Origin of the sequence: Sphingobacterium paucimobilis HER1398 (assembly GCF_000416985.1) — a bacterium.
GTDB lineage: Bacteria > Bacteroidota > Bacteroidia > Sphingobacteriales > Sphingobacteriaceae > Sphingobacterium > Sphingobacterium paucimobilis.
Window position 1 is genome coordinate 115,343 of sequence record NZ_ATDL01000021.1, and the last position, 57,671, is coordinate 173,013.

The 57,671-nt window shown below is 41.6% G+C and carries 51 protein-coding genes (2 of these 51 running past the window's edge); 32 read left to right on the forward strand and 19 right to left on the reverse strand.

Translation table 11 applies throughout. From position 1 onward, the window contains the following. On the reverse strand, nucleotides 1–422 hold the 5' portion of the coding sequence (locus M472_RS41115) for a protein-disulfide reductase DsbD domain-containing protein (protein ID WP_021069369.1). 28 nt of this gene lie to the left of the window's left edge; only the first 422 of its 450 coding nucleotides appear in the window; the start codon lies at nucleotides 420–422; its stop codon lies off the left edge, out of view. Between the two features lie 109 nt (nucleotides 423–531). Beyond that, nucleotides 532–1,305 (reverse strand): biotin--[acetyl-CoA-carboxylase] ligase, encoded by a 774-nt coding sequence (locus M472_RS0123130; protein ID WP_021069370.1) that lies wholly within the window; start codon nucleotides 1,303–1,305, stop codon nucleotides 532–534. A gap of 47 nt (nucleotides 1,306–1,352) precedes the next feature. On the opposite strand from M472_RS0123130, the gene rsfS reads away from it, so the two are divergent. From rsfS to M472_RS41135, 4 genes are all read left to right on the forward strand, one after another. After that, nucleotides 1,353–1,727, forward strand: coding sequence for a ribosome silencing factor (gene rsfS / locus M472_RS41120; protein WP_021069371.1), 375 nt, complete (start codon nucleotides 1,353–1,355; stop codon nucleotides 1,725–1,727). Nucleotides 1,728–1,758: 31 nt separating this feature from the next. Beyond that, complete coding sequence (gene ftsH / locus M472_RS41125; protein ID WP_021069372.1) at nucleotides 1,759–3,837, forward strand: ATP-dependent zinc metalloprotease FtsH; 2,079 nt, start codon at nucleotides 1,759–1,761, stop codon at nucleotides 3,835–3,837. A 102-nt stretch (nucleotides 3,838–3,939) separates the two neighbouring features. Next, on the forward strand, nucleotides 3,940–4,587 hold the full coding sequence (locus tag M472_RS41130) for a LutC/YkgG family protein (protein WP_021069373.1): 648 nt from the start codon (nucleotides 3,940–3,942) through the stop codon (nucleotides 4,585–4,587). A 6-nt stretch (nucleotides 4,588–4,593) separates the two neighbouring features. Further along, nucleotides 4,594–5,223 (forward strand): rhomboid family intramembrane serine protease, encoded by a 630-nt coding sequence (locus M472_RS41135; RefSeq protein WP_021069374.1) that lies wholly within the window; start codon nucleotides 4,594–4,596, stop codon nucleotides 5,221–5,223. A 1-nt stretch (nucleotide 5,224) separates the two neighbouring features. On the opposite strand, the gene M472_RS41140 is transcribed toward M472_RS41135, so the two are convergent. After that, nucleotides 5,225–6,763 (reverse strand): YifB family Mg chelatase-like AAA ATPase, encoded by a 1,539-nt coding sequence (locus M472_RS41140; protein ID WP_021069375.1) that lies wholly within the window; start codon nucleotides 6,761–6,763, stop codon nucleotides 5,225–5,227. Between the two features lie 308 nt (nucleotides 6,764–7,071). Here M472_RS41140 and M472_RS41145 point away from each other — a divergent pair, with 308 nt between their 5' ends. The 3 genes from M472_RS41145 to M472_RS41155 all read left to right on the forward strand — a co-directional run bounded on the left by M472_RS41145 (nucleotide 7,072) and on the right by M472_RS41155 (nucleotide 8,416). Continuing rightward, nucleotides 7,072–7,341, forward strand: coding sequence for a YtxH domain-containing protein (locus M472_RS41145; RefSeq protein ID WP_021069376.1), 270 nt, complete (start codon nucleotides 7,072–7,074; stop codon nucleotides 7,339–7,341). A 99-nt stretch (nucleotides 7,342–7,440) separates the two neighbouring features. Next, on the forward strand, nucleotides 7,441–7,908 hold the full coding sequence (locus M472_RS41150; RefSeq protein ID WP_021069377.1) for a phage holin family protein: 468 nt from the start codon (nucleotides 7,441–7,443) through the stop codon (nucleotides 7,906–7,908). Further along, nucleotides 7,892–8,416: a hypothetical protein gene (locus M472_RS41155; RefSeq protein ID WP_021069378.1), complete on the forward strand. Its 525-nt coding sequence runs from the start codon at nucleotides 7,892–7,894 to the stop codon at nucleotides 8,414–8,416. Before M472_RS41150 ends, M472_RS41155 begins: the two co-directional genes overlap by 17 nt. Here the strand turns inward: M472_RS41155 and fcl are convergent. Continuing rightward, entirely contained in the window at nucleotides 8,413–9,342 is a 930-nt protein-coding gene (gene fcl / locus M472_RS41160) for a GDP-L-fucose synthase (RefSeq protein WP_021069379.1), read from the reverse strand. The two genes, M472_RS41155 and fcl, sit on opposite strands and share 4 nt — an antisense overlap. A gap of 250 nt (nucleotides 9,343–9,592) precedes the next feature. Here fcl and trmB point away from each other — a divergent pair, with 250 nt between their 5' ends. After that, nucleotides 9,593–10,240: a tRNA (guanosine(46)-N7)-methyltransferase TrmB gene (trmB, locus tag M472_RS41165; protein WP_021069380.1), complete on the forward strand. Its 648-nt coding sequence runs from the start codon at nucleotides 9,593–9,595 to the stop codon at nucleotides 10,238–10,240. A gap of 50 nt (nucleotides 10,241–10,290) precedes the next feature. On the opposite strand, the gene trhO is transcribed toward trmB, so the two are convergent. From trhO to M472_RS41185, 4 genes are all read right to left on the reverse strand, one after another. After that, nucleotides 10,291–11,274 carry an oxygen-dependent tRNA uridine(34) hydroxylase TrhO gene (gene trhO, locus M472_RS41170; RefSeq protein WP_021069381.1) on the reverse strand — a complete coding sequence of 328 codons (984 nt, stop codon included), beginning with the start codon at nucleotides 11,272–11,274 and terminating at the stop codon, nucleotides 10,291–10,293. A gap of 90 nt (nucleotides 11,275–11,364) precedes the next feature. Beyond that, the gene (locus M472_RS41175; RefSeq protein WP_021069382.1) at nucleotides 11,365–11,601 is read right to left on the reverse strand and encodes a DUF3820 family protein; all 237 of its coding nucleotides are present in this window, start codon (nucleotides 11,599–11,601) and stop codon (nucleotides 11,365–11,367) included. After that, a complete protein-coding gene (locus M472_RS41180; RefSeq protein ID WP_021069383.1) occupies nucleotides 11,582–12,334 on the reverse strand; it encodes a glycosyltransferase family 2 protein in 753 nt (250 codons plus the stop codon). Before M472_RS41180 ends, M472_RS41175 begins: the two co-directional genes overlap by 20 nt. 7 nt (nucleotides 12,335–12,341) lie before the next feature. Then, nucleotides 12,342–13,256 (reverse strand): glycosyltransferase family protein, encoded by a 915-nt coding sequence (locus M472_RS41185; protein ID WP_021069384.1) that lies wholly within the window; start codon nucleotides 13,254–13,256, stop codon nucleotides 12,342–12,344. Between the two features lie 282 nt (nucleotides 13,257–13,538). On the opposite strand from M472_RS41185, the gene M472_RS41190 reads away from it, so the two are divergent. Genes M472_RS41190 through M472_RS41200 form a run of 3 tightly spaced genes read left to right on the forward strand, consistent with a single transcriptional unit; the run spans nucleotide 13,539 to nucleotide 17,444 of the window. Next, nucleotides 13,539–14,990 (forward strand): lipopolysaccharide biosynthesis protein, encoded by a 1,452-nt coding sequence (locus tag M472_RS41190; protein WP_021069385.1) that lies wholly within the window; start codon nucleotides 13,539–13,541, stop codon nucleotides 14,988–14,990. Nucleotides 14,991–14,995: 5 nt separating this feature from the next. Then, a complete protein-coding gene (locus M472_RS41195; RefSeq protein WP_021069386.1) occupies nucleotides 14,996–16,360 on the forward strand; it encodes an asparagine synthetase B family protein in 1,365 nt (454 codons plus the stop codon). Then, nucleotides 16,350–17,444 carry a CapA family protein gene (locus tag M472_RS41200; RefSeq protein ID WP_021069387.1) on the forward strand — a complete coding sequence of 365 codons (1,095 nt, stop codon included), beginning with the start codon at nucleotides 16,350–16,352 and terminating at the stop codon, nucleotides 17,442–17,444. The genes M472_RS41195 and M472_RS41200 overlap by 11 nt, the downstream gene beginning before the upstream one ends. A gap of 56 nt (nucleotides 17,445–17,500) precedes the next feature. On the opposite strand, the gene M472_RS41205 is transcribed toward M472_RS41200, so the two are convergent. From M472_RS41205 to M472_RS44735, 5 genes are all read right to left on the reverse strand, one after another. Beyond that, nucleotides 17,501–18,244: a DeoR/GlpR family DNA-binding transcription regulator gene (locus M472_RS41205; protein ID WP_021069388.1), complete on the reverse strand. Its 744-nt coding sequence runs from the start codon at nucleotides 18,242–18,244 to the stop codon at nucleotides 17,501–17,503. Between the two features lie 36 nt (nucleotides 18,245–18,280). Beyond that, a complete protein-coding gene (locus tag M472_RS41210; RefSeq protein WP_021069389.1) occupies nucleotides 18,281–19,735 on the reverse strand; it encodes a hypothetical protein in 1,455 nt (484 codons plus the stop codon). A gap of 40 nt (nucleotides 19,736–19,775) precedes the next feature. Then, entirely contained in the window at nucleotides 19,776–20,501 is a 726-nt protein-coding gene (locus M472_RS41215) for a YebC/PmpR family DNA-binding transcriptional regulator (protein ID WP_021069390.1), read from the reverse strand. Nucleotides 20,502–20,503: 2 nt separating this feature from the next. Continuing rightward, nucleotides 20,504–21,454 (reverse strand): NAD-dependent epimerase/dehydratase family protein, encoded by a 951-nt coding sequence (locus M472_RS41220; protein WP_021069391.1) that lies wholly within the window; start codon nucleotides 21,452–21,454, stop codon nucleotides 20,504–20,506. A 158-nt stretch (nucleotides 21,455–21,612) separates the two neighbouring features. After that, nucleotides 21,613–23,268: a lamin tail domain-containing protein gene (locus M472_RS44735; protein WP_081643106.1), complete on the reverse strand. Its 1,656-nt coding sequence runs from the start codon at nucleotides 23,266–23,268 to the stop codon at nucleotides 21,613–21,615. A gap of 296 nt (nucleotides 23,269–23,564) precedes the next feature. Between M472_RS44735 and M472_RS41225 the strand changes: the two genes are divergently transcribed. Beyond that, nucleotides 23,565–24,554, forward strand: a complete 990-nt coding sequence (locus M472_RS41225) for an aspartate-semialdehyde dehydrogenase (protein ID WP_021069393.1) — start codon at nucleotides 23,565–23,567, stop codon at nucleotides 24,552–24,554. A 304-nt stretch (nucleotides 24,555–24,858) separates the two neighbouring features. Here the strand turns inward: M472_RS41225 and M472_RS41230 are convergent, their stop codons facing one another. Beyond that, complete coding sequence (locus M472_RS41230) at nucleotides 24,859–25,848, reverse strand: Kelch repeat-containing protein (protein WP_021069394.1); 990 nt, start codon at nucleotides 25,846–25,848, stop codon at nucleotides 24,859–24,861. Between the two features lie 4 nt (nucleotides 25,849–25,852). Further along, nucleotides 25,853–27,133, reverse strand: coding sequence for a DUF4270 family protein (locus M472_RS41235; RefSeq protein WP_021069395.1), 1,281 nt, complete (start codon nucleotides 27,131–27,133; stop codon nucleotides 25,853–25,855). Nucleotides 27,134–27,335: 202 nt separating this feature from the next. Between M472_RS41235 and M472_RS41240 the strand changes: the two genes are divergently transcribed. From M472_RS41240 to pncA, 3 genes are all read left to right on the forward strand, one after another. After that, entirely contained in the window at nucleotides 27,336–28,760 is a 1,425-nt protein-coding gene (locus tag M472_RS41240; RefSeq protein ID WP_021069396.1) for a sensor histidine kinase, read from the forward strand. After that, on the forward strand, nucleotides 28,757–29,434 hold the full coding sequence (locus M472_RS41245) for a response regulator transcription factor (RefSeq protein ID WP_021069397.1): 678 nt from the start codon (nucleotides 28,757–28,759) through the stop codon (nucleotides 29,432–29,434). Before M472_RS41240 ends, M472_RS41245 begins: the two co-directional genes overlap by 4 nt. A 129-nt stretch (nucleotides 29,435–29,563) precedes the next feature. Next, nucleotides 29,564–30,154, forward strand: a complete 591-nt coding sequence (gene pncA, locus M472_RS41250; RefSeq protein ID WP_021069398.1) for a bifunctional nicotinamidase/pyrazinamidase — start codon at nucleotides 29,564–29,566, stop codon at nucleotides 30,152–30,154. On the opposite strand, the gene M472_RS41255 is transcribed toward pncA, so the two are convergent. Continuing rightward, the gene (locus M472_RS41255) at nucleotides 30,126–32,948 is read right to left on the reverse strand and encodes an outer membrane beta-barrel protein (protein WP_022829284.1); all 2,823 of its coding nucleotides are present in this window, start codon (nucleotides 32,946–32,948) and stop codon (nucleotides 30,126–30,128) included. The two genes, pncA and M472_RS41255, sit on opposite strands and share 29 nt — an antisense overlap. A gap of 247 nt (nucleotides 32,949–33,195) precedes the next feature. Here M472_RS41255 and M472_RS41260 point away from each other — a divergent pair, with 247 nt between their 5' ends. The 11 genes from M472_RS41260 (at nucleotide 33,196) to M472_RS41310 (ending at nucleotide 49,045) form a co-directional block, all read left to right on the forward strand. Further along, nucleotides 33,196–33,738, forward strand: a complete 543-nt coding sequence (locus tag M472_RS41260) for a TetR/AcrR family transcriptional regulator (protein WP_021069400.1) — start codon at nucleotides 33,196–33,198, stop codon at nucleotides 33,736–33,738. A 97-nt stretch (nucleotides 33,739–33,835) separates the two neighbouring features. Next, nucleotides 33,836–35,539 carry a glycoside hydrolase family 3 protein gene (locus tag M472_RS41265; RefSeq protein WP_031301464.1) on the forward strand — a complete coding sequence of 568 codons (1,704 nt, stop codon included), beginning with the start codon at nucleotides 33,836–33,838 and terminating at the stop codon, nucleotides 35,537–35,539. Between the two features lie 314 nt (nucleotides 35,540–35,853). Further along, nucleotides 35,854–37,281 (forward strand): L-serine ammonia-lyase, encoded by a 1,428-nt coding sequence (locus tag M472_RS41270; RefSeq protein WP_021069402.1) that lies wholly within the window; start codon nucleotides 35,854–35,856, stop codon nucleotides 37,279–37,281. 253 nt (nucleotides 37,282–37,534) lie between these two features. Next, nucleotides 37,535–38,356 (forward strand): MBL fold metallo-hydrolase, encoded by an 822-nt coding sequence (locus M472_RS41275; protein ID WP_021069403.1) that lies wholly within the window; start codon nucleotides 37,535–37,537, stop codon nucleotides 38,354–38,356. A 48-nt stretch (nucleotides 38,357–38,404) separates the two neighbouring features. After that, on the forward strand, nucleotides 38,405–39,721 hold the full coding sequence (locus M472_RS41280) for a chloride channel protein (protein ID WP_021069404.1): 1,317 nt from the start codon (nucleotides 38,405–38,407) through the stop codon (nucleotides 39,719–39,721). After that, complete coding sequence (locus M472_RS41285) at nucleotides 39,718–40,269, forward strand: RNA polymerase sigma-70 factor (RefSeq protein WP_021069405.1); 552 nt, start codon at nucleotides 39,718–39,720, stop codon at nucleotides 40,267–40,269. The genes M472_RS41280 and M472_RS41285 overlap by 4 nt, the downstream gene beginning before the upstream one ends. A 52-nt stretch (nucleotides 40,270–40,321) precedes the next feature. Beyond that, nucleotides 40,322–41,428: a FecR family protein gene (locus M472_RS41290; RefSeq protein WP_021069406.1), complete on the forward strand. Its 1,107-nt coding sequence runs from the start codon at nucleotides 40,322–40,324 to the stop codon at nucleotides 41,426–41,428. A 150-nt stretch (nucleotides 41,429–41,578) separates the two neighbouring features. Further along, nucleotides 41,579–45,118 (forward strand): SusC/RagA family TonB-linked outer membrane protein, encoded by a 3,540-nt coding sequence (locus M472_RS41295; protein WP_021069407.1) that lies wholly within the window; start codon nucleotides 41,579–41,581, stop codon nucleotides 45,116–45,118. A gap of 11 nt (nucleotides 45,119–45,129) precedes the next feature. Then, nucleotides 45,130–46,449, forward strand: coding sequence for a RagB/SusD family nutrient uptake outer membrane protein (locus M472_RS41300; RefSeq protein ID WP_158499879.1), 1,320 nt, complete (start codon nucleotides 45,130–45,132; stop codon nucleotides 46,447–46,449). A 194-nt stretch (nucleotides 46,450–46,643) separates the two neighbouring features. Further along, nucleotides 46,644–47,831, forward strand: a complete 1,188-nt coding sequence (locus tag M472_RS41305; protein WP_144062653.1) for a TlpA disulfide reductase family protein — start codon at nucleotides 46,644–46,646, stop codon at nucleotides 47,829–47,831. Nucleotides 47,832–48,265: 434 nt separating this feature from the next. After that, a complete protein-coding gene (locus M472_RS41310) occupies nucleotides 48,266–49,045 on the forward strand; it encodes a hypothetical protein (RefSeq protein ID WP_021069410.1) in 780 nt (259 codons plus the stop codon). 52 nt (nucleotides 49,046–49,097) lie between these two features. On the opposite strand, the gene M472_RS41315 is transcribed toward M472_RS41310, so the two are convergent. The 3 genes from M472_RS41315 to M472_RS41325 are packed head-to-tail and all read right to left on the reverse strand — an operon-like array spanning nucleotide 49,098 to nucleotide 52,623. Further along, nucleotides 49,098–50,810, reverse strand: a complete 1,713-nt coding sequence (locus M472_RS41315; protein ID WP_021069411.1) for a HEPN domain-containing protein — start codon at nucleotides 50,808–50,810, stop codon at nucleotides 49,098–49,100. 11 nt (nucleotides 50,811–50,821) lie between these two features. Beyond that, nucleotides 50,822–51,373 (reverse strand): hypothetical protein, encoded by a 552-nt coding sequence (locus M472_RS41320; protein ID WP_144062654.1) that lies wholly within the window; start codon nucleotides 51,371–51,373, stop codon nucleotides 50,822–50,824. A gap of 29 nt (nucleotides 51,374–51,402) precedes the next feature. Next, a complete protein-coding gene (locus tag M472_RS41325; RefSeq protein WP_144062655.1) occupies nucleotides 51,403–52,623 on the reverse strand; it encodes a hypothetical protein in 1,221 nt (406 codons plus the stop codon). A 182-nt stretch (nucleotides 52,624–52,805) separates the two neighbouring features. On the opposite strand from M472_RS41325, the gene M472_RS44740 reads away from it, so the two are divergent. The 6 genes from M472_RS44740 to M472_RS41345 all read left to right on the forward strand — a co-directional run. Next, complete coding sequence (locus M472_RS44740) at nucleotides 52,806–53,210, forward strand: hypothetical protein (RefSeq protein WP_021069414.1); 405 nt, start codon at nucleotides 52,806–52,808, stop codon at nucleotides 53,208–53,210. 19 nt (nucleotides 53,211–53,229) lie between these two features. Further along, entirely contained in the window at nucleotides 53,230–53,694 is a 465-nt protein-coding gene (locus tag M472_RS44745) for a hypothetical protein (RefSeq protein ID WP_021069415.1), read from the forward strand. 26 nt (nucleotides 53,695–53,720) lie between these two features. Beyond that, entirely contained in the window at nucleotides 53,721–54,953 is a 1,233-nt protein-coding gene (locus tag M472_RS41330) for an SH3 domain-containing protein (protein WP_144062656.1), read from the forward strand. Between the two features lie 156 nt (nucleotides 54,954–55,109). Further along, nucleotides 55,110–55,631, forward strand: coding sequence for an RNA polymerase sigma-70 factor (locus tag M472_RS41335; protein WP_021069418.1), 522 nt, complete (start codon nucleotides 55,110–55,112; stop codon nucleotides 55,629–55,631). Nucleotides 55,632–55,715: 84 nt separating this feature from the next. After that, nucleotides 55,716–56,840 (forward strand): FecR family protein, encoded by a 1,125-nt coding sequence (locus M472_RS41340; protein WP_021069419.1) that lies wholly within the window; start codon nucleotides 55,716–55,718, stop codon nucleotides 56,838–56,840. 133 nt (nucleotides 56,841–56,973) lie between these two features. Further along, a protein-coding gene (locus M472_RS41345; protein WP_021069420.1) for a SusC/RagA family TonB-linked outer membrane protein crosses the window boundary here: on the forward strand, nucleotides 56,974–57,671 show its 5' portion. It continues 2,836 nt past the right edge of the window; 698 of the gene's 3,534 nt are visible here — the first part of the coding sequence; it begins with the start codon at nucleotides 56,974–56,976; the stop codon falls past the right edge of the window.

Sequence of the window (57,671 nt, forward strand, 5' to 3'; positions counted from 1 at the left end):
TCGTCAGGAGGAAGACATTGTGACTTGTCACATGCTTGCCATTCTACGGAACCTTTAACTGTAGCAGTACCTTTGTTCAATTTAACTTTTTGTTGGAATACGACCTCATTTGTGAAGTAAGGTACATTCATTTTGAATACCTCTTCGTATTTTGTTTTAGCGGTAGGCTCTAAAACTTTTCCATTTAAAGTGTAATCCGAAGATTTTGTAAAGTTGAATGACGTCGGGATTGGACCTCCATCAGCCACATTTTGCGAATAGATGTTCCATCCGTTCTGGATTGTAGCTTTAATGAAGATGACAGCCTCGTTTTTACTTGTTTTTTTGTGCGCAACACTCCATTTTACAGGTTGGTGGATCTGTGCAAAAGCACCAGTGATTGTCATTAAGACTGCAACGATTAGTAAGCTAAACTTTTTCATAATAATATTTCTTCTATAACTTGTATTTGATTCTATGACTCTCTTAAGTGTCATAAAGTTTAACGCTAAGGTACATTTATTCTTATCGTAAGAGCAAGTAAATTTTTTGTTATAACTGATAAATGATGTCTTTCAAGTCGTATTTCTGTATTCCATGATTGTGGGATACCGATAGCATGCCATCGGGGTCAACTCCTTGTATATTACCGTTCGTAGGTGTTCCGTCAATAATGAAAGGACTGTCTATACCTTTCAAAAAGAGACGACTGTTGTATAATTCGAGAAGGGAGTTAAAGTGTTCTTCCTCAAAGATATGTTGGTAATATCGGAGACGGCTTTGTACCCTTTTCACCAGATCCATGATGGTCAGGTTGATGTCCGAGTTTTCTAAAACTAGAGAGGTAGTTTTATGAGCGATTTCCGGATCGAATTTATCCTGATATATATTTATCCCGATACCTGCAATTACCGTTTTAATAAGATGGCCTGATATTTTGTTTTCTAAGAGTATGCCTGCTATCTTTCTTTTTCCCACCATAATGTCATTTGGCCATTTGATCCATACATCGTCCTGAACGATGTTCTGAATGACGTCATAAACCGCCAAGCTCGTATGTATGGTTAGAGAAAACTGCTTGGAAATGGAAAGCGAGGGAGGGGTGTATATAAAGCTAGCTGTCATATTCATATGGGCTGGCGCTAACCATGTGGTTCCCCTTTGACCCCGACCCTGCGATTGATGCTTTGCCATAATGGCAGTAAAGTCTATCTGTGGCTTGAAATTTGTCAACAATTGTTTTGAATAATCATTTGTGGAAGCAATTGCCTCCAAAACAATTATGGGTAGTGGCTGATAATGTCCGAAAAATGTATTATTTTGCAAAAGGAAAAAGATTTTAAAGTTTTTGAGTAAAACTATAACATTTCTTAATGAGTAAAAAGAAAAATTCAGAATTATCCAACAAATTGGCAGAAGTTGTCGTATTGGGGATGCAAGAGAAGAAAGGTAATGAGATTGTGAAGTTGGATATGCGTGAAGTCAATGCAACTATTTCTGATTATTTTGTAATCTGTCATGCCGACAGTAATGTCCAGGTTAATGCGATTGCACAGAGTGTCGAAGAAGAAGTCTACAAAGCTTTTGGTCAAGATCCGTGGCATAAAGAAGGACAAGGTAATGGAGAGTGGATTCTGCTCGATTTTGTGGATGTCGTTGTTCATATATTCAAAACGGATACTAGAAGCCGCTATCGTATAGAAGATCTTTGGGGAGATGCTAAAGCAGAATCCTACCAAAGCGCGTAAATAAGAAATTCAAAAGACACGTAAAATTGTAATGAAGAAAATTCCAAGTAAAAAGATAACCCCGACTCCTCCTAAATTTAATATGATGTGGCTGTATATTGCCATGATATTAGGTTTTATAGCATTGAATTTTTTGTATAATGGCAGTAGTACACAAGAGACTTCTTATGAGAATTTTGAGAAGAACATGCTTCGTACCGGGGATGTCGATAAACTAATCGCTTATAATAAAGGAAATATTGTTGAGGTAGAGGTCTACATAAAAAGTGACAAGCTTCAAAACGACCCTAAATATAAAGACCTGGCTCCTTCAGGAAATAGTTTGAGCTTCTCGGCAAATAAAGGTCCACAGTATGTTTTTTCAGAAGGATCAGCAGAGATTTTGAATCAAAAATTGATTGAATCTCAAAAAGACATGCCTGAAGATATGCCTAAGATATCTGCCAAATGGGAAGAACGCTCGAATGCATGGGGCGGCTTTTTTATCTCCTTTATCCTACCATTGATTATCATCGTAGCACTATGGATGTTCCTGATGCGCCGTATGGGTGGTGGTGCTGGAGGCGGTGGCGGACAGATTTTCAACATCGGTAAATCCAAAGCGCAACTTTTTGATAAAGAGTCACAGATCAATATCACTTTTAATGATGTTGCCGGCCTAGAAGAAGCGAAAACGGAAGTGATGGAAATAGTGGATTTTTTAAAAAATCCAAAGAAATACACGGATTTAGGAGGTAAGATTCCTAAGGGTGCGCTATTGGTAGGGCCTCCAGGTACAGGTAAAACCTTGTTAGCCAAAGCTGTTGCGGGAGAGGCACAGGTGCCTTTCTTCTCGCTGTCAGGTTCTGATTTCGTGGAGATGTTTGTCGGTGTAGGAGCATCACGGGTACGTGACTTATTTAAACAAGCAAAAGAAAAAGCACCATGTATCATCTTTATTGATGAAATTGATGCTATTGGTAGAGCACGTGGCAAGAACTCAGTGATGGGGGGGAATGATGAGCGTGAGAATACATTGAACCAGTTATTGGTAGAGATGGACGGGTTCGGAACGAACGTAGGCGTTATTATTCTTGCGGCGACCAACCGTTTGGACGTATTGGATTCGGCATTATTAAGACCGGGACGTTTTGATAGACAGATCTCCATTGATAAGCCAGATTTGATCGGTCGTGAGCAGATATTTAATGTACATCTTAAGCCGTTGAAACTAGCGGAAGAAGTTGATGCTAAAAAGCTATCGGCACAGACACCAGGTTTTGCAGGAGCGGAAATTGCTAACGTCTGTAATGAAGCTGCATTAATAGCTGCCCGTAAAAATAAACGGGCTATCGAGATGCAGGATTTTCAAGATGCCATCGATCGTGTAATCGGAGGGTTGGAGAAAAAGAATAAGATTATTTCCCCAGAGGAGAAGAAGATTGTTGCCTACCACGAAGCAGGTCATGCTATTGCAGGATGGTTCCTCGAGCATGCAGATCCGTTGGTCAAGGTCTCTATAGTACCGCGTGGCGTAGCAGCATTAGGTTATGCCCAGTATTTGCCTAAGGAGCAGTTCTTGTATACAACAGAGCAATTGTTGGACAGTATGTGCATGACTATGGGCGGACGTGTAGCGGAAGATATCACATTTGGTCGGATCAGTACTGGAGCACAAAACGACTTGGAGCGGATTACAAAACTAGCCTATGCAATGACTGCCGTATACGGTATGAATCACAAGGTCGGAAATGTTTCTTTCCGTGACAGTTCTGGTGAATCCCAATTCCAAAAGCCATATTCCGATCAGACCGCAGAGTTAATCGATGAAGAAGTAAGGGTATTGGTTGCAGCTGTCTATGAGAGAACAAGACAACTGTTGCTTGACAAACAGGATGGCTTGATCCGTATTGCTGAGAAGTTGTTGGAAAAAGAAATCTTATTCCAGGCAGATTTAGAGGAGATTTTAGGCAAGCGCCCCTTCTCTAATCGCACTACTTACGATGAGTTTGTCAATGGAGGTGCAGATGGAGGAGGAGTTCCTCAGACAGAATTACCTATTCCACCGATGCCAGAAGAGACTCAAAATTCGGAGCCATCGGAAAAATTGAACGAAGATAACGTATCATAAAAAATAGAGGGGTTAGCCCCTCTATTTTATCTTGAACATGTCCCATGTCGAAGATTCGACATCGATTTGCACTAACTAGGGAATACCCATTAGAGGATACATATGAATATCAGAAATACGACTGCCAAGGAAAAAATGCTGAAGAAGATACGGCAGGCCCTGCTTCAAAAAAAGGATAACCCACATCCAGATTTTGAAGATTCTGCTCTATATAAAGATGAAGAGGAATCTTTAGACCTAACCTTTGCACGGGAGTTGACAGATATTGGAGGACAATTTGTGTACTGTGATGGCGAGATTTCTGTTATAGAAAACTTAATTGGACTTGTCGAGGAATTGGGCGTAACCAAGATCTATGCCTGGGAGCCAGCGGTACAGGTACTATTGAAACACTATGGCTTCCCTTACCTCGCTACAGATAAAGACTTTGAAAGTGCTGAGGTCGGTATCACGGCATGCGAGGCATTGGTGGCGCGTAATGGAAGTGTCATGCTGTCCAATGCAAATGCAGGGGGGCGTCGACTGAGTATCTATCCGCCGATACATATCGTCTTAGCCAAAGCTTCGCAACTCGTAATGGATATAAGACATGGTTTGGCACAAATAAAGGATCGTTATCCAACTTACCTCCCTTCTATGATAACCACGATAACAGGACCGAGCCGCACAGCAGATATTGAGAAAAAAATAGTATTGGGTGCGCACGGACCAAAACAACTCTACGTTTTTTTGATTGAAGACAGATTCTAAAGACAAATGATTCAACAATATATATTACAGACACCGGTAGCTTCTATCCTATTTGCTGTTACGATAGCCACCAGTATATATGCTTTTTCAAACCCACAGCTTTACGCTTCCATGATGTTGCACCCTTATAGTGTACATCGCGATAAGCGTAAATGGTATACGGTATTTACCAGCGGTATTATACATGCCGATTGGGGGCATCTGCTCTTCAATATGATTACCTTTTACTATTTCGGTTTTGCGTTGGAGAGCTTTTTTGTACAGGTAAGTGGTGATATAGGACACCTGTATTTTGCGCTTTTGTATATCTTAAGTTTGGTGTTGAGTGATATTCCTACGATCGTACAACAGAAAAATAATCCTGGTTATTACAGTCTAGGAGCCTCTGGTGCGATATCCGCTGCTTTATTTGGCTATATTCTTTTTCAACCCAAAGCCATGCTCGGCATATTTATGATTATTCCCATGCCAGCATACGTGTTTGCAGTGCTCTATATAGGATACTGTATTTGGGCATCTAAGAATTCCAACGATCGTATTAATCACGATGCTCACCTATTCGGAGCGCTTTCGGGGATACTGATTACAATTCTGTTTTACCCATGGATCTTTAGACATTTTATTGATCAGTTCTAGCTTACCCTATCCAGGTCTCTCTATCCAGGTTCCTGAATTGTATGGCCTCCGCAAGATGCCGATTTAGGATGTGTGACTCTTCGTCCATATCAGCTATGGTCCGTGCGACTTTGAGTATACGATCGTAAGCTCGAGCAGACAAGTTGAGACGTTCCATTGCGTTCTTAAGAAGTTGTTTGCCCGACTCATCCAGTAAGCATAGTTTTTGGACATACTGTGTGGACATTTGTGCGTTGCAATGGATCAGCTTTTCGCTGATAAATCGTTGCTCTTGAATTGTTCGCGCTTGCATGACACGCTGTCTTATTGTTTCGCTTTTTTCTGACTCACCATGATCTGTCAATTCATCGAACGCTACTGGGGTGACTTCGATGTGCAAATCGATTCGATCCAATAATGGGCCAGAGATCTTACTCAAATAGCGCTGCACGGCGAGCGATCCGCAGAGGCACTCCTTGTCGGGGTGATTATAATATCCACAAGGGCAGGGATTCATAGCAGCAACCAGCATGAAACTGGCTGGGTAATCGACTGTGAATCGGGCTCGGGAGATGGTGATACTTCTTGATTCCAACGGTTGGCGCATGACCTCAAGAACTGAACGCTTAAATTCGGGCAGTTCATCCAAAAAGAGAACCCCATTATGTGCTAGTGATATTTCTCCAGGTTGTGGACTGCTGCCTCCGCCGACCAGAGCGATATCTGAAATAGTATGATGCGGAGCGAGAAATGGTCGCGTGGTCATCAGCGATTCCTTTTGCGAAAGATGGCCAGAGACCGAGTGTATTTTGGTTGTCTCTAGAGATTCTTCAAATGTGAGAGCAGGAAGTATGGAAGGAAGACGTTTGGCAAGCATTGTTTTTCCAGCTCCAGGAGGGCCGATCAATATGATATTGTGGCCACCAGCGGCAGCAATTTCCAATGCCCTTTTAATGTTTTGCTGCCCCTTGACGTCGGCAAAATCCAGTTCGGTTGTGACGAAATCGGTAGATGCATCGACCGCAGAATCTCTTTCGGTGTGTATTAGTGGGGTCTTTTCATTAAAGAAGTCAACAACCTGTTGTAGGTGTTCGATACCGAATGCGTCGATGCCGTTGACAACGGCAGCTTCGGCTGCATTGATATGAGGTAATATAATACCTTTGAAACCATCTTGTTTTGCTTGTATAGCGATAGGAAGAACACCTTTTACAGGTTGTACACTGCCATCTAAGGATAGTTCGCCCAAGATGATGTAATCGGCCAATTTTTGATCCGAGATCTGTGACGAAGCTGCAAGGATACCAATGGCTATAGTAAGATCATAAGCCGATCCCTCTTTACGGATGTCTGCGGGTGCCAAATTGACAACGATTTTCTGTCTTGGCATGCGGCATCCAATTGACAATATGGCGCTTTCTATACGTTGCAAGCTTTCTTTTATAGCGTTATCAGGAAGGCCTACGATATAATATTTAGTGCCAGTCGAAACATTAACCTCGACCGATATAGTGGTAGCTTCTATTCCGTAAACTGCACTACTAAAGGTTTTTACGAGCATAGGTCATAAAGTTGGTTTAGGCTAAAGATAAATAAAATAAACTAATCAAAGTTGTTAGTTTGGACTTGTTTTTGCTGTTTTCTGATAAATGTGCTATATTATAAGAGGAAAGATCTATTTGGTTTATTTATTTTAAACGATTTGGTCTTTTTATTGTTTATCTAATATACACACATACTCTGCTCTGATGATCAGAATAAGTAAATGACAGATAAAAAACAAATTAAACATATATGAAATACTCTTGGTTAGCGAAGAACAAAGCCCATGAGTATTCCATATGACAGAAAAAAACAAATTAAACATATATGAAAGATAGCGGTAAAGTTGTAGCAGCATTGCTTGCGGGATTGGCAGCAGGAGCAGTATTGGGTGTCTTATTTGCACCAGAGAAGGGAACAGAAACGAGAGAGAAGATCAATGAATCATTAGCAGATTTGGGAGATGCACTTAAAGAACGTGCAGAGGAGCAGCTGGATCAACTGAATGACTTTAAAGAAAAGGTTCTCGCTATGGTGAAAACAAAAGTTTCTAAGGCGGAAAACTTTTTGGATGAGGAGATTGAAGAACATGCTTAGTTTAGGCATGGGGTCAATTCAAAATCTAAAGAGACATAGTAGTTTATGAAGTACAGGTGCCAAAAATGCTGTACTTCATATTCATTTAAATAAAATAAAATGAGTGATCAAAAATTTTCGTTTTCAGGCAGTTTTCAAAAGGCAAAGGAATATGTCGATACACAGGTAGAATTGTTGAAGCTAAAAGCGATAGCCCGGGCAGGACGCATTATTGGTACATTGGTTTTGGATGCAACCAAGTTGTTGCTGACTTTGATAATTATCTTCTTCTTTTCCTTAGCTCTTGGTTTTTTTCTTGGAGAACTCTTGGGAAGTTATGCCCTAGGCTTTCTGGTCACAGGCGGAATTTTTTTGGTTATACTACTTATTATTCGTGCCTTTGAACCAAAGTTAGAGGCTAAGTTTATGGATCTGACGATACGTCGAGTTCTTGGTAAATGGCAAGACGACGATTTGTTCGAAGAAAACCAACAGGCAAGGAACTCTTACGAAGAAACGAGCGCTTTTGGAGGACAGAATGCACAAGCGGAGAACAAAACTACACAGGAAGATGAAATCAAAAATTAATAATATAGAAGATCTTAGGGTAGAGATAGCACGTCTAAGTCAACTCAAAAAAGAGCAAGAGTGCTATCTGGCTGATCAATATCTATTGCTTAAACATAAGGTAGAGGCACCTGCGCGACTTATCAATACACTGACGTCAAGTATACCTGGTGTTGATTTTGTAAAAGGTCTTTTCTCTGCATTTGGAGGAGGAGGGGCGACGAAAGTAGGTGCCGCAGATCAAAGTAACTGGATGGCACGTGCACTTCAATTGGGGCTACCTTTGATTTTGAACAGAACATTCCTCAAAAATTCGGGATGGTTAAAAAAAGCAATTGTATTACTGGCATCAGATAGTGCAGTAGCGCAGGTGACACAAGGTAAAGTAAGTTCGTTGGCATCCAAGTTAGCTAAGTTTGTAAGACCAAAGAAATCCAAAAAGAAACACAAAGATATAGCCCCTCTAGAAGAACTCGAGAGTCAGGATGTTGTTAACTTCGGAATACCGCCAGATAGCGAAACCTACTAACAGTGTTTCGCTATGAAATCCGCATAAGCAAGGCGTATTCCTTCTTCTAGACCAATTCGATGTTGCCAGCCCAACTGGTGCAATTTGCTTACATCCATGAGTTTGCGAGGTGTTCCATCTGGCTTACTGCTGTCAAAAGTTAATTCCCCCTCATAGCCAACAATCTTCTTGATCATAAGTGCGAGGTCTTTGATACTGATATCTTCGCCGACACCGATATTGATAAATTGCTCTTCATCATAGTTGTTCATCAAGAAGACACAGGCATCAGCAAGATCCGTTGAAAATAAGAACTCCCTTAAAGGAGTTCCCGTACCCCATATTACTACTTCCGGGACGTTACTGGTTTTGGCTTCATGAAAACGGCGAATCAAGGCAGGCAGTACATGTGAGTTCTCTGGATGGTAGTTGTCATTATAGCCATACAGATTGGTCGGCATTACCGAGATAAAATTGTCCCCATACTGGCTTCTGTATGCTTCACACATCTTTATACCCGCTATCTTAGCGATAGCATATGGTTCGTTGGTATGTTCCAATGTACCTGTCAATAGATAATCTTCCTTCAGAGGTTGAGGAGCAAGCTTAGGATAGATACAAGAAGAGCCTAGGAACAACAGTTTCTTGACTTCGTTAACATGTGCCTGGTGAATGATATTACTCTGTATAGCGATGTTCTCATAAATGAAATCGGCCCTATAGGTGTTGTTCGCAATGATGCCTCCTACTTTGGCAGCAGCCAAGAAGACATACTCAGGCTTTTCCGATGCAAAGAAAGTCGCTACATCCCCCTGGTTGCGAAGATCCAATTCCTTAGAGGTTCGAGTAACCACATTGGTATAACCTTCGCGCTTTAATTTCTCATATATCGCAGACCCCACCATACCCCTATGGCCGGCTACGTAGATCTTAGCATTTTTTTCCACGTCAATGTATTGAATGTTACTGCAAACCTACATAAATTCGGCATCGCACGCAATATAATCCGGGTGTAATATAAAATATCGACCTGCATACATAACGACAGACCCTAAAGCCCTATACAGGCCATTTCGCATCAGAAACCTACATGCTATAATACGAAGTATCCCATAAATCGATTTTTATACCAGTCCACTTCCAATTATATTTTTTATAGAGGAAATATAAGTTTATTTTTGCGACTTAATATTTGTTATGGGTAAGGATAAACTGAGAAAATTCGCAGAGATAGCGACTTTTAAAAATGTGGTACAATTGGATGCTGGCAAAGCATATAAAGGTAAATGGTCCAGTGCGTTCTTCGGAAACAACAAGCCATTGATCCTCGAATTGGCCTGTGGAAAAGGAGAATATACTGTCAATTTAGCTCAACTGTTCCCAGAAACGAACTTTATTGGCATTGATTATAAAGGGAACCGTATTTGGAGAGGTGCCAAGACAGCACTGGAAGAAGGGATCGATAATGTTGGTTTTTTACGTATTCAGATCGAAACCATTTTGGAATACTTCGAAGAGAATGAGGTATCCGAAATTTGGATCACGTTTCCCGACCCCCAACCCCAAGACAGCAGAGAGAAAAAGCGGTTGACAAACCCAACCTTTCTCAACCGGTACAAGATTATTTTGAAAGAAGGAGGTATTATGCACCTAAAAACTGATAATGACGGTTTTTACAACTATACCTTAGAGCAGATACAGCAGCAAAGCCTTCCTGTGCTTAAGGAAACAACAGACCTGTATAAGTCAGACCTCGTTGATCAGGTGCTTTCAATAAAGACCTATTACGAGAAAAAATACCTTGCCGTAGATAAAAACATAAACTACGTCGAATGGAAGTTCTAAAATAGCTCCCATAAAAAAAGCCTTAAGTGTACACTTAAGGCTTTTTTATATTAGTTGCTTTCCACTTTGGGGGCAAAATTCTTGTGCTTGCGCTTCGAGATCTTCTCTATGTTTACAGGTTGTGGAATTTTTACATAATAGCCAGTACCATCATATTCTCTCTTGTTGGGGCTCTCCATACAAGCTTCTGAGCAACAGCCATCCAGCTCTTCGCCACAGGCATCACACTGGGTGAAATGCTCATTACAGGTAGGATTGGCACAGTTGATCATTTTTGGCGTGGTCTTGCCACAGTTCTTGCATGTCGAGATGACGACAGGATTGGTCGAATTGACTTCAACGGTGACACGGTTGTCGAAAACATAGCATTTACCCTCAAAATCCTTTCCGCCTGCTTCCTTGCCATATTTGATAATACCACCATGCAACTGGTATACATCTTCAAATCCTTCCTTCAATAACAGTGCAGAGGCTTTCTCACATTTGATTCCACCGGTGCAGTACGTAAGGATCTTTTTACCTTTATATTGTTCGAGTTCTTTTACTTTCTCCGGGAATTCTCTGAAATTCTCGATGTCCAGCGTGATCGCATTCTTGAAGCGGCCTACATTATGCTCGTAGTTAGAACGTACATCCAGAATAACAACATCCTCGCGGTCCTTCATCGCCATAAAATCCTTTGGCTCCAAGTGTATGCCTGTCTGCTGATTCGGATCGATCTCCTTGGGATCACGAAGCCCCGAGTGTACGATCTCCGGTTTATAGCGGCAGTGCATTTTAATAAAGGAAGGCTCCTCGACATCGTCAATCTTAAATTCGGTGTGATTGAATCGTCCATCCGCATATATGGCGTCCATATAAGCCTTACAGGCTTCTGGTGTACCCGATACAGTGCCATTGAGGCCCTCATCGGCAACAATGATCCGTCCGACTAGATCGAGAGATTTACAGAATTCGAGGTGTTCTGAAGCAAATTGCTCCGCATTTTCGATGGGGCTGTAACAGTAGTACAGCAACGTTTGATAGTTTGTCATATGTGCATTGATACCGCTGCAAACGGCGTTTAATGTTTCAATTAATGAGGCAAAGTTAACTAAAAAGCAGAAATCAAAAAATGACGAATGTCACTTTTTGACCAAAGGATGTAATAAATATTCAAGACCATTGACTTTGATCTCGTAGAGGGTGGCTAGCAGAATGCCCATCTTGCCCGCTGGAAACCCTTTCTGCTTGTACCAAGCCAGGTAAGGTTCGGGAAGTTTGTATAGCGTCCACCCTTGGTATTTACCATAGGGCATCTTATTGTTTGCCAATTCGATAAGAAGCTCTGGATTGAGCATACTATTCTCTTGTTTTGCCATGTTTAAGTCTGTGTTTGATCAGTCGCAACGCGATAATACCATGATTGATCCAGTTAGAAAATACACCATAGTGTTTTCGAAATATGGCATAGCGTTCCTTTAGGCTTTTGCGATGCCGTTTTTGAGACATACCTCCGACAAGATACCGAGCCACATAATGTTGTACATTTTGCGTGGATTTCGCTTTTTTTGCAGCACGTATTACCCAATCGATGTCAGCACTTAATTTATATTGAAGGTCATAAGGATCTGCAATGTCCCTTTTGACATAGATAGCCTGATGGCAGATATTCATCCCATAGCGAAAGGACTTCCAGTCAAAATGCTCCGGTGCTTTGTGCCTGCGATCGGCGACAATATGCCGCTGTTCGTCCACCAATTTCGTCTCGCCGTAAATGATATCAGCTCCCTTGCCCTTTTCAACAATACACTGGATGGTGTCACGGTCATAAAGCTCATCCCCCGAGTTCAGGAAAAGAACATAATCGCCAGTTGCCAAGGCCAGGCCCTTATTCATCGCATCATAGATGCCTTCATCCTTCTCGGAAATGATCGTCGAGATACGGTCCGCATAACTACGGATGACCTCCATAGTACCATCTGTAGAAGCACCATCTACAATAATATATTCAATATTAGGGTACGATTGCTCCAATACGGAAGAAATCGTATAGGTAATATCCCTTACATTATTATAGACAATGGTAATTATTGATATTTTGACGTTGTTCACGGTTTTTCTAACGTTTGTTCCAATGTTTGCGCAGGTAGCGGACTATGCGCTTGGCAAAGGATCCCTTACGGGTCTTATAAAAATGTTTGATGGCCTCGTAAGCTTCTCTATGCTCTATGATCTCTATTGGAAAGTCGGATACCTTCTGGTTGGCCAGCGTGATCTGATAGGCTAGATCCGCATCCGAATGCGTGCCCGATCCATCTGTTCCGATATTCTGAATCATGGACGTTCTTGGATATAAAGCCAATCCGTTCTGATTAAATATCGACAGGTACCAACGGATAGCCCAGGAATTGATCTTACCGGCTTTAAATTGTTTGACCTGTTTCCAAAAATTCTCACTGTGGTCGATGCTGAAGCGCTTGATGTCGTCTTTTGAGAAGTTAGCTGTCAGTTTATCGATATCGGTTTCGAAGTGCTGCCATGCACGGCTCCACGTAGCCCAGCCCCAGCTGTTGGCTACTCTGAAAAAGAAACTCTCAGGAAGCTGCTCGGCATGGTTGACCGGGTACATATAGCCACTGATTTCCATCACCTTTTCATCTTCTTCATAGCAGGTAAGTGCATCATTGAAGTATTGTAATCCGAACTTCGAAATCTCCAGGTCATCTTCCAGCACAATCGCTTTACCATGTTTGGCGATAACTTCCGTGACGCCTTTTATGATATTGTTTGCAAGGCCAAGGTTCTTGGCTCTTTCGATAATATGTATGCTCTTAAATTCCCAGGGTTCGCGAATGAGCGCCCGTACGGTATTGACAGATTCGATTTCTTCTCCACTTTTCGCACCATCCGAATAGATATAGATATCGGTATCAGCTGCACCTATGCTTTTTTCCAAAGCCTGTAGTGTCTTTTTAGTATGTTTGGGCCTGTTATAAACAAATAAGATGACCGGTGCTAAACTACTATCCCTCAAACGAAAAAAATTAAACGGTTGTTGCTAAACTATTTTCCAGCCATAAATTTCGACATAACCTTTCACATTCACAAGTGCGATGGAATAGTACTGCTCCGCTGTCGGGGTGCTATATTACGCCAGATCGGCTTTGTGAAGGTAGGTTTGGAATATTGTAAACCTATGGATTATATAATAGATGGGGTGAAAATTACGCTTGCCCAGAGAATTTGCCTTTGATATTACAGCGCAATTGTATTGTGTATACAGGTGAATTTATGTAGGTTTGGAATCAGATTACTTATGAGTGAGAATATAAAAAGCTTAACACTAAAGGGCCTGTTTTGGAATGCCTTAGACCGCGTGGGATTCCAACTGGTAATCACGGTAGTCGGTATTATTACGGCACGGGTACTATCTGTGAGCGATTTTGCGGTGATGGCAGTTTTGGGTATTTTCTCTGTTATCGCCACATCGATCGTAGACAGTGGATTAGCAACTTCTTTGGTGAGATCAAAAGTTGTGACGGATAAGGACTACTCCAGTATGTTTGTTTTTAACTTAGTAGTTTCTGCAGTCATTTATTTGGTACTTTTTATCGCTGCTCCCTATCTCGAAAAATTTTACGGGATTGAGCAGCTCGCTTTATATGCACGTGTGCTCTTCTTGCAGCTGTTAATCAACGCTTTTGGTATCGTGCAGTATGTCAAAGTGCTCAAGCGTGCGCAGTTTAATATTACGGCGCGTGTCAATGTGTTTTCCGTGATTCTCTCAGGAGGAATAGCGGTGACTTTAGCGTTGACGGGCTTTGGAACTTGGGCACTGATTGTACAGCCTGTATTATATACGACATTTAGGTCGGCTATGTTTTGGGTATGGGGCGACTGGAAAATTAATTTTTCCTATAGCGCTTCCTCGATAAAGAAACATATGGAGTTCTCATTGTCCTTCATGACTGCTAATCTGCTAGGAAAGGTTCTCTCCCAATTGTATGGGAATGTAATTGTGAAATATTATGATCAGATACAAGCAGGACATTATTTTCAGGCAAATCGATGGGGAGAGACCCCTAATCTGTTGATTTCTTCCATCGTACAGGGGACGACATTGTCGACCTTAGCCCCTATTCAGGATGACTATGCGAGGTTTTTAAATGCTTGCCGCAAAGCTTTTTCCACATTAGCTTTTGTGTTGTTCCCGGTGAGCATGCTTGCCATCACCGTAGCTTATCCTGGCTTTATGTATGTCCTGACCGATAAGTATGAAAATGCCGTGGTGTATTTCCAGTTGTTATGTGCTGCCGGTATCTTTATCTCTTTTACGGATATGAACGTCAACTTCATCAATATCAAAGGGAGATCCAGGTATGCATTGATTCTGGAGGTTATAAAACTAGTTTCGGCAGCTGTTGTATTATTCCTGACGGTAGATCACGGTTTGATGACCATTATCTATGGCCAACTGTTGGTGAGATTATTATGTTATATATTGTCGACCCGTTGGAGCAAAAAGACCTATGGATACAGCTTGTTCCTACAACTTCGGGATCTTGCTCCTTACTTCTTTAATAGCTTGGTGGCGGCATGTATATCCTATCTCCCCTTGTATTTTTCTGTTGTTAATAACTATCTTGTCCTGCTTATTATACAATCGGTTCTGTTCGTATCTATATATATAGGGCTTAACCACGTGTTTAAGAATTCAATATGGGTAGAAGGCATACAGATGATAAAAGTTAAATTTAAAAAGGCATAGTCTACATGGAAATAGCCAGAGGAAATTGGGTTGGATTTGATACCGTTTTCTATAATGAAAGCACTGGAAAACACAGTTTGTCCATCAATGAGGTGATTGATTTCTCCAATTTAGAGATTGATCCCGAAGGATTAGCGGCCTATCTGGATTTTGGATATTGTGTATTTGGACGTACGCCCGTAAAACATGTCCATTACCTTTTACCCCATCAGGTATTAAAAAAAATCGATGGCAAGTTAGCGGTAGAAGAGGGGACAGATACCACATTGGCTTATCTGGATAAAGAGACCCATGAAGAAGATGTACTGGAGCTGTTGCGTCAGCGCGTGCAGCATTGGGAGTCTTCCTTTACCGAAGATATATTGATTCCCACAAGTGGGGGCTTTGATTCTCGCTTACTCAACCTGTTGATTGCCGACAAAAGTAGAATTCATGCCTATACCTATGGTACCTCAAATAATCAAGGCCGATCAAGAGAAGTCGTGTATGCAAAAGAACTTGCGACCCGCCTAGGGATACATTGGCAACGTGTCGATCTGGGATCATTTAATGGTTATCAAAATGATTGGTTCGATCTATTTGGCTGTTCGGTCGGAGCAGTAGGAACCTATCATATGGAGTTCTTTGATAAGATTCAAAGCCTAGAAAAAGGGAGACCACTCCATATGTTGAGCGGTATTATAGGTGATGCCTGGGCGGGAGCCGTAGCAGTCAGGCCCATTACATCCCCGGCAGATTATAGGATATTGGGGCATACCCATCAAATGACGGCCGATTCCCAAAGAGCGACCGGGGTGGATTATCGTAATTTGATCGAATCTGTGCATGATAAACAGAAAGATCTCTTGCGCGAACCAAAATATAGGATCATTACGGCGATGCGAACCAAAATGATGCTGTTGAAGTCGCTGATCAGCATACCACAGCACTTCGGATATCCGGGTTATTCTCCTTTCATAGAAGAAGACATTGCATTAGCTATGCTTAACCTTCCTGAAGACCGTAAAGCCAGTCGGATATGGCAGCGTGATTACTTCAGAAAGAATAATGTTCTTTTTGAAGAAGAGAAACATGCCTATACCTATCAGAATTCCTTAAACTATTATGCACTTACCCAGCATAAGCTGGAGCTACTGGATATTAACGTGCTAAAGGAGGTCATTCACATCAATTATCTCCAATGGATTAACGCTAAGTTGCAGCGAATAGGCAGTTTCCAGCGGATTTATCAAACGTTGATGCATACGCCTAAGGTAAAAGGAGTCATGAAGATGATGGGCTTTAAAAACGAACTGATACAAGCCTATTTTGCCTATACAACGTTAAAGCCTATTGAAAAACTTTTAAAGCAGCGGAACTATGGTACATAAGCTCATCTTCGTTGGTGATGTGGTCATGAATACAAAGCCACAGTTTTCGCCTGATGTTCAAGCGGCATTACAGGATGCTTCGGTTGTCTCTTGTAATGTGGAAGCCCCGCTAAGGGGGGATGGCCAGGCCAGTATCAAGACCGGACCCCTTGTCGATCAGCATCCCGATGCCGCAGATTGGCTGCTTGGATTAGGATTCAACTTATTTTCCCTAGCGAACAATCATATCGCAGACTTCGGCCCTGAAGCATTATTGGCAACAAAAAATGCCTTTCCAAAGGATACAGTCATAGGTGCGGGACCAGAGGAAGAAGCGTATGCCCTACTGGTAAGAACAATTGACGGCGTTCGATATGGGTTTTTAGCCTATGGAGAAAATGGATATGGTGCACTGAATGGAGACCGATCGGTCGGACACGCATGGGTCAATAGGCCCGGATTGGATCGGGATATCCAAGCCTACAAAGAGCAGGTAGATATCCTAATCGTACAGGTCCACGCCGGTGTAGAGCTGCTGGATGTGCCGATTCCCGAGTGGAGAGACCGATTCCGACAAATTATAGATAGCGGAGCTGATTTACTGGTCGCCCATCACCCACATGTGGTACAGGGGGTCGAATACTATAAGGATAAAGCAATCTGTTACAGCTTGGGCAATTTCTATTTTGACTATCCTAATAATCATCCCGAATGGAATAAGGGCGCTATATTGACGGTGGATGTGGCAGATAAAAAAATACAGACCGTTCATTTCGATATTGTCGAAAAGAAGGGAGAACATATTGGCTATTGTACAATCGAACAATCGAGCAAGAAGATGAAGACATTGAATGAAAGATTGTTGGGAGAGGGGTACCAAGACTATGTCGATCAGCAGGCGGTCGTGTTATGGAATCGCTATCATAAAGCTTATTATGCGAAAGTAACGAATGGACTGGTCGACTATTCGCTAAAGGGTATACTCAAACATATTAAAAGGGTCCTCTTTAATAGACAGGTAGACTATAATATGCTATGGCACAATCTTTTTATTGAGAGTAATATTTGGTTGGTACAGCGTGCTGGCAATCTACTGAAGAAATAGTAAAAAGGCATCAATTTTCTATCAATTGATGCCTTTTTTATAGTGAAGTATAGTTCTTAAATAACTTTAATACTACTTGCAAAATCTTTTAGCGATCTGTCATTTGGCGCAAGATCAGTAATAAGGTAGGTTACTTCCTTAAGCGGAACTACCCGCATTTTTTGATTGGAATTAAGTTTCTCTGCTATGCTTAAGATAGCGAGACTCTTGGAGCATTTGATCATCGCTCTCTTGATTTGTACAACTTCCCAATCCGAATCTGTAATTCCCTCCTCAATAGAGAGACTATTTGTCCCCAATAAGCAAAGGTCTACACGGATATCAGCCAGCTCATTGACTACTTGTGAACCCGTTACGATATTCGTGTTACGGGATAATTTTCCACCCAGTAAGAATACATCAATATTGTCTTTCTCTGCTAATTCGAGAGCGACTAACGGGCTTATAGTAAAAAAAGTACACTGTAGGTCATTAGGCACAAGGCGGGCCAATTCGATCATGGTTGTCCCACCTCCAATTAATACACTCATTCCGTTTGCGATCAAAGAAAGGGCCTTACTGGCTATTTCTTTTTTCCCTTCTTTGGCATATACGTTTCCCTCTTGAAATGGGAATTGGAAAGATTTTGATAAGGCACCGCCATACACTTTGATAACTTGGCCATTTTCTGCAAGTTCATTCAGGTCGCGGCGTATAGTATCCTCAGATACATTTAATTGTATGCTCAGGTCTGATGATAATACTTTGTTGTGAAGGTTTATTTGATGAACAATATAAGCCTGTCTTTCTTCTTTTAACATAATTTTAGCGAATTATATGAGGTTGCTTGTTTATTGCTATGCGTTGTCAGTAGGAGGGATGTTTTTAGTAACTCCAGCCTTAAACCTGGGCTTGAATCCTGTCGGTTTGTTGCTCGGCTCAGGCGTAGTTTTGACGCCCTCAGGAGTTTCCTCCTGTGCTTTTTGATCAGTTACCGCAGCCTCCGTTGGAGCTGTTTTGGTAACTCCAGCCTTGAACCTGGGTTTGAATCCTGCCGGTTTGTTGCTCGGTGCTGCTGTACTTTCTGCGTTCTCGGGAGTTTCCTCCTGTGCTTTTTGATCAGTTGCCGCAGCCTCCGTTGGAGCTGTTTTGGTAACTCCAGCCTTGAACCTGGGCTTGAATCCTGCCGGTTTGTTGCTCGGTGCTGCTGTACTTTCTGCGTTCTCGGGAGTTTCCTCCTGTGTTTTTTGATCAGTTGCCGCAGCCTCCGTTGGTGCCGTTTTGGTAACTCCAGATTTGAACCTGGGCTTGAATCCTGCTGGTTTGTTACTCGGTGCTGCTGTACTTTCTGCGTTCTTGGGAGTTTCCTCCTGTGCTTTTTGATCAGTTGCCGCAGGCTCTGTTGGAGCTGTTTTGGTAACTCCTGCCTTGAACCTGGGCTTGAATCCTGCCGGTTTGTTGCTCGGTACTGCTGTACCTTCTGTGTTCTCCGGAGTTTCCTCCTGTGCTTTTTGTTCGATCGGCGCAGCCTCTGTTGGTGCTGTTTTGGTAACTCCAGCCTTAAACCTGGGCTTGAATCCTGCCGGTTTGTTGCTCGGTACTGCTGTACCTTCTGTGTTCTCCGGAGTTTCCTCCTGTGCTTTTTGTTCGATCGGCGCAGCCTCTGTTGGTGCTGTTTTGGTAACTCCAGCCTTAAACCTGGGCTTGAATCCTGCCGGTTTGTTGCTCGGTACTGCTGTACCTTCTGTGTTCTCCGGAGTTTCCTCCTGTGCTTTTCGTTCGGTCGGCGCAGCCTCTGTTGGTGCTGTTTTGGTAACTCCAGTCTTGAACCTCGGCTTGAATCCAGCAGGAGCAGAAATCGATTGGCTTTCCTGTGTTTGTTCCTCGTTTGGTTTAGCGAAAGATTTAGAAATAGATTTTGGTTTGAAACCCAAAGTACTCACCTTGGTTGTCGGTTCCGCTGTTTTAGCGGTGCTCTCTTCGCGTACAGCAGTAGGAGCAGCTACAGTGTCCGTGAGTAAGTAACTTTTTCTGAGTTTGTTGAACCAAAATTTTTTGGTGTGGTCAAAACTCTTTTCACCCATGGAATTATAATGAACCCTAAATTCATTATACAGCTCTTCGTTTGCAGATTTCAATGCAAAAAGATCTATTTTCTTTTTTATAAAAAATTCTTCAAAACTGAGCATATTCAAACTTAAATAAAATGCTTTGCATTCGCACAATGTATCCTCGAAAAAATACCATAACCTGATCGCTGTCAGCAGTTCAATAATTGAAGTAGCATTGGCTAGGTAATTAAAAACCTTCATACGTATGAAGGTTCATATAATACAATTTTATTGCCTCTGCTTATTCCATGTTGTGATACACGGCTTGCACATCATCGTCTTCTTCGATCTTGTCGATAAGTTTTAACACATCGGCTGCTTGTTCTTCGCTGAGTGCGGTATGTGACAGGGAGATACGCTCCAGCTTGGCTGATGTTGTCTCGATGCCTTTCTCCTCTAAGAGGCGTTGCATATTACCAAAATCTTCGAAAGAAGTCTGAACGACAAAAACATCATTACCTTCTTCGTCAGACTCTACATAGAGTTCTTCCAGTCCACCATCGATAAGTTCAAGTTCCAACTCTTCCTCATTCATCTCATCAGTAGCCAGAAAGCGAAAGATAGATTTACGTTGAAATATAAAATCTAAGGATCCCGTTTTACCCAATGAACCACCCGATTTAGTGAAATAACTCCGAATGTTTGCAACCGTTCTATTGGTGTTGTCTGTAGCGGTTTCGATCAATACAGGAACACCGTGAGGGCCATACCCCTCATATACATATTCTTCATAACCTTTCGAATCCTTCTCAGAAGCACGTTTTATAGCTGCTTCTACGCGGTCTTTAGGCATATTTACAGCCTTTGCATTTTGGATGGCAGTACGTAAACGTGCGTTGTTTTCAGGGTGAGGGCCTCCTTCTTTTACAGAAATTGCGATTTCTTTCCCTAAGCGTGTAAATTGAACGGCCATTTTGGCCCAACGCTTAAATTTTCTTTCTTTTCTAAATTCAAAAGCTCTACCCATTTTTAATTGTTTGTTTTAAGATTTTTGATCATGTCCTTAGTCATGGCTTCCAGGTCATAAGCTATGTCCCAGTTCCAATCCTTACGGGCATATTCATCGTCAATACTTTGCGGCCAAGAGTCGGCAATAGCTTGGCGAGGATCTCCCGAGCTGTAGGACATCCCAAAATTAGGAAGAATTTTTTTAATTTCTTCGGCAATCATCTCTGGAGTGAAAGAAACACCTGCAAGATTATAACTTGAGCGGATACTCAGACTCTCTGCAGGAGCGTCCATAAGCTTTATGGTGGCGCGTACGGCATCGTCCATATACATCATCGGAAGTGCTGTCTGTGCAGAGAGAAAACTTTCATAGCTGCCTTTTGCCAATGCTTCAAAAAAGATGTGCACAGCGTAATCTGTAGTACCGCCGCCTGGAGCTGTTTTCCAGGATATAATACCCGGATAGCGGATGCTGCGGATATCCAGACCGTACTTCTCATGATAATATTCACAAAGGCGCTCGCCAGCTAATTTACTGATACCGTAGATACTGTTGGGATCCATGACACAATACTGAGGGGTGTTCACCTTTGGAGAGTGTGGACCGAAGACAGCAATGGAGCTCGGCCAAAAGATTTTCTTGATATTGCCCAGTTCGACAGCTAGATCCAACACATTCAACAGACCGTTCATATTCAAGTCCCAAGCTTTTTGCGGATATTGTTCGCCTGTCGCGGATAGCATAGCCGCTAATAAATAAACCTGTGTAGGCTTATGTTTCTCAAAAAGTGATTTCAAGGCTGCTTTATCAAGAACATTGATCGTCTCGAAATTTTGAATAGGAGATGGCGTCTGAGGCTCTCTAATATCAGTTGTGATAATGTTCTCTGCACCAAATTTAGTTCTTAAGGCTTCGGCTAATTCTGTGCCGATCTGACCGTTGGAGCCTAAGATTATAATAGTTTCTTTCATCAAATAAATATTTACGAGGGCATAGCTTTTAGTAGGATCTATGGTACTCGGTTTTCTGTTTAAAGCAATTAAGAGATTTGTGCTGTTTTCCTTTTTTTTATTCCAAATACAACCGCTCTGTTCTTGCCTTGCAAAGATAGGTGTTTTATAGCGTTTTTTTAATATTGATGTGATTTATGAACAATAACAAAAGCTCCCTTAAAGATCTCACGAAAGCCGTTTTCTCGGTATATTTCCGCCCAATAGATATAGTGACCGGGAGCTGCTTTTTGTGTGTTTTCATCCCTACAATCCCATTTGATTTTTCCATCAAAACCTACACTCTGTTGTTGAATCAATCGGTTGACTAGGGTTCCTTTTTCAGCGTAAATATTAAGGTTGAGCATGTAGTCCGCTCCGTTCAATCTATAGTTTATTTCCAGCTCATCTTCGAAGCCATCATCATCTGGAGAAACAGTTTTTGAAGTTAAAAACAGATCAATTTTTTTATTTGGATTGTCCGTATGTGTTGAATTTCGAAATCCCGGTGTCGATCCACCTGCTATTGTGGCTGCGGATTTAAAGTTTTCCGGAAGATTGCTGTCTTCTTCATACGATTGACGCTCCAAAGATATTCCCTTGGGATTTTTGATCCAGGAGGAGTGCATCGCGGCATGATAGTATACCGAGTCCACCAGACCCCCAGGCGAATATAAAGTGACGACTCCCTGTTGGTTGGGGTAGGCAGGGAGACTCGTCATCTCATAGACCCGATCAACAACTGCGTTAGCGTGTGTACGAATGATTTTTTCCTTCTCGGCCGTCAATACCAAAAAATCCTGAGACTCCAGCAAGAGTAGTTCGTCCGATATCGTACGATTGCCCAGAAGCCATCCCTGGAGGTTGATCGGTAGGTCCGTCCGGTTATAGATTTCAATAAAGTCGCTGCCTTCCTTTTGCGGGTTAAAGAGAATTTCATTGATTACAATATCATTATAACGTACCTGCGGCTGATCGAATAACAAATATTCGGGAACCTGAAGGAGCTGTCCGCACAGTTCGATTTCGTTGACGGTCAATGTGTAAATCTCTTGCGGGTTGATCGTTTGATCGAAATTCAGCAGAAGGAAATCCGAATCTTCCATCCAAGATATGGATACCGGAGTATTTACCCCGTGGTCGATGCTAAAATCTTCTTTTTGAAATTCAGGAAGAAACTGCCGTTCTATGTTAAAGCGCATACGGATTGCTTTTTCTAGTATTTCCATTTGAGCAATTGCTACTTTCGGCAAGTAGGTCTTATCCGTTATGGAGTTTGGACTCCCGGGTGTTCCTCCTTTACGCGCGATAGAAGAGGACCAATTGGATTTCATATTGCATGTCCAGTTCGGGTTTATTCGTTCCAGACTCCAACCGCCGCTTTTTTTTGAACTGTTTTGGTGCCAACTGTCTTTGTAGACAACTTCGTCCAGCAGCGTATTGCCCCGATACAATTGTATCGTAGCTCCTGAATTGTTTAACTGAGGCCAGTTTACCAATGGAATGACATTGCCATAGATAGCCAATTGCTCCTCTCCATCCTGTGCACATAGAATGACAAACTGCTGTGGGGCGAGTAGGTAGGTCGGAATCTGTAGGTTTTTCTTGTTGATATTTAAACTTAGTTTTCCGAGATCTTGAACCGATGTAGAGTTGTTCATGAGTTCGATATATTCCACGGCAGGAAGCTCACCATTTTTAGGGTTAGCCATTATTTCGTTGATCATGACATCTTGGCTATACGTATTTGTTGTTACTATTAGCCACATGCACAGTGCATAAAACTTGATTTTCATCCCGTTTATAATTGGTTCTCCTTACGAAGGTATAACTTCGCTATCTTATGCAATATAAAGAATATATTTTGCCTAAAGGCCGTATATGTATAGCAAATATTCGGTTCGGTAGCTGTTTGTATTGATAATTTAGTAATTTAAACAGGTTAAATATTGGTTTTGTGTCAATATTTAGCGCTATAAAATGATAAAAATGTAATTTTTGTATAAAATACTCCTGTTTATTTGTTATGTTTGGCATCGTGAAACTAAAAACAAGAATTCACGATACATACTAAACAGTAAAATTATATACAATGAAAGTAGCAGTAGTTGGCGCAACAGGTCTTGTTGGGTCCGAAATTTTGACGGTATTAGCGGAAAGAAACTTCCCCGTGACAGAATTGATTCCTGTAGCCTCCGAAAGAAGTAAGGGGAAGGAAATCGAATTCAAGGGTAAGAAGTTTAAGACGGTGACACCAGATGAAGCTATTGCAATGCAGCCAGATGTAGCGTTGTTCTCGGCAGGAGGAAGCGTGTCAACTGAATATGCGCCTTTGTTCGCATCTGCCGGAATTACCGTAGTTGACAACTCTTCGGCTTGGCGGATGGATCCATCAAAAAAACTTATCGTACCTGAAGTCAATGGAGATGTGTTGACGTCTCAAGATAAAATTATTGCGAATCCAAACTGTTCGACTATTCAGATGGTAGTGGTGTTAAAGCCTCTGCATGAAAAATATAAGATTAAACGTGTAGTCGTGTCTACCTATCAGTCGGTAACAGGTACTGGTGTTAAAGCGGTACAACAATTGAAAGATGAACGGGCTGGGGTAGAAGGAGAGAAAGCTTATCCTTATCAGATTGATTTGAATGTGATCCCTCATATTGATGTATTCCAGGAAAACGGATATACCAAAGAGGAAATGAAGATGATTCAGGAAACCAATAAAATCATGCAGGATGATGCTATTAAGGTTACCGCTACCACTGTACGTATTCCGGTGATGGGTGGACATTCCGAGTCTGTCAATATAGAGTTCGAAAATGATTTCGATGTACAGGAACTGCGTCAAGCGTTAGCCGCTCAGGAAGGCGTAATCGTAGTGGATGATCCGAGCAACCTGGCCTATCCAATGCCTAAAGATGCACACGGTAAAGATGAGGTCTTTGTAGGACGTATACGTAGAGATGAATCGCAAGCGAATACCGTAAACCTTTGGATTGTTGCGGACAACTTGAGAAAAGGGGCAGCTACCAATGCTGTACAAGTTGCTGAACTGTTGAATAAAAAAGGATTAATATAACGAACTAACCGTAATCATATATATACCAAAAAACGTCCTCCCAGGAGGACGTTTTTTATTGCAGTTAATTGGCGAATATAGAGTGCTTATTCGTTTCGAAAGCCTTCTGGTTTTAATCTTTACTCTGAAATGAGGCCGATTAGGAAACTACCTGTACAATATGCTTCAGGTCATCATAGCTCCCTAATACAAAGCTTAGGGATACTATATGTAGATGCAGTTATGTATTCGCAAAACCGTATCTTCATAAAAAAGGCGGATACTGCATGCAGTATCCGCCTTTTAAAGAATATTGTAATGTTAACTATCTGACTTGCGTGAATACCCAAGTATCGTCAAATTTTGTAGCACTGTTCATACCTGTTGTCAGGTAGCCTTTACCACCGATAGAAAATGAAACGGCACCTTCTCTTGCGTTCTGAGGCAATGCTTGGTGTTTGCTTTCCCATTTGTTAGCAGCTACATCGTATTTCCATACGTTACCTAATACAGAGCCTTTTTTACCACCTACTACATAACCGAACTTACCGATTACAAATGTAGATGCTGATTGACGAGTCAGGTCGTATGTATTAGATGCATCTTTCAAAGGAGCAACACCTTCATTCCAGTTACTTCCGTCAAAAGAATAGAAGTCTTCTGGGAACTGGTTGTTGTCCATACCACCACCGATATAAGCTTTACCGTCTACAACAAAAGCAAATGCGTTTACGCGTTTGTTTTTCAAAGGAGACGTCACATTCGTCCAAGTGTCTGTTTTAGGATCGTATTTCCAAAAATCCTTTAATGTTTTCTGTGTTTTAGTCGCTCCTGTACCTACGTAACCAAATCCATTTAATGTAAACGCAACTGCACCGTAACGAGCTTCTCCAGGGAAATCAGCGATTGGTGTCCATTTATTAGCAGCTGGGTCATACATGTAGAAGTCCTTCAACACGTCTGTACCGTTGAATCCTGTACCCACATATCCTTTGCCATCGATTGAAAAGCCTACAGCGCCATTACGTGCTTCGCCTTCAAACTCTGCAACTTCTTCCCATAAATTGTTTTTAAAAGACCATGCATCTTTAGTTCTTTCGTTTGTTGATAAGATACCTGTTGCCAAATATCCCACTTCGCCGATCTGGAAAGATGCAGCAGCAGATCTTGGATCTCCGTCAAAAGCTGAAGCTTTTACCCACTCCGTCGGGCCAGTATCCTCGGTGTCATTATCTTTGCTTTTTTTACAAGAGTTGAAAGCAGTTAACGAAAAAACACAGGCTACAACTACCAAAAGCCAATTTTTCTTATTCATACGATTATTTGAATTTAGTATATACAATGTTTAATTTAATTTTCGGTTTGCCATTTTCTGTCGCAATAATAGTATTATTTACAGTTCCAAACAAGGCTGGCGATGCAACTGACAACAATAATGAAGTGCCACGATAATCGGATTGATTGATGTTTTTGGTATAATCGATCAGATTAAAGATATAACGGCCATTTGTTCCGGAGTCGTTCCCTGGAATAAAAGTTGCCTGTTGAATCGTAGTAGCGAACGGTGCACGCACATAAGAGATTGGAACTCCATTGCTGTTTGCAATAAGTAACATCAACGCATTAGGGACAGGGTAATAACCATAATTATGTCCCTTTGTCTCTACGATCAGCTCCACTTTATTTATCGCTAAATTTTCTTCATGCATAAAATCATTTAACGATGGAATGTTGATTTTTGCTACAAGTCCCGAGCCAGCTTGCAATAATACTTCTCCGTTAGTTGCAGCACTTTTGAGCTCTCTGTTGACAGCATCAATACTCGCATATGCGGTACCTGTACGATCGTACTCAATATTGTTGTACTGAAAGGCTTTATGACTGGATGTTATTACTTTTGCGCCTTTCTTCATGAAACCATCCGATCCCATATAGGAGTAGTTAACATTGACTTGTACAGTGTCGTTCAACCCTAATATGGCGGTGTTTTGGTTCCCTGGAGTCAGTACCAAGCCTTTTAAGTATTGTTGAAAAGACTCGTTGGTCGTAACATTGTAGTCATTTGCTTTAACCATATCATAGATTTCTTGCCCAAAAGCATGATCAAGTTTGATACTGATACTATCTAGAGAGTTGACTCTAGGAACAAATGAATGTACACCAAGTGGAGTGCTGTCAAACGTAAACTTCTTGTCGTTGAAAATCGTAGGGCCAGTTACATATATTGGCGTATTGTATGGCTCTATGCTATTTGTGATATCTTTAAGAACAATCTCCTCGGTCACGCGGTGAACCGATATGGTTTGCGTTTTAGTGGTGTCGCCATAAAAATATTTATTGCTGCTGGGGCGTACGACCAGATTGATCGAGTCAAATGCTGCATTGGCAGGGATATCATTGATTAATGTTTGCAACTGTACGCGGAAGTAAGACGAAGAAGTGATCGATCCGCTTTCCGCTTGCGTAGACTTACCAACTAAAAAAGAACCCGTACCAGTGGACGGTAAATTCAGAAGTTGATACGTAGAGGTGTTGATGGTCATTGAATCAATAACAACGACCCCTAAATTATCATTGGAATTATCCAAAGAAACACTCATATCTTTATCACAGCTATAAAAGGAAACTGTTGTAGCAAGTAAGGATAAAAAGAAAAGGTATCTAAAATGTAATAATTGCCTCATATATATTAGTTGACATGCAAATGTAAGTAATACGTATTGTTAATATGTGTTATAATTTGTTAAATATGACCCTAAACAATTCGTCGTGCAAATCTAAGAATTTAAATTTGTTTTAATCATGTTAAAAAAGTATAAAATATTGGTGCTTATGATTGTTCTGTCCCTCGTGGGAATTGGAGGAATCGTGGTCGTTTGGTTGTATGGAGGATATGTAAATAAGCGCGAAGTTTTCGTAACAGAAGTCGAACGCAGCCTGTTTAATGCCATACAGGCTTATTATGATGAGCATCAGAATATGCTCAACGAAAAACGTGATCAGAACATTTCTAAAGAAGGAGCATTGTTTGCTGCACGCATCAAGACACTATATAATAATGTCGATGAAGACCGCATACAGACTCTTTGGGATAGCTTGGCACGAGAGCGGATGTTGCGGTATGCCAAGCGTAGGGAGGCTAAGAAAGAGGTTGGGGAACCGATGGCCATTATGCCTTCTTTTATGCTCCAAAACATTACCTTTAGTAAGGAGACCCTTGCAGAAATCAATATATTGTTGGCCGATATTTTGGAATCAAAAGGTATAACTACACCGGTACGGATTACGATCAAGACCATAAAGGAGGGGCATCGTGGGAAAGGGAAATACCAGCTCAGTGTCGGTTCAGATGGCACGATAGCCACGCGTCCCATACTGGTCAACCCCACAGAAGACGAATATCTTGTTGCTCAGTTTGAACATCCCGTTTTTTATCTCTTGAGCAAAATGGTAGTCCAGGTATTACTTTCGATTTTCTTGATTTTGGCGCTTATTGGTGCTTTTATATACTTGTTATGGACGATCAATCGACAGAACAAGTTAGCTTTGTTGCGCAAATCTTTTGTAAACAACATGACCCACGAACTGAAGACACCTGTCGCTACGGTGATGGCTGCATTGGAGTCTATTCAGCGTTATGGTGCGAGGGACGATAAAGAGAAGATGGAGCAATACTTGCGTATTTCTCATCGAGAGCTGGAGCATCTGGCCAATATGATAGAAAAAGTGCTGCAGCTTGATATCGATGAGGTGACAGGAGTGAATCTAAGAAGGGACCCCATAGACATCGTACAGTTGTTGGAAGAAGGTGTCGAAATTGCGCAATTGGGAGCCAAGAAAAATGTAAGTATTGATTTTGTGGGTAGCTTGCCGAGACTGACCCTTGTCGCTGATGCCGCTCATCTCAAGAATGTGATCAGTAACTTATTTGATAATGCAATCAAGTATTCTGGAGATACCGTCAAGATACAAGTCGGATTAAAGGAAGAGGCAGGAATGGTTATACTTTCGGTTTCTGATAATGGACATGGTATAGATCCCATTTATTTTAAAGATATATTCGAGGTGTTCTTTCGGGTGCCAAACGGAAATTTGCATCCTGTCAAGGGGTTTGGCCTAGGTTTGGCATATGTCAAACAAGTGGTAAAACAGCATCGTGGTACTATTAGAGTGGATAGTGTCTTGGGAAAAGGCACCGTATTTATTTTATCAATTCCAAAACAATGAGCAAAGTAAAAGTACTATATGTCGAAGACGAACTGAGTTTAGCCTTGATTGTTGCAGACAGTCTTGAAGACCACGGGTTTGAGGTGGTACACCGGGAGAACGGACAAGACGCATTGAATTATTTTAAAAAGGAAAATGCAGACGTTATTATTCTAGATGTGATGATGCCATTGATGGATGGTTTTACTGCCGCGGCTGAAATTCGAAAGACCAATCCCCATGTACCTATATTGTTCCTTTCGGCACTCACCCAGACGGAGGATGTAGTCAAAGGGTTCCATTTAGGGGCCAATGATTATATCCGTAAGCCTTTTAAGATAGAAGAACTCATCGTACGCATCGAAGCACTTTCTAGGCGAGTCAAGAGGCCTGTTCACGCGACGTATGTAATCGGGGACTATGTGTTGGATACGAATAAAAATGTCCTGAGGCATGCCGATGCTGAGGAAAAGCTGTCCTATAGAGAGATAGAGCTGGTTCGTAGGTTGTTTGAGAATAGGGACAACGTGGTGCCACGCGAAGATATTATTAAAGCCTATTGGGGAGACGATACCTATTTTACAGGACGTAGCCTCGATGTGTTTATCAGTAGAATACGCAAATATTTTGCACGAGATGCACGTATCAAGATTACCAACGTGAGAGGAATTGGCTATATTATGAATATTGACTAACTTAATGTTTTGAAATAGGAGTATATGGTGCTAAGGGGGCATGTACTTTGAGAACAATTATGGTATAAAATTTGGATGCCATTCCTGGTTAATATCTCCTGAATAGGAGATCCGTTAAAAAATATACAAATGAAGGCATTATTAATTGTTGATATTCAGAACGATTTCCTGCCCGGAGGAGCACTGGAAGTTCCCAATGGAGATCAGGTCATAGAAGTAATAAACAGCGTCCAGTCCAAATATGATTTGGTCATTGCAACCCAAGATTGGCACCCCTCTTTACATCAAAGCTTTGCCTCCCAACATATAGAGCACAATGTCTTTGATCAGATTGATCTAAATGGTTTGGAGCAGGTGCTATGGCCAGATCACTGTGTACAGGGGACCAAGGGAGCCGAATTGTCGGATAGTCTTGAACAGAGAACCATAGAAGCAGTGTTCCGAAAGGGCGTAGATCCTTTAATTGATAGTTACAGCGGATTTTATGACAATGGACGACGTAAAAACACCGGGTTGCATGGTTATTTGCAGGATCGATCCATAGCAGAAGTTCACGTGTGTGGTTTAGCAGCAGATTTTTGTGTACACTTTACCGCAATGGATGCGCTTAGTCTAGGGTATAGAACCGTTATCCTCTCGAAAGCGACAAAGCCTATAGATAGAGAACAATACATGGATAAAAAGCAAGCTTTTATTCAAGCAGGGGGGCTTTTTTTCTAGAATCCTTTTTTCCACCCATTGCATTATTGCCAAATTGACGTAGATTATAAGTGAAGGACAGTAAGAAATAGCGGTTTAATGTATTTGAGGTCACATCCGAAATGTTATCGATATTGACACGTCTACTGACATTTTGAGCATTGTTTAGCAAATCAAAACCCTTTAGTGCCAGTTCCGCATTTCTGCGTTTAAGAAGTTTGTAGCCTATAGAAGCTTGCCATAAGGTCGTTTCTATAGCAGAGGCGCTCCCTATTCCGCCGTTCAGCAAATATGTAAGTTGAGAAGACAGTACAAGTTTCTTGAGGAGTTCGATGGTAATATTGTTGTTGAGCCTATGCGTAAAGACCTCATATCGCGGTAACGTACCCAGGGGGTTGCGTGTGTATCTGCCATTGATATTGTAGCTTAGGGAAAAGATATATTCCTTGCTAAAGTTCGAGTTGACCCCGATACTCTGTCCAAATCCATAAGACGTACTATTGACCAGTTCGCCATTGCTTTCAGCGAGATCGTTGTCAAAAAACACTCTTGTGTTGGCATGTACATTGACTTTAAGCGGTTTTATGGGCAATCCGTAACTGTTCGTGAGTTTGAAGCTATAGGCGCCGTTGATATTGATGGGCACGGTGTATTGCCCGCCAGCACCCAGTCGGAAAGATGTATCTTTAAAAACCAGTGTCGTATCCCGGTTGGTCGTTAATATGGAATTTGTGATTTTGTTATTAACATACTCAAAGTTTACATTCGTCGTTAGTGTACGCCCCGAATTCTTGTTGACATCTTTATATTGAAGCTTTAAAGTATGCGCATATTCCTGATTAAGGTTAGGGTTGCCATTAGTAATGCGTAGTTCGTTGCTATTATTGACAAAATCCTGAAGCTGGTTGATATTCGGTGTATTGGTTTGGGTGTTATAATTGAATTCCACATTTCTGTCCTTGGAAAACTTATACACGGTGGTGAATTCAGGGAGTAAACTGTTAAAATCTGCAGTCGTCCGAAGGTTGATAGGGACAGTGCGATTATTAATGCGGATACCATTCTGATAGTTCAGCCCCATTTGTATACGTAATACATCTTTTCGGTTGTAGGAATAGGACAGTCCGCCACTGTGGTAATTGTAATCATTTCGGAACTCGTTGGAAAGGCGATCTCTTAATTTGCCCAATTGTCCCGTTTCGGCCAGAAACTGGAACGTCTCTCGATTGGAATAGTTTGCTGTGTTCCTAAAGTTATAATTAGCCTGCAGCCGACTGTATCGAGAGATCGATTCTGTAAAGGAAAGACGGCTATTTATACCGGATCCGTACCCCTCTGTCAAACTGCGGTTGTTGTTCGTGTCAATTCGACTTATAGTGGGGTCTGTATCGCCCCAACCTCCTGTGGGCGCATTTTTGTAGTAAGACGTGGTGGCGAGTGTAAGTCCCAGTGCATCGTTATTACTTTTGTTGCCGCTCATACTCAACGATAGTGAACGTCCCTTTTTGGCAAACCGATGCATGTAAGTGAGAGATCCGCCGATATTAAAACTTTTATTGTTACTATCGCCCGAACGTATAGAATGGTTGATCGGGTCGGTGTGATAACGATCTGTTCGGTTATCCGAACTATTCTGTTTGTGTACTTCGGTGTACCGGAAGTTTGGTGAAAAGTCAATCCGATTAGTCGAATCGATATTCCATTTTAAGCGAGCGTTAAACTTATGCTCCTTGTTCAGATCGTCGGATAGATTTTTTTGTTCACCAAATTGGTTTGCCCGTTTTTCACTCAGGTATTCAATATTTGATATCGTGTTGGTCAATGTGGAGAGCGAGCGAAAGTTGTAGTCCCCACTGACTTCCATTTTTTTATGCAAGTAGGTATTGGTAAAGTTAACGGCACCAGCGTAGGTCGTGGAAAGACCTCTTTCTGTATTGTTGTTGGCTCGTCGGTTACCACCGCGACCTTGTTCCGCAAAGTTGGTTTCATTAATATTGTTGGCCATCAGGTTGACGGCGTATTTCTTGTCTCCGTCAAATGTGTTCAAAGATGCGTTGATACCAAATTTATTACGATCCCCCTTTCCTCCGTTCAATTTTCCGAAATGCCCATGTCGCTTGTCCGGTTTAGTGACAATGTTGATTATCTTATTGCGTTTGCCATCATCAAAGCCTGAGAATCGAGCTTGTTCTGACTTCTCGTCAATCAGTTGGATTTTGGCAATGATTTCTGCAGGAAGATTCTTTAAGGCAATCCGGGGATCCGAACTGAAAAACTCCTTCCCATCTACTATGATACGTGTCACTTTTTCTCCATGCGCCTCTACATTACCTTCTTCATCAATCATCACACCAGGGATTTGAGCCACCAGTTCATCCGCCTCGGCATATTCTCGAGTAGAAAAGTTCTTGGCGTCAAACTCCATTGTATCTCCTTTTAAAACAATAGCAGGGGCGGCAATGATTTCGACCTCTTCAATCGCAATTTCTGAAGGCTCAAGTCTAAAAAAGAGGTAGACAGGTTTACCTTCAATAGAAATCGATCTGGATTCCGTCTTAAAGCCGATGATGTTGGTGCTGATCGTGTAATCTCCTTTTTTGAGATTCTGTTGCGAAAACACACCTTTTGCATTGGAAGATATACTGATAGTGGAGGAATCCTTTTGGTTTATTGCCCGTACCGTCACACCTGACAAAGGCTTGGATGTGGTCTTGTCCACGATATTGCCCGACAATACATGCTGAGCCCTTACGGCAAAAGCGTTGAGTATAAGACAGAGCAAAGCTGTCAAAAGAGTGAAGGTATTAGATTTCAAAAGGTTTAGTGTTTAATACTTTATCTCAAAAATAGCTAATTTTTGGGATAAAAAGCATAGCTGGATATTAAATATATATTAATTGTTGTTCTTGTAATAGATTCAATTAAATAAAGTCTCCATATTTGTATCTTTTGATAGGAAAACGCAGATTTCAGATGACGTCTCGAAAATGACATTTCGGTTAAACCCTACTATCGTATTCTGGGTCTAAAATCAATATCTTTGTACCGTTCTAAACTGTAATATGAAGGAGACCACATTAAGTAGAAAGGAAAAAATACTGCAGACAGCCTTGTCTCTGTTTGCTGAAAATGGGTATGCGGCTACTTCTACCAAGGAAATCGCTGCGTTGGCAGGGGTGTCAGAAGCTTTGATTTTCAAGCATTTTGGGAATAAGGATGCGTTATTGGCACACTTGATAAAATCGGGGTATAGAAGAGTATTGCAACACCATAGAGGGATGATGACCTACAAAAATGCAAAGGACTTTTTAAGAACGATGATATTTCTCCCGAGCAAATTGGTCTCGGACGAGCCTTTGTTTTGGAAATTACAGGAAAGATTGTCCCACACACCATTCTCCAGACAGCAGCACGAGCAGTTCATGAAGCCCGTACATCCCATCATACAGCGTGCCTTTGAGGAGCTGGGATATAAAGAACCCGAGCTAGAAACACAGTTTATGCTGCTTATTATCGATATGCTTTGGAAAAAGGAAGCCTGTGGTGATATCACAAACGCCATGGATCTGGCAATCATGCTGGAGGATAAGTATAATTTGATTTAATGCGTTTTTATGCATTATTGTGTAAAAGTTTTGCATATTATGCTTTACTTCTGCATATAAAGTGTTATTTTAGAGCCTTAATTATAAAACAAATAATATGCTAAAGTCAATTATAACCAGTGCATTTTTGTGCGGTTTGACAATGGCGGGATTCGCACAGAAGAAACCAGCCTTTGTCCCTTTTATCAATCAGCAACACCAATGGGTGGACTCGGTTTTTAATAGTCTAACCCCCAAAGAGCGTATTGGACAATTGTTTTTGGTACGTGCACATACCAATTTGGGACAAAAATATATCGATTCTGTAGCGACCGTGATCCAAAAAGAGCAACTTGGTGGATTGGTCGTTTTTCAGGGGGGTCCCGTACGGCATGTTGACATGTACAATCAATACCAAAAACTCACGAAAGTACCATTATTAATCACATTCGATGGGGAGTGGGGCTTAGGGATGCGTCTACCAGACTCAACACAGTCTTTCCCTTATCAGATGACATTGGGCGCTATTCAGGACAATAGCCTGATCTATGACATGGGGCGCGAAATCGCCAAAGATTTTCTACGCATGGGCATGCATTTTAATTTTGCTCCTGTGGTAGATGTGAACAACAATTCTAAAAATCCAGTGATTGGATTCCGTTCTTTTGGAGAGAACAAAGTGAATGTTACTAACAAAGCCAAAGCCTATATGGATGGAATGGTTGATGGTGGTATTATTGCTTCATTAAAACATTTTCCAGGACATGGCGATACGGATGTGGATTCGCATCATGATTTGCCACAGCTTAATTTCTCTAAAAAACGGTTGGAAGAACTAGAGATGTATCCTTTCAAAGAATTGATCAAACAAGGCGCACCTGCGGTAATGGTAGCCCATATGAACATTCCGGCCTTGGATAATACGCCTAATATGCCTTCTTCTATTTCCCGTAAGGTCGTTACAGATTTGCTTCGTAACGAGTTAGGGTTTAAGGGGCTTGCTGTGACTGATGCGATGGATATGAAAGGTGTTAAGAAGTATTTCCCCAATGGAGAAGCCGATGTAATGGCAATCGAAGCTGGACACGATTTATTGGAAGTGTCTGAGAATAGTGGCCGTGCTATTGATCTTGTAGAAAAGGCCATCAAAAGTGGAAGAATTAAACAAGCTGAGCTTGATGCACGTGTCAAACGTGTCTTAGCTGCAAAATACTGGTTGGGATTGAACAATTACCGTCCCACCAATCGTAACGGACTGATCAATGATCTGAACAGACCAGCGACAAAGTCTTTGATTCAACGAATGGCAGATGCGTCAGTGACCGTTTTGAAATCAAACAAACGTATCCAATCATTTGATCCTAAGCAAGAAACTGCTGTGGTCAGTATCGGTATAGATCAAGGTCAGGATTTTGAAAAAGGATTGAGTTTACAGCTGACACAGGGAACAAACTTTTACATTAAAGGCAACGAGACACAAGAAGAGTTGGATAGTTTAGTGAAAGTTATCAGAGATCATAAGCAGATTGTATTGGCCATACACGACAATCGCTCCCGTCCGCGTAGTGAATTGGATATAAAAGAACCAGTCAAGAAATTCATAGATAAAATGGCAGGGAGACGTACCATAACCGTCATGTTTACCAATCCATATGCCATCAATTCCGTTGACGTAGCACGTAGTGCATCGATCATTCTAGCTTACCAAAATGATGATTTTATGCAACGTGCGGCATTGAAAGTATTGTTGAAGCAGATCAAAGCAACAGGAAAATTGCCCGTTACAGTTAGCAAAGAATTCGCTTACGGAAAAGGTGTTTAGATCGTAAAAACGATAGTTTATTGAAACCGTAAAATTGTTAAAAGAATAACAGTTTTACGGTTTTCTTCTTTTACCCCCTAACCTAATCCAACTTCTTAACACCATCACTGCATAATTTCCATAACTCGATAACTTGTTAACACAATCACTCGTTAACATGATAACTTACCTCCCTACCGAAAGAATTCCCAAAGATCGGCTCCAAAGGCATCCGAATGTAAACATTTTCTTCTTTTGTGAGCGCTTCTTTTTATTTCATTCATATTAATGATAACTTTGAACCTGATTTATAAAATAGACTTAAGTTATCGGTAATGGCACAAGAGCAAATTTCTGTATTTGATATGTTTAAAATAGGTATCGGCCCTTCGAGTTCGCATACCTTGGGCCCCTGGAGGGCGGCGCAGCGTTTTGTACAGAAACTTGTAGATACCGCTGTTTTTGAAAGCGTGCAACAGGTCAATATCCTTCTGTATGGCTCTCTAGCCAAGACAGGGGTGGGGCATGGTACAGATATTGCCGTTTTGTTGGGCCTCAGTGGGGATGATCCTGTGACTTTTGATGTATCACAGGTGATGCCTAAAGTAGAGCATATAAAAACTGCTGGAAAGCTAGTTTTGGGTGGCAGCCATCAAATAGATTTTAGTTACGAAGAGCAGCTTCTTTTCCTATTTGACCAGAGCTTGCCATTTCACCCCAATGCGGTGACCTTCCAAGCCTTTTTGGCGGATAGTAAGGCTATTTCTGAAACCTATTATTCTATAGGTGGAGGCTTTGTCGTGCAAGAAAATGATTCCGAAACCGTGCTTTCCGAAGTTGATCTCGCTTTTCCGGTTGATACTGCGCAACAATTGATGAGTGCCTGTATGCGCACAGGATTGAAGATTTCGGAGATCGTATTGGAAAATGAGTGTGCTTGGCGTCCGGAGTCGGAAACCAAAGACGGTATTTTACGTATTTTCCAGACTATAAAAGAATGTATTTATAAGGGCTGTCATACCGATGGCGTCTTGCCAGGAGGATTGCATGTCGAACGTCGTGCCGCTAAGATGAACAAGCGCATGCTCAAAGGACGTGAATATAAAGATTATGACACATGGATTGACGCTATTCGTCAAGGTGGACGTGACTTTGGTTATATCCTAGACTGTGTGAGTTGTTTTGCACTCGCGGTCAACGAGGAGAATGCGTCTTTCGGACGTGTTGTTACTGCGCCGACCAATGGGGCAGCAGGGGTTATACCGGCTGTACTCCAGTATTACATCACTTTTCACGATGCCTATGAGGACGATAAGGTGATACAGTTCGTAGCGGCAGCGTCAGAGATAGGATCTATTTTTAAGAAAAATGCGACTATTTCAGCAGCTATGGGAGGCTGCCAGGCCGAGATCGGCGTATCTTCAGCTATGGCCGCAGGCGCGCTGACGGAGTGTTTGGGAGGATCCCAGCGACAAGCATTGATGGCTGCAGAAATCGCTATGGAGCATCATTTGGGACTTACCTGCGATCCGATCGGCGGATTGGTACAGATACCATGCATCGAACGTAATACCATGGGGGCGATTAAAGCTATTACAGCAGCTCAATTGGCGTTACAATCCAACCCCGATAAAGCAAAAGTTAGTCTAGATGCGGTAGTGTCTGCAATGTGGGAGACTGCTCAGGATATGAATGTCAAATACAAAGAAACAGCCGATGGCGGTCTAGCGGTAAAAGTACCGTTGAGCTTACCGGAGTGTTAATATAAGAGGTTCAAAAGCCTTAGCCTAACAAGCTAAGGCTTTTTTCTTTACTTTTGCAACTATGAAATACTCATGTTTAGCGAAACACAAACACCCATGAGTATTCCGTATGGCCATTAAAGAAAAAATTAAATACATATGAAATATCTATGTAGCAGAACTGCACAAACACTACTGATGTAATTTGGATATTCCATATGACAGATAAAAGACAAACCGAGCTTGCGAGCTCATCGAAGATAATTAAATACATATGAAATATGCCGCAATAGCTTCAGGGTCGAACGGGAACTGCTACTATGTAGCCAAGGGAGAGGATGTTGTATTGGTTGATATAGGAATCAATACCAAGCATGTGGAACTGCGTATGGCCAAGTTGGGCTTATCTCCTGCTGGGATCAAAGCTATTTTCATTACCCACGAACATGGTGACCATATCCGGGGACTCTCGGTATTCTGTAAGCGGTATCAAATACCAGTCTATCTGACAGAAGGAACATACAAAGGGACCAAGCTCAGGTTGCCAGAGCATTTAGTGCATATCATCAATGCCGATGCGCGAACCGCCGTCGGAGATCTGACAGTAATCGGTATTCCCAAGTATCACGATGCCAAAGAGCCTTGTAGCTTTGTGATTACCGATGGTATGACCAATGTGTCCATTTTAACTGACTTAGGGCGAGGTTGTGACAATGTGAAGCATGTCATACAGCACTCGGATGTATTGTTGTTGGAGTCCAACTATGACGAGGAGATGTTGCGTACAGGGCGTTATTCTTATTACCTCAAAAATAGGATCAGCTCCGGTTGGGGCCATATATCCAATAGAGAAGCACTGGAGTTACTGTTAGAGAACAGAAGCCCACGACTCCGGCACCTTATCCTGGGGCATCTGTCCGGCGAGAATAATACCGTGGATATCGTTGAACAGACCTTTGCACCACATTGTGAAGAAATTGAACTATCCATTGCGTTACGGACAGAAGAAACACCGCTGTACGAATACGTGCCGGCCATGCAGACTATATCCAGGTTTGTGTATGTAGAACAGCAGATAACGTTGACACAGTTTTAAAAAAGTCCCCAATAAGTTTTAACTTTGCACGGTCATTTTCAACGCAATATGTTAAAACAACAAACATTTCGGAAGCGTGTCATTCGTTACAACTATTTCAAGCTTTTTCTTTCCGTCGTCCTTGTTAGTCTAATATCCTGTATATTGGCTTTTAGTCTAAAGCATCTGACCGAGTTTTTTCAACACTATATCTATCATTATATTCAGGGGCAACAGGCCGCTCTATTTATTCTGTTGCCGTCAATCGGGATTACAAGCATCTACTTTCTGCGTAAGTATGTGTTTCAGAATCGTAAGAACAAAGGAATTAAGGAGATCTATACCACGTTAGAAACGCGAAAAGATCACCTGCCGTTCTTTAAGATTCCGTCTCATTTTATCAATGGTTTTTTAACCGTCATCTTTGGTGGATCGACCGGAGTGGAGGTATCTACGGTGGTCGCTACTGCGACAGTAGGCAATCAGGCCTATAAGCGGATACATTCAGCTTGGGCGTTTAAGACCGAACTGATTTGTGCTGCGGTTACGGCCGGTGTTACCGTACTGTTTGGAAGTGGCATAGGTGGTCTGCTCTTTGCTTTTGAAGTGATCGCACGCCGGTTCAGCAAAACACTTTTATTCAGTGGTATGGTGTCGATGATTTTAGCCTATGCATTTGTCTATTTTTTTGATGGTAAGCCGATCTTACCTTTTGAGGTGACACATTGGAACTTATCAGCCTTGCCTTATATATTTCTGTTGGCGATATTGGGAGGGATTTTAGCGCTGTATTTTACCAAGTTGGTCATCTATGCCAAGCACTATTTTGGGACGATCAAAAGCAATTTTATCCGGGTCAATCTGGGGGCGATAACGGTAGGTGCTTTAATATTCTTCCTGCCTCAGCTCTATGGCGACAGCTATGTTGGGTTGCATGAATTGCTCACCTTGGGGCAGCTCTATCCGATGAGCCAACTGACATGGCTGCCTTTGATGCTGTTGCTATTTCTTAAGCCACTGGCCGCATCATTGACACTGGGTGTTGGTGGAGACGGCGGGGTCTTTGCACCGAGTATCGTTGCGGGAGCCTTCTTGGGGATGTTATTTGCCCAGCTGTGCAACCATTGGTTCGGTACAGAGTTAATCCTGCTTAATTTTGCACTGTTTGGTGCTGTGGCGATGCTTTCTGCCGCTATACATGCACCGTTTGCGGCTTTGTTTATCATCATGAGTGTAGTACCTAATGGTATTCAGTTGTTTATCCCTTTATTGATCGCCAGTTTTATTGCTAAAGTCTTTGCCAAATGGGTATACCCCTATAATGTGTATACCTATAAAGAGGAACATTCCTTATCTTTACCTACTGGATTTCCTCTGAAGCAATGAAAACCTATAGCGGATATAGCGACGAATACCTGTTCTCCTTGGTTCAAAATGGAGATAATGTCGCTTTTGATGTGCTTTACGAACGCTTTTTTCCTTTATTATATGTACACGCCCTTCGCAAGTTAGACGATGCACAGGAAGCCAAGGATCTGGTACAGGATACATTTACAGCTTTATATCAGAAAAGAGAGATCATTGGAGAGTTACAGAATTTTTCCGGATACCTATATGTCTCGTTAAAGAACAACATTCTAAATTTCTTAGAAAAGAAAAATGTACGTAGCAGCTATTTAGAAACTTTGGATCAGCAGCAAAGCTACAGCTCCGTTGAGGGGTATGTGTTTGAAAAAGAGTTGAAAGCGCAGATCGAGGAGGGAATAGACCTTCTTCCCGAGAAGATGCGACTGGTGTTTGAGCTGAGTCGATTTGAGCATCTCAGCCATAAGGAAATAGGTGAACAGCTTAATATCTCCGATAAAACTGTAAAAAGACAGATTGTTAATGCCTTGAAAATCATACGATCCAAAATAAATTTACTTTTTTTCTAAAAATATCTACACCCCTTGTCCGAGCTACCTGTCTTATCTCAAAAGACAAGTTATGGACCACAACTTCCAAGATTTACTAAAGCGATATAACGAGGGCAATGTCTCTGAAGAGGAGAGAGAACAAGTCGAACGTTGGTACCTGGCTGTTGGAGAAAAGCCTAAGTCAATCCATCAAGATATTTTACAGGACCATTATACGCAGGGACGCGAAGAGATAAAGCAGTTGTACAAGGTTCGGAAGCTAACCCCTGTGTGGAAGCAGATTGCCGCCGCCGCTGCAGTATTGACACTTATAGTTGGTGTTTACCTTATGAGGACTACCACTCAAGACGCACAGCAGCAATTAGTTTCCCTAGACAGCATTCTGCCTGGAGAGGAGACAGCTGTTCTGCGGACAGATAATGGGCAGGAAGTCGATTTGAAGGCTATGCTTGTTGGTGCTAGACTCAACAAAGGAGGAATGGAGATTATTAAGCTGGCTACAGGAGGAATACAGATTCGACAGTTAGAAAATGGAGGCGAGAGTGTCGAACCTAGTGTGATAAAGACCCCTAAAGGAGGTGAGTTTGAGGTCACTTTGCCGGATGGCTCTTTGGTAAAGCTGAATGCTGATTCGGAGTTGAAATTATTGGCCGGCTACAATAAAAATGAGAGAAACGTTGATCTTTTGGGTGAAGCCTTTTTTGATGTGCAAAAATCAAGTAAACCTTTTGTTGTGGGTACAGCGAAGCAAAAAGTAACCGTGTTGGGGACACAATTTAACATTAAAGCTTATCCGATCGAGTCGGAAACCACAACCAAATTATTGCGCGGAAGTGTGAAGGTGAGCAATAAAGAAACAGGTAAGGAGATTATGATGAAGCCAGGAGATCAAGTCGTCAACAAAGGAAATGAACTGCTGCTGACATCAAGAGAGACACAGCAGGTCGATTGGGTGAATAAAGAATTCGTGTTCAATGAAAAACCTGCTGAGGAACTGATGAATGATATTGGGCGATGGTACAATCTAGAGGTAGAGTTTGAGCGTGAAGACCTAAAAGAGAAACGTTTTACAGGAAGTATCCCCCGATATTCAACATTCACTAAGGTTATAGCGGTATTAGAGGCTACAGATGTTTTAAGCTTTAAAATCGAAGGAAGAAAAATAATTATTAAATAACAATAAACTAACCATTGATAGACAAAAGAAGAGGCCAAATATGCTCGAACATATCTGACCTCGATGGCTGTCAATATTTAATACTATGTCGTGAGAACTAAATAACTAACAAAACCAATCAAATTTATGAATTACAAAAGAGGAATACTAATGAAAATCCATTTAGTATGTGTCCTTATTGGAGCTGCACTTTTGCAGACTAAGGCTGCTGTGTATGGACAGTTGATCAATGTTAGCGCCAAGAATATATCATTTAAGGAGCTGATTCAGAAAATTGAACGACAGTCTAGTTATAGATTCGTTTATGAAGACGAACTCATACGCTCCATGCGGGCTCAAGATGTCAGTTTTGAGCAGAAGGACGTTCGAGAAGTGCTGAGCACATCGATCGGAGATTTACCTATCCAATACGAGATAATCGATAATACCATCATTCTGAAAAAAGGAGCTAACCAACAGCAAACCAAAGAAATCGTCGGGTTTGTGTTTGATAAAGAAGGTGCGCCTGTTCATAATGCTACAGTACGTGTGAAAGGCACATTTCGGGCTTCTGCTACCAATGCGCAGGGGCGATTTGCTATCGGCGTGCTTCCGGGGGACAAATATATCGAAATCTCCATGTTGGGGTATCACACCAAAGAGTTGAGTGTCAGTAGTAATCTGTCGCATGTCGTTCTTGATGCCGTACAATACGCATTGGACGAATCGGTTGTTACTGTACAGACAGGTTACCGCGCATTGACCGATGCTCAATTGACAGGGGCCGTCGCTAATATTAACCGGGAGGATTATGATCAGCGTGTTGCCGTATCAGGCAATTTCTTGGAGAACCTCGAAGGTAAGTTAGCTGGGTTGGTTTACAATCCCCAGTCCAATGACCTTTCCATCCGTGGCGTGTCGACCTTCGATGCGGTGCGTAAGCCATTGATCGTATTGGATGGATTTCCGACAGAAATCGATATACAGAACATCAATCCAAATGATATTGTGTCGGTCAACGTGCTGAAAGATGCTGCTGCAGCTTCCATCTACGGTTCACGAGCTTCCAATGGGGTTATCGTTATCGAAACCAAACGGGGTAAAATGGGCGTAACAAAATTCAATCTACGTGCTACAACAGCCATACAGCCACGTCCGGACTTTGGCTACATGAACTATGCTGGTTCAGGAGCATTGGCATCTATCTTAAAGGACAATCTTTTGATCGACAAAACAGCTGTAAGGACGGAATATACCGGAAAGCTAATGGCGTCGACCCCTGTGCATGAGGCGGTATTTGATTTCAAAGAAGGTAAGATTACGCAGACCGAAATGAACGCACAGGTAGCTGCTTTGGGAGATTTTGATAATCTACAGCAGTACAAAGAACTATTCTATAGGAATGCATTGACCAATCAAATTGATTTTGACCTGAGCGGAGGATCGGATAAACATACCTATCTCTTGGGCGCTAACTACCTGGGAGAGTGGGGTGATTATATCGAGACGGATAACAAACGTATTTTGCTAAACTTTGCCTCAACACATAGTTTAAACCGATTGATGTACCTGGACTTCAAAGGAACCTATCAAAATCGAAAAAGTAACAGTCCTTATCGACGGGTGGGGATCAACGATTTCCAACCCTATGAAAGATTAGTGGATGAACATGGTGATGCATTACCAGTAATATGGGGCGTAAATACTTTCGGTGGCAGTAGCCGGTTTTCGAGTATCATTTCCGGTAATAATGATTTGAACATAGAGAACGGGCTCTATGATCAGTTGTATTACCCCTATGCCGATGTCTTTAGGGCAAACAATAAGACCAATACTTCGGCTGTCCGCTTTCAGGCGAGATTGAATACCAAGATCACCTCTTGGTTAGACTTTGATTTTGGAGGAGCTTACGAAGATGAACGTAATTTGGTCAGTAGCCTGAAGCAGGAGGATTTTTTTGATATGCGACGGTTAATGAATTATAGGGCATCCAAGGCCCCTGTTACTGGACGCCCTATATTTGACCAACTTCCAAAGGGAGACCTGCTATCGAGAGACAATGAATCTATCAAAAGCTATACCGTACGAGGACAGTTTAATTTTAACTACAGCAGTCCTTCTAAAGACCATCAACTGTCTGGAGTTGTAGGTTCTGAGATTCGTCGGATCGAAAATAGTAATTACCTGACCTCCGTATTCGGATATGATGGACAGACATTGATATATACGCCTATCGACTTTACGGCATTCAATGCCAGCCAAAAGCCTGCTTTCGATACCACATTGCCAAATACTTCGATACCTAGTGTAAGTTACCAAAATTATTTTGGTGAAAATTACGATGACAGACGTTTTGTATCCTTCTATGGCGATGCGACTTATTTATACAAGAACCGTTACGCATTGACGGGGAGTATCCGTACCGACCAATCCAATTTATTTGGGACGGATCCACAATATCGGTACAAACCTTTTTATTCCCTCGGAGCGAATTGGAGTATACATCAGGAGGAGTTTATGAAAGATCTAGATTGGGTTTCATTGTTGAAAATCCGTACGGCTTATGGCGTGAATGGAAATACACCAACATCAGCTAATGGCAAATACCTTATTCTCAATTCAGATATAAACTATACTTATTTTCCGTTCGAAAAATATTACGATGTACTATCACCAGAAAATAGCTCTATGCGTTGGGAGAGAACAGCCACCTACAATGTAGGTTTGGATTTTGCGTTATGGAAATATCGCTTGTCAGGAAGTTTAGATTACTACCGGAAAAACTCTACTGATGTTATTGGTCTATTGAGCTCAGATCCGACTTCTGGATTCAACTCCTACAATGCTAATACGGCGACTATTGTCAATAACGGCTTTGAGATGCAAGTGACATCAGCGAATATCCAACATTCTGGTTTCTCGTGGAAGACACAGCTTACAGGCTCTTTCAATTTTAATAATGTGAAAGAGGTAATGACCGCACAGCCTACAGGTATTGAGGCTCAGGTACCTTTGGTATCACAGATTGAATATGTGGCGACTAGGCCTATAGGTGCATTGTTTGCCTATAACTATGTAGGACTAAATGAGAAAGGGCAGCCCGAAATTATGGATAAGAACGGCAATCGCCGTATGGTAAGTACTTCGGCGAGCGGAGGAAATACGGAGATTACTATCGAAGATATGCAGTATATGGGGACTACTGCGCCGAGACATGTGATCGGGTTGAACAACCAGTTTAGTTTAGGACAGTTTGATCTATCTTTTCTGTTAATGTACTACGGTGGCCATGTCATGCGTACGCAGGCTCCGGATCCTTATGTCACCAATAGATCATTCCTAGAAGAAGGATTGAATTATTGGAAGCAGGCTGGTGATGAGGCTACTACGGATATACCTGGATTTATGGTGGTGGGATCACCCAATTATTTTAATACCTATGCGAAGACAGGGTATACGTATGCCAACAAATTCGTGAAGAAAGCAGATTTTATACGGTTACGGGATATCGTGTTGACCTATCGGCTAAAGGAAGATTTTACAAACAGATTCAAACTGTCTAATACGATGGTTCGTTTTCAGATTCAAAATCCACTCAAGTATACCTTTAGTGATAATAGTATAGATCCGGATGCCATAAATAGAGCTACCGGGGCTCGCTCATTGCCGAGGCAGGCGATGTACAGTATTTCTTTATACACTAATTTTTAATGGACCAACACATGAACTTTAAATATATATTAGGATTGATTTTCGCAGTAAGCTTGTTCTCTTCCTGCGATAAATATTTGGATGTCGAGCCCAAAGGTATTGTGATACCAAAGCGTTTTGAGGAATTCAATGGGATATTAAATGCAGCAGTCAATACCAATTGTTATCCCGATTATTTGGTATACGCTACGGACGATATCAATGCCTCTTATTCTCCGGTAGCACAGGACCCAATTGCAAACGCTTACTTCTGGAAATCAATTATCGATGTAGATAATGATGCAACACCTGCAATCTGGGGATCGCTATACCGACAGATTTATAACGCCAATATTATTATTAATAATATCATGGCTGTAACCGATGCCAGCGAAGCACAAAAAAAACGTCTATTGGGGGAAGCTCTTGTCGAACGGGCAAATGCACACTTTGTACTTGTTACTGCTTTTACCAAAGCATACGATCCAGTCACAGCAGGTAGCCTGCCAGGTATTCCTTGGGTGACCTATACGGATGTGACTACAAAGACTCCAGATCGTTCGACCTTGCAGGCTACCATGGATAAGATTGTCCATGATCTCAAAGAAGCAGAAGGCTACCTTGATGCGAATCGGCTGAACAAAGTACGGATTAATAAGGCCGTAGCTCAAGCCATATTATCCCGGGTAAATCTGTATATGGGAGATTTTCCTGAAGCAAAAAAATATGCAACACTAGCGCTGCAGGAACCACACGAAATCCTAGATTATAATGCGTATGAGTACCCAAGCCAGGAAGAAGATCCAGAAATGCTTTGGTTGAGGACTGCTACAGATTATACCATGAATTATTATGTGTATTATTCCAATGATCTGCTCCATCTTTTTGAAGGAGATGATCTAAGATTGTTGTTACTAGCGTATGATCTTGGTGATGGTCTTTACATGCGTGGAGAGAACGGTTGGGGAATGTATGGCATACGTTTTTCCGAGTTAAAACTCACCCAGGCGGAAGCGCTGGTACAGGATAATGATCTTGGAGGTGCCTTGGATATCGTTAATGAGCTCAGGGCTTTGCGGATAGCCGACTACGCCTATGAGCCATTGGTATCGTCCAGCAAAGCTGAGGTCATGAATTGGGTGATTAATGAGCGTAGAAGGGAGTTGGCATTTAGTTCTGCACGTTGGATGGATATGAAACGTCTGGCAAAATTGGGACTAGGATCAAAAGCTACACGACAGTCTTCCGATCATGAAGATCTGTTAAGTATTGATCCGGCGAACTACAGTTTCACGTTTGAAATTCCATCACGTGTATTGATGCTCAATCCGGGGATGCCAAAGAATTTTTAAACTGAAGAGAGTGGTCTACCAAGAAAGTAGACGTCATTCAGACCGTAGTGGAGGAATCTATGGACTAAAAAGAGTTAGCTCCTATAAGTTTTTAGATTTCTCCACAAGGTCGAAATGACGGTGCAGTTTACAAATTTTTTGCTGCTTTACTTCTTGGACGCCTTTTGATCGAAGAAATAAAAAGAAAAATACAGATGAACAAATTAATAACAGCAGCATTACTTCTATGCAGTATTGCTACCATTGCACAAGAGAAATATACAATTACAGGAACTATCGCTGGAAAAACAGAAGGTAACAAGGTGTATCTGTACAAAAATGATTATGCCGAAGATGTTAAGGTGGATAGCTCAGTGATTAAAAAAGGGAAATTCAAATTTGTGGGTTCTGTGCCTTCGCCCATGTACTACCGTGTCGTGATCGATCGTACCCCAAAAGGAAAAGAATCTTCACCTCGAAATTGGACGAGTACACATTTTTATTTAGAAAATTCGCCAATTACAATAGAAGGACACATTGATAGCATTAGTACCTACTACTATACTCCGCAAAAAAAGGCAGCTATGGTTAGAGGTTCCAAAACGGAAGATGAATACACAGCCTTTAAGGAGTCTTTAAAAGAGAAAAGAGTACAGATAGCCGCTTTAGATAAAGAATATATGGAAAAGTACCACCTGCCAACGATGGATGGTATTTATAATACGGAAGAGGGAATACGCCTTACGAAGGCAATGGAACCTCTTGCAAAGGATATCAAAGCCGCCACTTTCGAATATATACACAGCAATCCAGCCTCGATAGTAGCCTATGACCAAGCGCGAATGAATTTCTTGGGGATGTTTGTGGAATTGACTGAAGAAGAGATAACGGATCTGCAACAAATCATTAAAAAAGGATGGTACGGTACAGAACGCTATACGAGCTTTATGGAACTCTCCGAAAGGGCTAAAATGACGGCTTTGCATACCAAATACCAAGACTTTGAGTTATTAACACCAGAAGGTGGTAAAGCGAGGATATCATCCCTGGTACCTAACGGAGAATATTGTATGTTAGAATTTTGGGCTTCTTGGTGTGGACCTTGCCGTGGCGAAATCCCACATTTAGTAAAAATCAATGAGAAATATAAGGACTCCGGTTTTAAAATCATCAGCATTTCTATCGATGAAAAGGATGAGCACTGGAAGAAAGCAATGGAAGAGGAGAAGATGACCTGGACACAGCTCAACGATCCTAACGGATTCAAAGGAGAAATTTCTCAAGCTTATAACATTCAGGGTATTCCTTTTGCAATACTACTGGATCCAGAAGGGCGTATCGTAGATTTCAATATGCGGGGAGCCAAGTTGGATGCCGCATTGTTAGATATTTACGGATTTTAGTTTTGACATACGAACACACAAAAACAAACATACATGTAACAGCCTTAGATAAAGTATTATCTAAGGCATTTTTTTATGTACTGGTTTACGCTATGCCCTTCGGTAGTGCTTGCATGATGCTTCGAGAATGCTAGGGCACAGGTTCGAGACAGGTTCGGGTTATGGTCGCTTGTTCTTCGGCTGTCGTTTGCCTTCGAGCCAAGGCGTAACCGAAGAATCATCGAAGGGTAGTCGAAGCTGTCCCGAAGGAATCCCGAGGATGGTACGGAGGTGTATCGGAGCGTAGTCGAAGCTATAACGGAGTTGAGGGGACTTGAGCAGACTTAAGGAGACTTGAACGGACTTTGTGAGTGTTATTTGTTCTGCTGTCTAGTTTTTGTTAACTTGTAGGTTTTAAGTTTGTTATAGTTTTTTTTAAACCAATTGTCTCTTTTATGGACGAAATTATCAAAGAAGTTGTTTCCCAAAAATTGCGTAAGCGCGGTGCAGACTATAATCTTGGTGAAAATAGCAAGCTTGCGAATGTGGATTTTACCTATGCTAGCAGGGTGAGTTCTAAGATATATCAATACAGTAAAAAAAATTGGCGTGAGATGACCAGCCGATCTGTTTTTAATCGTTTGACGAAGAAGGTAAGTCAACTCGTTCGGCTGGACGAGGAGCATGAGCTAGGGCAGTTACGGATAGGGTACGGTAATAGCTCCACTTTGAAAGAGTTCCGTTGGAATAAGAAACGAACCTTCTACGGACTTGTTCCGTGGCAAACGGAGATTCGGTATAGAGAGGATCAAAGAGATATTTTAGTGAAAATTCTAGACGACAAGCTGTGGCGTGTTGCAAGCACTGATAAGGGGATAAGTTCGCTATGCATTCGTTATCATGCTTTGAAAGTGCCCTTTGAATTGGATGATGAAATTGACTTTCTCTACTCGAAGGAACTTCATGTGTTTCCAGGTAAAGAGCCGCCGGCAAAAGAAACAGAGTTTTCAGTGCCAGATTGGGACAATTGTTTGATTGTTGTAACAGGGGTGGTTCGTTGTCGTGTATGGCATGCTGGTGGTAAGGAAGATTATTTGTCCAATAGTCAGGCTTTTATGGCAGCGGATATACTGGAAGTTTTTCGGATCCGTAATGGAAAGTTGATGAAAGATGTGGTCCGCGAATCAACACCCGTGCAGAAATCTACTCAAGAAGGGGGAACAGAGTGGGTGTAATGCTGCAAAAAAAGCCTCGATGCGAAGATACACCAAGGCTTTTTAGTCTCTATTATGCGCATTGTTCGATGTTTTCGGTTTTATTGACTTCTTGTAGCTGTTTTTGTTCTTGGAAATAGTCTCTCATAAAGTAATCTGTGTCCTCTGAAAACTGTGTTATATTTTTGTTTAGTATTTCTATTTCTGTGACCCCACCAAAGAAACAATCGGAGTGCTTATATTGGCCTTGAGCTTCTGCTAATGCGGAGAAGTAAATTTGATTATGCTTATTGTGACGGACAAAAACTGAGCATAAATTGGGATAGAAAGCTTCGCAAAGATCCATCATGTAGTTTAGGTTGGTGCTACGTGGGGCATAGCGTAGGTGAGTGTTTAATAATCCTAAACAAATTTGTTCTAGCGAGAGAGCTAGTAGAAAGATAGTGGCTTCATATTCTACTTCATAGGCAAATTCGTTAGGTAAATATTTTAAATCGTGTGCTTTCTTTTGATGATTTTTCCATTTGTTTTCCAGTTTTAACCAATCTATAGTTTCTATTTCAAGATCTCCTACATCTTTTATATATTCCCTATCCCTATCCCTATTCCTATACCAACACTCTCCAGCTTGCATTAGGTTCGTACGAAATACATCACCCTTTTTCAGTTTCTTTTCAACCTGCTCCGGTGTCTCTTGGATTAAAGTCACTTTAATCTTCTCCGGTAGTAACTGCATAACACAGTTTTGAAGATCCATAATCGGTCTGTTCTGATTGGACATAATCGCGAAGAGATAATAATGATGAATCTCCTGGTGTGACTGCTGAACATTCAGTAGGTTGCACATACTGTCCTGACGTGTCACATAGGCAAAGCAGTAAAGCCCATGTACCTGTCCATAGGTTTCCAGCGCATTGTGGATAAGGTCGCGGTGGTTGTTGTTGATGTTTGTTGACTTTTCCATATCTATTTTGGTTTTAATAATGTTGCTTTGTTGATGAGGTTCCTGGATAGATGAAAACTTTTCCTCTATTTCTTGCAGTAGCTCCTGTTCGTAGTCCACTATCCAAGTCATTGTTCGGTCAGCTATGTCTTTGCAGAACGCGATTTTCTGAAGATCCATCGTAAAGTTGTTCTTGTAGCGGGAGCAGGTATATGACTCCGTTAATTTATGAACAGCGAGTTCCTCCTCTTTGGTGCTGATCAGCGTACTCAAGACGGGGTCATAGGGTCTGAAAAAATCTATGTTCTGCTTCAGGGAGTGCGAGCGCTCCTCGACACCTAGTAACAATTTCTGTGCTACGCGTAATGATATTTCAAGCGCTTGATGAAGCATAAATGCCGCATTGGGATAGTTTTCCTTGCTATAATAAAGATGGTATCCTTCCATAAAGGCGGTGATTTTGTCCTTTTCTCTTTTTATATATGATCTTGTTTGCTCAAGAAGCTCGTCGGAACCAAGCACCGGAAGGATTACTGTATTTATCGGTTCGGGATTTACATAAATCCGGTTTCTAGACTGACAGTTGAGGTATAAGCGGCCAAGTCCATCGTTGATTCTGGACTGTACTTCTTTGGTATTGTAGAAGGTAAAATAGTGGTCTTCCATGGGCTGCAGTGCACGTTGGCATCTTTCCCTTAGGGTGCTGCTGCGTTGCTTGTTGTGCGTATGTACTTGTACGATTGTTTGTACGATTCCGTTGCGGTTGTAGGTCCATAAGAATATCTCGTCGACGGTGAGATGTTTGAAAATGATCTCAAAATTGCTTTCTAGTGTTGTTGTCATGTCCAATAAGATTAAGGGTGAAAATAGGTTACATTGTCTTTGTGGATTTGTAGAAGAGCATCGGGAAGTAGGAGGATGAATTCGCGGGCTATCAGGAGCTCCTGGTCAATTTCATAATCCTGTTGCCTTTTATTGTTGATATCGCTGGATAGAAGTAACTCATCGAGGAAATTGTACCAACCGCTTAAGCTCATAAAGCCAAAGAAATCGCAGATGATGCGTTGTGCATCTACTTTTTCTTTCTCTAATAGTAATGCGTTTAATTCTCCAATATCTTTATACTGAAACAGTTTTTTCTTTGATGTCGGTTGCCAATTCCGCATTTTAAGTATAGTGTAGGCTGCTTCTATCATCTGCGCCAAATGAAGGTAGGTAAAACCATAATCGAAGACACGGTTTCTGTCCAACATGGGGCACATGGAGTAACTGAATAGAAATCCAAAATTAAGAGACCAATTGGTACCCCAACCGTGTACAATCTCCTTAAGAAATCGATTGGGTTCGCTTGCGTATTCTGGAGCGAGATACCGAAGCTTTTTGATTTTGTGTGTTTTTGTTTCCATTGTTGTGTGTGGTTTGTGATTGTTTTGTGCTACATTTCTAGTTTCTCTGATTCAGTTGGACTTATGAATTCTATTTCATCTTTGAAGGCTATAATGAAGCTGAGTTCAATGCATTTTTGGAGCTGTTGTAAGAACTTTAAATAGCCTCCATTACCTTCAAAACTTTCGTTATTATCTAAAGAGAGATAGATTTCTATAATTTCATTCAATTTGTCCTCCCACTCATATCCTGGAAGCTCTTCGAAAAGTTGGTATAAATAATATTCAGGTTGTGATATCTCAGAGTAAGATAGATACTTTAATGTAATGACTCTTCCTTCGTGAATGAACTGTTGGCAAGATTGTAGAGTGGTAATCGATTTAAATTGAAATTTATCAGGATCACATATATTCCGCACATTCTCATCGATGAATTTTATTATTTTATGAATACACACACAAAAGTAAAAGGTAGTTCCTGGATGGGATTCTTTGAATGCCTCATTCCAGTCATCGTGTTCTGTATGTATGCTTGTATGGAGGATTTGACATTCACTCTGCCATCCTTCTAAATCATTGTAAAGGAGTATCTTTCTAAGCTCCTCTAGGATCCTATCTCTATGAGGGTCACCAATCTGGGGTTTCCTGATTTCAGGGCTGGACTGGGTATCCAAGTCGTTTGAATCAGTCGCCGCGTTGGTGTTTTGATTGTTGTTTTTGGATACTACATTCTCTTCGAGCTGATCGTTAATTTCATATTTAGGGAACTCTCCTATTTCGTAGATATGGTGGAGAGAAATTGTCAGTCGCATGAACAGCTCTCTGATTGCGAGTACGTAGTCTTCGCCTAGAGCTTCGTGCATATCGATTTCTTCTCTTCTATCTATCATGTTTATCCACAGGGTATCAAGTGTGTCATACCATTTTTTTAAACTTTGAAAGGAAAAGAATTTACTGATGGAGTCGTAGGGTGTTTCTTCATTGTTTTTGGTTATGGATTTGTTCTCTCTAAAGTTTACATAATCCTGTCGGTTGTAGAAAAAGTCTAAAGGCTCCTTCTGTTTTGGGATATTGTACTTTTTGTAAATAACGTATGCAATTTCTACCCGACGGATGAGTTCTATAATGTTGTCTCCAAAGAACATCGATTTAGAACTCCTCATTTTTTTATTTATAGAGGCATTGATGATGGTATCTATATCCGCAAGGCATCGATTGAAATCTGATTCATGGGAGAAAAAATCGACGAGATATATCATCGGATTCTTCACGGTATCTTTATTTAAATACCTAAAGTGTTTCGCTTTTAGTTTCTTTTACGTATTTTTCATAATGTAAGTTTTGGGTAATTAACGCTTGTGTTTATAATTTACTTCTTTCAAAATCTAATATAAGAATTAATTATCTTCAAAACAAAGTTGTTGACGAAAAATATATTTGTATGAGCTCTTTAATGAAGAGAATTAAGATTTTGGCGGATAATGAAGGGATGAGTGTAACAGCTTTTGAAGCGGCAATTGGTGCGAGTAAGGGCGTTTTTTCAAGAGCTTTAGCTAATGGTACTGATATTCAAAGTAAATGGTTGTTGAATGTGGTGGAAAATTATCCGCAGTATTCTACGGATTGGTTATTGACAGGCAAAGGAGAGATGTTGCAGGGGGCGAATAAAACGGAAGATCGTGCAGAAACCTATTTAAATGCAGAGCTGGAGGGGGTGAGTAATGCGGTCATTCATTCTATGCAGCGCGTTATATCTTCTCAAGAAGTGACGATTAGATCACAGGAGAAGACAATTGTCTCTTTGGAGAAACAATTAGCGCTGTTGGAACGCGAAATATCGCTGCTAAGAAAAGACTAATTATTAAAAACCAAATTATATGGACAATCTATCACTTACTGTTAAAGAGCGTATATTGCTGATTGCAGGACACGCGAAGATGAGCAAAATTGAGTTTTTTAAGGACCTGGGGATGTCCTATGCTAATTTTAAAGGTGAGCAGAAGAAATCAGGTTTGAGTTCGGATGCGTTATTGAAAGTATTTTCTAAGTATCCTGAAATAAATCCATCATGGCTATTGCTTGGCGAAGGCGAGATGGTACGTAACCAATCGAGGAAAGAAGCTATTGTTGACGTCACGGAATCAGCGCAACAGGGACAAAAAATGATCGGTGCCGAAATGTCATTTGTAGGGATACAGACCCAACTTATCAAGGAGTTTAAAACACTTTTGAAGTTAGTTACCGAGCAGACATTATATATTATGGAACTGGAGAAGAGAGTGGAAATACTCGAGAAGAAGGGAAAGGACGAGAAAAAGAAGAAAAAGAAAAAGAAAAAGTAAAGATCGGCAGGCTCGCCGATAATCGGATGATGCGTATCAGTAAAAGAATTTTTGCAGGAATGGTAACCTGCGTATTGGCTGTGTTTTTAGGAAATGCACAGACTAAAGAATGGAGGCCGGTATATACTTCGAAATGGGATCACCTGCTGTCTTCACCGGACAATAAAAACTCCATATTAGGTGTCCTTTGTACCGAAGCATCGATTACGGTGCTGGATTCGACACGTACGCATTACAAAATCAGGGTCAGCAATGGCGATGTAGGCTATATAGCCAAGCAGCCGCTGGATACGCGGATGTTCAGTAAGACGTCTGCTGGTGAGCCGGCTCAGTATTTCTACCGGGGACCTGAAGGTCAGCAGGGGCCGCACCTCTATGTGCAGGTGGCCGAACTGCGTGTGCGTAATCAGCCTTCGACCGAAGGTAAGATCGTACGTAAGGCTAGGCTCAATGAACATACTTTGTTGGATTATTATCCACTGTATAATGATGGATGGGTATATATAGGTGATCATTTTCATGAACAGCCGGAGTATATACAGGCCAAGTACCTGGGAATGGAACTGACCTATTCAGAACTTTTGAAAGCGTATCTGAAAGTTAAAGATAAGGATATCACAGAAGAACTGAATGCGGCTAGCCGTCTGCGTGAAATCGGATGGTCGAGCAACAAAGCAGATATGTTGCAGGCGCTACGTTATTACAAAGAGTCTTGGGAGCGATCGGGACAGGCTAACCCCAAGGTGGATATCGAGTTTGAGCTCCTTCTAGCCTCTAAGCTCGAGAATCTGGACTATGAGGTTTATGAAAAGGAAATGCGTAAGCTTTCTATGTACTACCTAATACATGGCAGAAGGCTTTGGGATGGTAAGATTTCCGAAAGGGAAGCGGCTGATCTGAATCTGAAAAAAGTTAAAGATATTCCCGATTCACCGGAATGCGGTTGGGAACCGTTGTTCTTCTACCGATCGGCAGATTTGATTCTGGCATTTGAAGAGAATTATCCTGCAAAGAACAAAATGGTGGGTTCGGTGTATTCGATTAACTTTGCGGAGCAGCATGCTTTGGTGCTTGGAAAGGAAATTATAGATGGCAGCTATAGCGAGAAAGATTTCGTGACTAAATTTGGACATCTCCTGACGGTAGATTGGGCTGCGAACCCCCACTATTACCGTATCGCCAATGGGGATGCAGGCTTCTTTGCCATCACCTTCAAAAATGGTCTGCCTGTAACCTTCGAGTCGGTATATTACTGTTAAGGGAAGTTGAATAGCCCTATTGGTTATCAGTAAAGATTCTTGTGTGCCTTTGCAGATTTGATAATCAGATGCTTGAAATCGATAAAAAATTTATAATTTGGCATGTCTTGGAAACATTCTCCGAGTTCAGTTTTTGAAAATCTTAATTGATTGGGCATGTCGGGAATAGAAACGCTTTTCAAAGAGTATTTTGTACGGTTGACGGTTTATGCGTACCCCTTCGTAGACTCTGAAGAAGTCGCTAAAGATATAGTACAAGAAGCGTTTATTGTCTTAATGGATAGAACGGATATTCTTGCTCGTCCTGAGCGGGTTATCAAAAGCTTTCTGTATAGTACCGTCAAAAACCAATGCCTAAATTATAAGCGAAGACAAGCCACTGCAGAGAAGATACATGTTGAGTTGAAGGGAGAGGAGGAGAGTGAAACAGATCAACTCACTGATTTAATCCGTGCCGAAATAATAGGGGTTCTTCACAATGAACTTTCTACATTGCCCGATAAATGCCAGCACGTATGTAAACTCATCTATTTTGATGGAAAGAAATATGAAGAGGTTGCTAGGTTGTTGAATATAAGTCTAAATACAGTAAAGAGCCAACGGCAGCGGGCCCTCCGCCTGTTGAAAAGCAAACTTCTTCTTTATCTTGTTGCTTTCTTAAAAATTTTATTTATCTAATAGTCAGTTTGTTGAAGTTTTATTGTGAATAAGATAAACTTTCGCTCACCCTTTTTTGATTTTCAAGTTACTTAGTTACAAATTATGATAGAAACCGATAAAATTATATTTGCCGAGCTTGCCTCTATGTTGGTTGCAGGTGATAGTCTAAATGCTGAACAAGAAGAATTGTTGAGCAGCTTACTGGAAAAATATCCAGCGGGCAAGGCCTATCTGCAGCATATAGTGGAAAAAGGGGCAATCGAAACTCCAGTGGATTTAAGGAATATAGATTCCGATAACGAATGGGAGCGGTTTCAAACGGCTGTTTCTAAAGAGGTAAAGCCCTCTGCTGTTTTCCAATCCTATTGGAAGATGTATACATCTGTGGCTGCAGCACTGGTTGCTGTTTTACTATTGGGACTGTGGTGGTATACCAGCAGTGAGCAGCTCAGCTATATTGTTGAAGATAAGGTTTACGGGCAAAAAAATGACGTCCTCCCCAATGACGAACAAGCAATCTTTGAGGTCGATGGTAAGCTTTTTCAACGGCTGGGAAGGAAGGAGCTGGGACAGCGGCCGAGCACGCCGGATGCAGGTAACCGTAGACATAAGATTATTACACCGACTCGATCATCGTATTCTATTGTCTTATTGGATGGGACCAAAGTATGGCTTAGTCCAGAATCTGAAGTCGAATATTCAGCAGCATTTTCTTCGGCAGAGCGTCGGATAAGGCTCAAAGGAGAGGCTTTTTTCGAGGTCGCTAAAGACACAGTGCGACCTTTTATCGTAGAGGTAGACGGCTTGCAAGTACGTGCTCTGGGGACAGCTTTTTCGGTCAATAATTATGATAATAAAGAACCACAGGTATTGTTGACAGAAGGACGACTGCAGTTGACAGCCGAACATGGTGAGGCGGTTATAGAAGCGGGATATCAGGCAGATGTAATCGAGGGAAAACTGCATGCTGGGGTATCAAGCCATCTAGAGGACGCGCTGGGTATAAAAGATGGATTCTTTAATTTCAATAATAAGGATATCGAAACGATTCTGGAAGAGGTGAAACGATGGTATGGTGTGGATCTGGATGTCGAACGTAAACTGGAGCAGAAAAGATACTCGGGTAGTATCGAACGTAATGTGACGCTCGGGAGAGTGTGTGCTGTGCTGAAAGACCTTACTGGATATCAGTATCTAATAGATGGGAATAAACTAATTGTAAGATAATAAACCTAAAACATGGAGGGCGCTATATGAGATAGAAAACACTACCGATTGAAAAACTAAGCGAAGGTACTGCCATACCTCCGCTAAAGATGAATTCAAATTTGTTATAAACCATTAAATTCTTTACAAATTTATGAATATTAAAAAATATTCAAAAATCGACGTGTCCCTGACCAAGAGGGAAAGACGGTTTTTGAAAACGCTGATTAAGATGAAATTGACAGGTTTAATTTTAGTAACCTCAATGTTCACTAGCTTCGCTACGACCAATGGTCAGGTAACGTTAAATGTTAAAAACGGTAAAGTTGAGCAGGTTTTGGGTGCAATATCCAAACAGACAGGGGTACGTTTTGTGTATGAGCACGGATTGTTGGCTGCCGAGCGAACTTCCGTAAGCGTTAAGGATGAAACCTTGGACCAGTCGCTTCTGAAGGTATTGGGCGAACGTAACTTGATCTTTACCATACACGATAACACAGTAGTGATAAAAAGAGATGAACGGTCGACTGCTACTACTAAGTTGCAGAAGCCGATCTCTGGCCGTGTAGTGGATGCTCAGGGCAACCCGATATCTGGAGCTACGGTAGCCATACAGGGAGGCAAGTCGACGGCCTCTTCTGTAACAGGTGATTTTGCTGTGGCTGGTAAGCTGGGGGATGTTATTGAGGTACGGTACTTTGGGTTTAAGACGCAGCTTGTGACTGTAGATAAGATGGATGGGGTGCAGATTACCCTGGAAGAAGAGATCGATGCTTTGGATGAAGTGGTCGTGGTGGGGTACGGACGGCAGCGTAAAGCTAACTTGACAGGTCCGATAAGTTCGGTAAATGC

Bases quoted from the DNA above. Each gene is read 5' to 3' on its own strand.
- M472_RS41330 (WP_144062656.1), top strand. From the start codon at position 53,721: ATGATGCGTATCAGTAAAAGAATTTTTGCAGGAATGGTAACCTGCGTA.
- M472_RS41305 (WP_144062653.1), top strand. From the start codon at position 46,644: ATGAACAAATTAATAACAGCAGCATTACTTCTATGCAGTATTGCTACC.
- M472_RS41265 (WP_031301464.1), top strand. From the start codon at position 33,836: ATGCTAAAGTCAATTATAACCAGTGCATTTTTGTGCGGTTTGACAATG.
- M472_RS41215 (WP_021069390.1), bottom strand. From the start codon at position 20,501: ATGGGTAGAGCTTTTGAATTTAGAAAAGAAAGAAAATTTAAGCGTTGG.
- trhO (WP_021069381.1), bottom strand. From the start codon at position 11,274: ATGACAAACTATCAAACGTTGCTGTACTACTGTTACAGCCCCATCGAA.
- M472_RS41235 (WP_021069395.1), bottom strand. From the start codon at position 27,133: ATGAGTGTTTCTTTGGATAATTCCAATGATAATTTAGGGGTCGTTGTT.
- M472_RS41210 (WP_021069389.1), bottom strand. From the start codon at position 19,735: ATGAAGGTTTTTAATTACCTAGCCAATGCTACTTCAATTATTGAACTG.
- M472_RS44735 (WP_081643106.1), bottom strand. From the start codon at position 23,268: ATGAAAATCAAGTTTTATGCACTGTGCATGTGGCTAATAGTAACAACA.
- M472_RS41195 (WP_021069386.1), top strand. From the start codon at position 14,996: ATGGAAATAGCCAGAGGAAATTGGGTTGGATTTGATACCGTTTTCTAT.
- M472_RS41280 (WP_021069404.1), top strand. From the start codon at position 38,405: ATGTTAAAACAACAAACATTTCGGAAGCGTGTCATTCGTTACAACTAT.
- M472_RS41130 (WP_021069373.1), top strand. From the start codon at position 3,940: ATGAATATCAGAAATACGACTGCCAAGGAAAAAATGCTGAAGAAGATA.
- M472_RS41230 (WP_021069394.1), bottom strand. From the start codon at position 25,848: ATGAATAAGAAAAATTGGCTTTTGGTAGTTGTAGCCTGTGTTTTTTCG.
- M472_RS41335 (WP_021069418.1), top strand. From the start codon at position 55,110: ATGTCGGGAATAGAAACGCTTTTCAAAGAGTATTTTGTACGGTTGACG.
- M472_RS41315 (WP_021069411.1), bottom strand. From the start codon at position 50,810: ATGACAACAACACTAGAAAGCAATTTTGAGATCATTTTCAAACATCTC.
- M472_RS41155 (WP_021069378.1), top strand. From the start codon at position 7,892: ATGAAATCAAAAATTAATAATATAGAAGATCTTAGGGTAGAGATAGCA.
- M472_RS41200 (WP_021069387.1), top strand. From the start codon at position 16,350: ATGGTACATAAGCTCATCTTCGTTGGTGATGTGGTCATGAATACAAAG.
- M472_RS41285 (WP_021069405.1), top strand. From the start codon at position 39,718: ATGAAAACCTATAGCGGATATAGCGACGAATACCTGTTCTCCTTGGTT.
- ftsH (WP_021069372.1), top strand. From the start codon at position 1,759: ATGAAGAAAATTCCAAGTAAAAAGATAACCCCGACTCCTCCTAAATTT.
- M472_RS41320 (WP_144062654.1), bottom strand. From the start codon at position 51,373: ATGGAAACAAAAACACACAAAATCAAAAAGCTTCGGTATCTCGCTCCA.
- pncA (WP_021069398.1), top strand. From the start codon at position 29,564: ATGAAGGCATTATTAATTGTTGATATTCAGAACGATTTCCTGCCCGGA.
- M472_RS41220 (WP_021069391.1), bottom strand. From the start codon at position 21,454: ATGAAAGAAACTATTATAATCTTAGGCTCCAACGGTCAGATCGGCACA.
- trmB (WP_021069380.1), top strand. From the start codon at position 9,593: ATGGGTAAGGATAAACTGAGAAAATTCGCAGAGATAGCGACTTTTAAA.
- M472_RS41225 (WP_021069393.1), top strand. From the start codon at position 23,565: ATGAAAGTAGCAGTAGTTGGCGCAACAGGTCTTGTTGGGTCCGAAATT.
- M472_RS41145 (WP_021069376.1), top strand. From the start codon at position 7,072: ATGAAAGATAGCGGTAAAGTTGTAGCAGCATTGCTTGCGGGATTGGCA.
- M472_RS41260 (WP_021069400.1), top strand. From the start codon at position 33,196: ATGAAGGAGACCACATTAAGTAGAAAGGAAAAAATACTGCAGACAGCC.
- M472_RS41150 (WP_021069377.1), top strand. From the start codon at position 7,441: ATGAGTGATCAAAAATTTTCGTTTTCAGGCAGTTTTCAAAAGGCAAAG.
- M472_RS41135 (WP_021069374.1), top strand. From the start codon at position 4,594: ATGATTCAACAATATATATTACAGACACCGGTAGCTTCTATCCTATTT.
- M472_RS41300 (WP_158499879.1), top strand. From the start codon at position 45,130: ATGAACTTTAAATATATATTAGGATTGATTTTCGCAGTAAGCTTGTTC.
- M472_RS41190 (WP_021069385.1), top strand. From the start codon at position 13,539: ATGAGTGAGAATATAAAAAGCTTAACACTAAAGGGCCTGTTTTGGAAT.
- M472_RS41340 (WP_021069419.1), top strand. From the start codon at position 55,716: ATGATAGAAACCGATAAAATTATATTTGCCGAGCTTGCCTCTATGTTG.
- M472_RS41240 (WP_021069396.1), top strand. From the start codon at position 27,336: ATGTTAAAAAAGTATAAAATATTGGTGCTTATGATTGTTCTGTCCCTC.
- M472_RS41205 (WP_021069388.1), bottom strand. From the start codon at position 18,244: ATGTTAAAAGAAGAAAGACAGGCTTATATTGTTCATCAAATAAACCTT.
- rsfS (WP_021069371.1), top strand. From the start codon at position 1,353: ATGAGTAAAAAGAAAAATTCAGAATTATCCAACAAATTGGCAGAAGTT.
- M472_RS41270 (WP_021069402.1), top strand. From the start codon at position 35,854: ATGGCACAAGAGCAAATTTCTGTATTTGATATGTTTAAAATAGGTATC.
- M472_RS41290 (WP_021069406.1), top strand. From the start codon at position 40,322: ATGGACCACAACTTCCAAGATTTACTAAAGCGATATAACGAGGGCAAT.
- M472_RS41295 (WP_021069407.1), top strand. From the start codon at position 41,579: ATGAAAATCCATTTAGTATGTGTCCTTATTGGAGCTGCACTTTTGCAG.
- M472_RS44745 (WP_021069415.1), top strand. From the start codon at position 53,230: ATGGACAATCTATCACTTACTGTTAAAGAGCGTATATTGCTGATTGCA.
- M472_RS44740 (WP_021069414.1), top strand. From the start codon at position 52,806: ATGAAGAGAATTAAGATTTTGGCGGATAATGAAGGGATGAGTGTAACA.
- M472_RS41275 (WP_021069403.1), top strand. From the start codon at position 37,535: ATGAAATATGCCGCAATAGCTTCAGGGTCGAACGGGAACTGCTACTAT.
- M472_RS41245 (WP_021069397.1), top strand. From the start codon at position 28,757: ATGAGCAAAGTAAAAGTACTATATGTCGAAGACGAACTGAGTTTAGCC.
- M472_RS41310 (WP_021069410.1), top strand. From the start codon at position 48,266: ATGGACGAAATTATCAAAGAAGTTGTTTCCCAAAAATTGCGTAAGCGC.
- M472_RS41140 (WP_021069375.1), bottom strand. From the start codon at position 6,763: ATGCTCGTAAAAACCTTTAGTAGTGCAGTTTACGGAATAGAAGCTACC.
- M472_RS41175 (WP_021069382.1), bottom strand. From the start codon at position 11,601: ATGGCAAAACAAGAGAATAGTATGCTCAATCCAGAGCTTCTTATCGAA.